We start from the raw sequence: 46437 nt of genomic DNA, 5'->3' as shown, positions 1-46437 counted from the left end.
TTTTCCCCCCCCTTCTCCTCGACAACCCCCCCTCTCCCCTTTGTCCGCCCGGTGTGTTTTGGTTTTCTTCTCCCCCCCCCCCCCCCCCCCCCCCCCCCCACAAAGACGCCCCCTGGGCGAACGCGCCGGTGGCGCACCGGTGTGGGGCCCGGTGCGCCACCGGAGTACTGCCGGCGGGACGTCCTACCAGGTGCCGTTGCCGCAGCCGTACACCCACCGGTGCGAGGCGGCGTTGTCGTGGACCGCCTTCCACTGACCGCTGGCGTCGCCGTTGCGGGTCCAGTTGAACGACTGCGCGTTGCCCCGCAGGTTCCATTCGGTGCCGTAGCCGATACAGGCGTAGGCGCCGGTGTTGTTCTCGTTGTAGTAGATGTTGACGTGGTCGCGGCCGCCGGCGCTGCCGCTGTTGCGGACCCAGTCGACCTTGTTCTTGACCTGGTACGGCCAGTCGTTCGAGTTGCCGGCGTTCTGGTAGAGGTAGTTGTAATCGTCCGAGTAGGCACAGAAGTTCGTGTAACCGCAGCCGCCGTCGGCCTGCGCCGCGGTCGGAACGGCCACCACCGCCGCACCGGCGATCGCGAGCCCCGCGAGGAGCGTCCTGAGCTTGTTCATCTGTGGTCCCTCCCAATGAGTGCCGTACATGGTTCACCGCCGGTCGGCGGTACGCGATGTCAGCTCCCGGCGTGCCGGGCGACCACATCGCGAGCTGTGGGCAGGGCCGCCGCCTGCATCCGCCGCATGGTGTCGAAGGCGGCCCCGTTCTCGGCGCGGATCATGTCCGAAAGACGCCGGTGCAGGTCCTGTGCGGTAGCGGCGAGGCCGGTCGAGCGGGCGCACTCGGCCTGGGCGGTGGCCATCGGTACGTCCTGCGCCTCGGCGTCCGGCCCGGTCCGTGCCCGTTGTTCGTCGCGCTGCCGGACCGGATGCACGGCCGGGAAACCGCGCCGGCCGACGCACTCGCTCCACCCGGCCAGCGCCGTCCGGAAGGCGGGGTCCTGGTTGACCCGGCCGGTGCGCACCGCGCCGAGCTGCTTCACGGTCTCGCTGGAGCCGTACCAGAGGCGCACGTCCCCGTAGAGCTGTCGCCACGACGCGGTGATGCAGCCCCGGTCGCTGTGGCTCAGCGTGCCGCCGCCCGGGTTCTCGACCGCCAGCCCCTTCGAGTCGGGTCCCATGAGGGCCACCCCCAGAGCCTCCAGCCGCTCCGCGGAGAGCCCGCTCTGGTACCGGCCGCGCGGGCCCGACGCCGCCTCCTCGTCCAGCTGCTGCTCGATCCGGCGCCCGAACCCGTGGCGGCGGGCCCAGTCCACGTCGTCCACGCCGTACGGGAAGTCCCGCCAGTCCGGGTGCGGCACGCGCGGGACCGGCCAGTACGAGAATCCCTGCGCCCGCATGCAGTCCTGTACGAGCAGCTCGCCCGCCGTGTGGAGCAGGTCCAGCTCGGCGGTCTCCAGGGGGCGCGCCGGGGCCCGCTGACCGGCGCCGTCCGCCGGGAGAGCGGTCCAGGCCGCCACGGCGAGCAGCGCGCCGCAGGCCACCACGACGACGGCCGACCATCTCCTCCGCATGGGAGGACCCCCTTCCCGTCGGCGTCATGCCGACGGGAGCGAGCAAACCCTGCCGAAGTCCTGTGGTGAACCTGTGAGTTGATAGGTGGCGCCGGCCCGGTGGCCGGGCTAGGCCGTCTCGGAAGAGACGGCCTGACGCCGCTGCGGCGGTCTCAGATCAGATCCTCGCCCCGGCTCCGGCGTCCCCGGGGCCAGCGGCGGTTGACCACGAAGGCGCCGCCCGCCAGGACGGCCAGCACGCCGCCCGCGACGGCCAGCGCGGTGCCCACACCGCCACCGCCCGAGTCCTTGCCGGCCGCCGACGGGTCGTTCTCGTGCGACTGGGCCGGGGAGCCGTGCGAGGAGGTGTCCGCGCTCTTCGGCGGCACCAGCTCACCCACCGGCTTGACCTTCCCGGCCGCCGCGAAACCCCAGTCGAGGAGCGCGGCGGTCTGCTCGTACACCTGGTTCGCCCCGCCCCCGTCCGGGTTCATCACCGTGACCAGCAGCTTCCGGGAACCCTGCTGGGCGGCGCCGGTGAAGGTGGCCCCGGCCATCGAGGTGTTGCCGTTCTTCACCCCCGCCATCCCCTTGTACGGGGTGATCCCGGCCGCGCCCGTCAACAGCCGGTTGGTGTTCGAGATCTCGAAGTACTCGCGCGGCTTCCCGGGCTCCTGCAGCCCGGGGAACTTCGCGCTCACCGTGCCGCAGTACTCCCTGAAGTCCTGCTTCTGCAGTCCGGAGCGGGCGAACAGCGTGAGGTCGTACGCGCTCGACACCTGCCCCGGGGCGTCGTACCCGTCCGGGGACACCACATGGGTGTCCAGTGCCTGGAGCTCCTCGGCGTGCGCCTGCATGTCCTTGACGGTCTTGTCGATGCCGCCGTTCATGGCCGAGAGCACGTGCACGGCGTCGTTGCCGGACTTGAGGAACACGCCGAGCCACAGGTCGTGGACCGAGTATTCGAGGTGCTCCTTGACCCCGACCATGCTGCTGCCCGGGCCCACGCCCTCCATGTCCTTGTCGGTGACCTGGTGGATCTGGTCCTTGGGCAGGTTCGGCAGCACGGTGTCCGCGAAGAGCATCTTCATGGTCGAGGCCGGGGGCAGCTGCCAGTGCGCGTTGTGCGCGGCCAGCACCTCGCCGGACTCGGCGTCCGCCACGATCCACGACCGCCCGGTCAGGTTCGCCGGCAGCGCGGGCGCGCCCGGCAGCAGGTTCACCTGGGTCCCCGGCTGGCCGAGCAGGGATCCGCCGACCGTGGACATGGAGACGGGCGGTGCGGGGGCCGGGGCCTCGGCCGGCCGGCCCTTCGCGTCGGCCGGCGGGGCCGGCGCGGCGTGCGCGGGGCCCACCAGCACGGCGGGGACCAGCAACGCGGCGGAAAGGACCGTCAGTGCGGTCGTCTTGGCAGACACGCAGGTGAAAGTACATCCCGATGAGCTGGAGGGCGCAGCGGACCGGCCAATTCGAGGCAACCAACCCCGGGACAGCCCACCCCGGCGCGTCCGTCCTGGGGACGAATCCGATACTGAGGGCATGAGACTCAGCCGTACCGCTTCCTGGTTCCTGCTCGCCTTCGGAGTGTGGAGCTGGTTCATCTGGGTGTCTTTCGTCCGGAACCTGTGGAAGAACGGCAGTGGTCTTGCCTTCGATGCGGCCGGCGATCCCACTTCCTACTTCTGGGTGCACCTGACGCTCGCGGTGACGTCCTTTCTCCTGGGGACGGCCGTCGGTCTGATCGGGTTGCGCAGCGTCCTCGCCCTGCGGCGTGAATCACGCACGGAGCGTGCGGACGGTGCGGACGGTGCGGACCGTACGGACCGTACGGACCGTCCGGACGCGGGAACCTCGGCATGACGATCCTGGTCTTCGCCCTCGTCGCCCTGGCGGTCTGCGCCCTGCTGGTCCTGGTCCACCGCTGGCTCTGGATCCGCCTGGTCCGCGACACCACCGCCCCCGGCGGCCGGACCCGGCGCATCGGCACGGCCTTGGCCATCGCCCTGCCCCTCCTCTCTGTGGCCGCGCTCACCACGGGCCGCGCGGGCGCCCCCTTCTGGCTCCAGCAGACGGTGGCCTGGCCCGGGTACCTCTGGCTCGCGGTACTCCTGTACCTGACCCTGACGATGCTGGTCGCGGAGCCGATCCGCGCGCTGTCGCTCCGCCGTCTGGCCCACCGTGATCCCGCCGGATCGGTGGCGGAGCGGCCCGAGCCCGTGGAGGTGCCCGCCGCGGCGGCACCCGCGGCCGCCCCGGCCACCGCGGAGCGGCCCGCCGTGGGCGACGGCCTGAGCCGCCGCCGGTTCGTCGCCCGCACGGTCGGCGGGACGGCCGCCGCCGTGGCCCTCGGCACGGTCGGGGCCGGGACCTACGGGGTCCTGCGCGGGCCGAGCGTGAAGCGGGTGCGGGTCCCCCTCGCGAAACTGCCGCGCGCGGCACACGGTTTCCGGATCGCCGTCGTCAGCGACGTCCACCTCGGCCCGGTGCTCGGCCACGCCCACACCCAGCGCATCGTCGACACCGTCAACCGCACCCAGCCCGACCTCATCGCCATCGTCGGCGACCTCGTCGACGGCAGCGTCCCCGACCTCGGGTCCGCCGCGGAGCCCCTGCGCCGGCTCGCCGCCCGCCACGGCTCGTACTTCGTCACCGGGAACCACGAGTACTTCTCGGGTGCCCAGCAGTGGATCGACCACGTCCGCGAGCTGGGGCTGAACCCGCTGGAGAACGCCCGCCGCGAGCTGCCGTACTTCGACCTCGCCGGGGTCAACGACATCCAGGGGGAGCGGGAGGGCAAGGGCCCCGACTTCGGCGCGGCCCTCGGTGACCGGGACCGCGCGCGGGCCGCCGTACTCCTCGCGCACCAGCCCGTCGTCATCCACGACGCCGTCCGCCACGGCGTCGACCTCCAGCTCTCCGGCCACACCCACGGCGGCCAGCTCTGGCCCGGCAACTACCTCGCGGAGCTCGCCAACCCGACCGTCGCGGGTCTGGAGCGCTACGGCGACACCCAGCTCTACGTGTCCCGCGGGGCCGGAGCGTGGGGGCCGCCGGTCCGGGTGGGGGCGCCGTCCGACATCACGGTCGTCGAACTCGCCTCATTTCAGGCCTGATCCGCCTCACACCTCGAAGCGCCCTCGTCAACTCGCCTTCCGGTGGCTGATATTCCGTGATGGGATGACCGTTAATCGGACAGCGGGTCGCTGTCATCGGGTCATGGGGTGGGGTTCAGGGGATGCGGTCTGTCCGCTCGAAGGTAATCGCGGCCGGGCTGGTCCTCGGCGTGGTCGGCGTAGGTGCCTGGCAGTTGCTGCCCGAGGACGGAAGCGGCCGCGGTGCCGTCCGGGTCGGCACGAGTGACGTCGTCTCCTCCCTCGATCCGGCCGGGGCGTACGACGCGGGTTCCTGGGCCCTGTTCAGCAACATCTACCAGTCGCTGCTGACCATCAAGCCCGGCTCCGACGCCCCCGTGCCGGACGCCGCCGCCTCCTGCGGTTTCGTGGGCCAGAAGCTCACCACCTACCAGTGCGAGCTCCGACCCGACGTGAAGTTCGCGGGCGGCCGCACCATCACCGCCGAGGACGTCAAGCACTCCTTCGACCGCATCAAGGCGATCAACTCCGACCAGGGTCCGGCTCCCCTCTTCAACACCCTGGAGTCGGTCAAGGCCGAGGGGCGCAGGGTCACCTTCAACCTCTCCGCCGGCGACTCCACCTTCCCGTTCAAGATCGCGACGGGCGCCGCCTCGATCGTCGACAAGGACACGTACCCGGCGAAGGCCCTGCGCGAAGACGGCAAGGCGGACGGCTCCGGCCCGTACACACTGGGCGGCTACAAGGCCGGTACGAGCGTCGAGCTCAAGCCCAACAGCTCGTACAAGGGCCAGGGCAAGCCGGCCCACACGCCGGTCACCGTCAAGTACTTCAAGGACTCCGAGCAGCTCGACCAGGCCTGGAAGGGCCACCAGATCGACGTCGCCCACCGGGACATGCCGCCCGCCGTGCTCGCCGGCCTCAACCCGGGCATGAAGGACACCCGCTACCAGGCCTCCGGCGGCAGCGAGATCCGCTCCGTCGTCTTCAACGTCCGCCCCGGCTCCACCGCGGCCCCGCTCGCCGTCCGCCAGGCCGTCGCCGCCGTCCTCGACCGCGCCAAGGTGGCCGCCGAGGTCCACAAGGGGACCGTCACCCCGCTGTACTCCCTGGTCCCGGCGGGCATCGCCGGCCACAGCACGCCGTTCTTCGACGCCTACCCGGCCCCGAACGTGGCCACCGCCAAGAAGCTCTTCAAGGACGCCGGGATCACCTCCGCCGTCCACCTCAACCTCGGCGTGAACGTACGCGGCGCGAACGTGCCCGAGGCCGATGAGCTCAAGCGGCAGCTGGAGTCCACCGGTCTCTTCCAGGTGACGATCAAGCCGGTCGAGAAGTGGAGCGACTTCCAGAAGGGGTACGCGGCGGGCGAGTTCGACGCCTACACCATCGGCTGGATCGCGGACTTCCCGGACGCGGACAACTTCCTCGCCCCGCTCGTCGGCACCGACTCGTCCATGAACAACGGCTTCTCGGACAAGCACGTCGACGAGCTGATCGCCCGTACCCAGTCCCACGCGGAGCGGAGCGAGGCGGCCGGCGAGTTCCGCGACCTCCAGAAGCTGGTCGCCCAGCAGGCCCCGATGGTGCCGATCTGGCAGAAGAAGGACTACGTGATGTCCCGCGAGGACGTCACCGGAGCCCAGTACCTGTCGGACGGCACCGGCGTCTGGCGCCTGTGGGAACTCGACTGGCTGTAGCCGCCCGGTTCCCGGCGGCGCCGGGCCCGGCGCCGCCTACGCGGGGTCCGTCTGCGGGTCCGGATCCGACGCCCTGCGCCGGGCCCCGGCCGTGGCCGTCTGGGCCATGCCCGGCAGGAAGTCCGCGAACAGCTCGTGCACTTCCCGCACCAGCGGCCGCAGCACGCGGAAGCGGGCCAGCACGATGCCCCGCGTCGTCAGCTGCGCGCCGCGCTCGGCGAGCCGCCGCGTCTTCTCGCTGTTCGGCGAGCGGTCGAAGACCCAGTACAGGACCAGGCCCATCTGCGAGAGCCACATCAGCTCCGGCAGCACGTCCTCCAGTTCGGCCGGGACCTTCGTCTTCGCACCCGCCAGCACCTCGCGGTGGATGTCGATCGCGGCTTTGCGCGCCGGTTCGGATTCCGGCGAGAACGGGCTGAGCGGACTCTCGGGGTCCGCCGCGTTCTTGAAGAACTGCGAAGCGAACTCGTGGTACGGCGCGGCGATGTCCATCCAGCTCGTCAGCACGCCCGCGAGCCGCTTCTGCAGATCGGTCTCGCTGTCCAGGATGGGCCGGACCGCCGCCTGGTGGGCGGCGCCGATCCGGTCGTAGAACCCCTGGACCAGGTGCTCCTTCGACTCGAAGTAGTAGTAGGCGTTGCCGACCGAGACGCCGGCCTCCTTCGCGATACCCCGCATCGTCGTCTTGTCGAAGCCGCGCTCCTGGAAGAGGCGGAGCGCGGTTTCGAGGATGAGCGTGCGGGTCTGCTCGCTCTTGGGAGCCTTCTGATCAGTCACGGTGTATGAGCCTATCGGGGGACGGGGCACTGGTCGTCACAGGCCGGTCCCTCGGCGCCCTCGGGGTGACCCTCGGTACGCACGGCCTGCCGCCAGGCGGAGGCCGTGTACATGGCCGCCCGGGCGAAGGGCCGGCCGGCCGGGGTGGCCAGCCAGTTCGCCTTCGGCCGGTGCTCGACCAGCGCCCACAGGCACACGATGAAGGCATCGGTGCCGGTCCACACCTGCCCCGAGTCCCCGACGACGGTGATCTCCCGCAGCGTCGAGGCGTGATCGAGCCGGGGAAACCGCCGGTGCGCCTCCCACGAAGCGGCGGGAACGAGGGCGAGCGGGACCAGCCACCGCTGCGCGAGCAGCCAGTGCCGGATGTGCACGCAGAGCGGGCATTCGGCGTCGTAGAGGACGGTCAGGTTCCGCACGGGCGCGGCGGCGGTCGTCACGGCTCAGGCCCCGACCGGTGCGGTCCACGCCTGCGGGGGGACGGGCGGAGTCTGCTGGCGCTCCATGATCCCGCGGCGGCGCATCTTGTTCAGCACCCACACGTTGCCGAGGTGCATGACACCGAGGACCAGCAGGACGACGCCGAGCTTGACCGAGAGCGCCTCGAAGAGGGCGCGGAAGGTCTGGATCTCCTCGCTCGACCGGAGGTAGAGGGTCACGAAGCCGATGTTCACGAGGTAGAACCCGACCACGAGGAGCTGGTTGACGGCGTCCGCGAGCTTCTCGTTCCCGTGCAGGACGTCACCGATGAAGACGCGGCCGTTGCGGCTGAGCGTGCGGGCCACCCAGATGGTGAGGGCGATGCTGATGAGCAGGTAGATGACGTACGTGACTACGGTGAGGTCCATGGTCCCCAGCCCCTTTGAACGTGTTCAAACTGCTGACGGGGATGACTGTAGGCTTCTTTTTGAACAAGTTCAAGCGATGTTCAGCGGGTGCTCCGGAAGCGGTTCGCGATCAAGGAGACCGAGAGCATCGCGGTGATGACGCCGACGGCCAGGGTGAGCGTGCCGGCCGTGCCGCCGCCCATGGCCCAGCCGTTGCCGAGCAGGAGGGCGGTACCGCCGACGCGGGAGAGCAGGGCGTACCGGCGGTCGCCGGCGCGGCCGAAATGGCGGCCCAGGACGTAGCAGGCGGCGATCAGCGAGAGGAAGGTGGCCGACCCCGCGGCGAAGTGGGCGTAGCTGTGCCAGGTGAGGGTGGCCGGCTGCCCGTAGGGGGTACCCGTGGGGAAGCCGTCGGCCGGGTCCATGACGAACACCCCCGCGGCGATCATGCCGAGGCCGGCGATGCACACCAGGCGCGGCGCCCAGGTGCCTCCGGGCGCGCCGTGCAGGGCCCGGCGCAGGCCCGTGGCTCCCACGGCGAGCAGGGCTCCGACGATCAGGAAGTTGGTGATCTGCAGCCACCCCAGGGATCCGTTGCTCAGGGCGCTCAGCGGGTGGCGGGTGATGTCGAAGCCCTCGCGGAGGGCTGCCTGGGGCAGGGCGACGGCCGCCCACAGGGGGGTCGCCGCGACCCCGCAGGCGAGCAGGGAGCGGGTGGCGGTCCGGGCGTGGGACCGGGTCGCGGGGGCGGAGGTGGAGGTGGAGGTGGTCATGGCGGGCGCCTCTCGGGTCGGTCGTATCCGGTTCTCGCCCCCACGTCGATCCGGCGATGTGACAGGGAACGGCGGCCGTTCCCTGTCACATCGCCTCGTTCGACGTGTTCCCGCGAGCACCGCACGACCGAGAAGAGGACCCCATGCGCTACCTGATGACGACCCGGCCTTCCGACACCGCCCCCGACGAGAACCTCTATGCCGAGATGGGCAGGTTCATCGAGGAACTGTCGGCGGCCGGTGTCCTGCTGGCCACCGGCGGCCTGGAGCCGGGCGGTGTCCTGGTGACGTCGCTCGGGGACGAGATCACCGTGACGGACGGGCCGTTCGCCGAGGCCAAGGAGGCCGTGGCCGGGTTCGCCCTGATCGAGGTCCGCTCCCAGGAGGAGGCGATCGAGCTGGCCCGCCGCTTCCGCAGGATCGTCGGTGACGGCGAGAGCGTGGTCCAGCAGGTCTTCGGCCCCTGACCCGCCGGCGCTGCCGCGTCCCGTGTCCGGCCCCGGCTTGCGTGCGAGCCGGGGCCGGTGTTGTGATCGTGCCCGTGCCGGACACCCATCGCACGATCGACGCCGTCTGGAAGCTGGAGTCCGCGAAGATCATCGCCGGGCTCACGCGGCTGGTCCACGATGTCGGCCTCGCCGAGGAACTGGCCCAGGACGCGCTCGTCGCCGCACTCGAACAGTGGCCCGTCTCGGGAATCCCCGACAACCCCGGCGCCTGGCTGACGACCACGGCCAAGCGGCGGGCGATCGACCACATCCGGCGCGACCGGCGGCTGACCCACAAGCAGGAACAACTCGCCCACGAGCTGGAACAGCAGCGGGAACCCCAACAGGACGACGTCCTGCGGCTGATGCTGATCTCCTGCCACCCCGTACTGCCGACCGAGGCCAGGGCCGCACTGACGCTCCGGCTGCTCGGCGGTCTGACCGCCGAGGAGATCGCCCGCGCCTTCCTCGTCACCGGGGCCGCGATCGCCCGGCGCATCGCCGCGGCCAAGCGGACGCTGGCCGAGCAGCGCGTGCCTTTCGACCTGCCGGACGAAACCGAGCTGGCCGGACGCCTCTCGTCCGTCCTGGAGGTCATCTACCTGATCTTCAACGAGGGTTACTCGGCGACCTCGGGCGACGATCTGATGCGGCCCGGGCTCTGCCTCGAAGCCCTGCGGCTGGGCCGGCTGCTCGCGGAGCTGGCGCCGCAGGAGGCCGAGGTGCACGCACTCGTGGCCCTGATGGAGATCCAGGCCTCCCGCTCGGCCGCCCGCACCGGCCCGTCGGGCGAGCCCGTACAGCTGCACGAGCAGAACCGCGGGCGCTGGGACCAGTTGCTCATCCGCCGCGGGTTCACCGCGATGCTGCGCGCCCGGCAGGCCGGCGGAACGTCACCCGGCCCGTACCTCCTGCAGGCGGCCATAGCCGTGTGCCATGCGCAGGCCACCACCGCCGAGGACACCGACTGGGCCCGGATAGCCGGCCTGTACGGGGCCCTGGCCCAGCTGCTGCCGACGCCGGTCGTCCAGCTCAACCGGGCCGTGTCGCTCGGGATGGCGTACGGCCCCCAGGCGGGCCTGGACCTGGTCGACTCCCTGACCGCCGATCCCGCACTGCGCGACTACCACCTCCTGCCGAGCGTCAGGGGAGACCTGCTGGCCCGCCTCGGCCGCCACCGGGAAGCACGGCTGGAGTTCCACCGGGCGGCCGCCCTCACCAGGAACGCCGCCGAGCGCGCCTTTCTGGAGCGGCGCGCGGACGCGATCGCCGGCACGGACCCGGCCGGTCCCGCGCTCGGGGAGGCCGCCCGCGATTTCCTCGCCCGCGGCGAGCTGGACGCGGCGACGGTCCGCTCCTACGGACAGACCCTCCGGCGGCTGCGCCTGACCCTCGGCGACCGGCAACCGCTGGCCTCCCTGACGGCCGACCAGGTGGCGGGCGTCTTCGCGGCGGCCTGGGGCGGGGCGGCGGCCAGGACCTGGAACCGGCACCGCTCGGCCGTGCGCTCCTTCGGTTCCTGGGCCGGCCTGGGCGACCTCGCGGCAGGGCTGGAGCGGCGCGCGGAGACCGGCTCCCGGGCGCCGGCGCTGGGCCCCGCCCAGCTCGACGCGCTCTGGAGCCGCCCGGACCTGCCGTTGCGCGAACGGACGCTGTGGCGGCTCCTGTACGAGTCGGGGGCCGGGGTGAAGGCGGTCCTCTCGCTGAACGTCGAGGACCTGGACCTGGCGGACCGCCGGGCTCCGGCCGGCGGTCCGGGTCGCCGCGCCTGGGTGAGCTGGCGCTCGGGGACCGCCCGTCTCCTGCCCGGGCTGCTGGCCGGCCGGACCCGGGGCCCGGTGTTCCTCTCCGACCGGCGGCCCGGTCCGGGCCGGACGCCCGCACCGGCCGACCTCTGCCCCGAGACGGGACGGCGCCGCCTCTCCTACGAGCGGGCCGAGCACCTCTTCAAGGAGGCCACCAGATCCCTGGATCCGGCGGCCGGCGGCTACACGCTGGGCCGGCTGAGGCCCGGCCCGGCGGAGCGCGTGCCTCAGATGCTCAGCGACCGCGCGTAGTTGAGCTGGGACATCACCCACTGGTAGGTGTACGCGTCCACCGCCGGGATCATCGTGGAGTGGTGGCGGCCGCCGCTGGCGACCGTGACCTGGATGTAGCCGGTGGTGGTCTTCTGCTTCATCAGCAGGAAGAGCAGGCCCAGAAGGCAGAAGAGGAAGAAGATGATCGCGAGCACGATCGCGTGCGGCGGGATCTTCTCCTCGGTGCGCGAGAAGTCCGTCGCGTTCCACATCGCGCCCCTGAGCGGCATGTTGCCCGACGGGGTGATGATCTGGTCCCCGGCGATGGTGATGTCACCGAGGGACAGGCCGGCTCCGCCGACCGGGACGGCGGCGTTGTAGGCAGGGGCCGGGATGCCGGCGCCGCCGATGGTCGGCTGGTAGGCCGGCGGTGCCGGGTAGGGCTGCGGGTAGCCGTAACTGGCCTCGCCGGGACCCCACTTGTAGTCGCCCTGGCCGGGGGTGGCGGGCGTGCCGGGCTGACCGCCCTGGCCTGCGGGGTCGCTCGTGTACGGATTCGGCTGCTGCTCGCTCATGCAGTCGATCCTTCCACAGGGACTCGCGCCCTGTACCCCCGGTCCCGCAACCCAGGTCAGAGCGCCGCGCCGACCAGAGCCGTGACGTGCCCCCGCATCAACTCACGGTCCCTGCTTGCCGGAAGGAGCGAGTAGACGACCGTGCGGCGCCTGCCCTCGGTGGCGAACACCCCGCTCGTGGAGCGGCCCATGGAGCCGGTCTTGCCCCAGACGACGGTGCCGTTTGGGCGTCGTTGTGCTGCGTTGCCGGCACGGGGTATCGGGCGGGCAAGAGCCCAGTGCCGAACTCCTCGATCGCGCCATGGTCGGCTGGGAGCGCTTCACGGGCGCGGACGAGGAGCAGCCGGATGTCTGAGGTGTATGAGTATGTACCGCACCGCCTGCTGCGCAAGCGGGTGCGTGACATCGCGTCAGGCGCTGAGGGCGAGTTGATGGCTGTCATCAACGAGAACGTGTCGAGGTCGGCGGTCGGGGAGCGCTGGGCGGAGCTGGCCTACGTCCGGCTCTCGTCCGGCCGTGAGATCACGACCGCCGTCGACAACATCGAGTCGGCGTGAGCGAGCTCCGCCGCCAGGTCCTGTACGTCGTCACCCTGGCCCTCATACTCGCCGTGATCCATACTCGGCGGCTGAACTGGGCCGCGTGATGACGACAGCAGGGAGCGGTACCCCAGTATGAGCGCCAAGCCCCACGCCCGGATCCATCACCTGAACCTCTACCGTCGCTATTTCGAACTTGTCGCCGCCGGACAGAAGACGATCGAGGTCAGGGTGAAGTATCCGCATCTCGCAGACCTTGCCACAGGAGACCGGATCGACTTTCGGATCAAGGGCACCGACGACGTGTGTCACGTCGAGGTACTGCGAGTGACCGAGTACGACGGATTCGAGGCACTGCTGGACGGCGAGGGCCCGGAGCAGGTCAACCCCACCTCCGGCCGAGAACAGCAGCTCGCCAACATCCGGGCTATCTATGGGGCTGAGAAAGAGGCGCTGGGGGCCCTGGCCATCGAGATCAGGGTGACCTGATTTCGGCAGGGGCGACATCCCGCGACAAGCGTCTCGACGATTGGCCTGGGATTGTCCCCGCCGGCCGGGGCTACTCCCCGACCGAAGCCGTCCGATACGACGAAGGCCCCACCCCACGGACAAGATCCGGGGGGTGGGGCCTCGACGGCCACCGGCCTCAGTCGAGACCGACGGACGGAGTCCGGCGCAGCGCCTCGAAGCCGGGGAGGCCCGCCAGGGCCGAGCCGTGCGAGAGGCGCGTCGAGAAGGTTAGAAGCGGCGCGTGATCAGCGCACGCTTGACTTCCTGGATCGCCTTCGTGACCTCGATGCCACGCGGGCAGGCGTCGGTGCAGTTGAAGGTCGTGCGGCAGCGCCACACGCCGTCCTTGTCGTTCAGGATCTCCAGCCGCTGCTCGCCGGCCTCGTCACGCGAGTCGAAGATGAAGCGGTGCGCGTTGACGATCGCCGCCGGGCCGAAGTACTGGCCGTCGTTCCAGAACACCGGGCACGACGACGTGCACGCGGCGCACAGGATGCACTTGGTGGTGTCGTCGAAGCGCTCGCGGTCCTCGGCGGACTGCAGACGCTCGCGCGTCGGCTCGTTGCCCTTGGTGACCAGGAACGGCATGACGTCGCGGTACGCCTGGAAGAAGGGCTCCATGTCGACGACAAGGTCCTTCATCACCGTGAGGCCCTTGATGGCCTCGACGGTGATCGGCTTCTCCGGGTTGATGTCCTTGATCAGCGTCTTGCAGGCGAGCCTGTTCTTGCCGTTGATCCGCATCGCGTCGGAGCCGCAGATGCCGTGCGCGCACGAGCGACGGAAGGTCAGCGTGCCGTCGAGGTCCCACTTGATCTTGTGGAGACCGTCGAGCACGCGCTCCTTCGGGTCGATCTCGATCTGGAAGTCCTGCCAGGTCGACTCCTCGGAGATCTCCGGGTTGAAGCGGCGGATCCGGAAGGTGACCGTGATGAACGGCGAGGCGGCGGCCGCCGCCTCCATCTTGTCCAGGGTGGGGGTGGCCATCAGTACTTACGCTCCATCGGCTGGTAGCGGGTGACGACGACGGGCTTGTAGTCCAGCCGGACGGAGTCCTTGCCGTCGTCGCCGACCTCGCGGTACGCCATGGTGTGGCGCATGAAGTTGACGTCGTCGCGGTTCGGGTAGTCCTCGCGGTAGTGACCGCCGCGGGACTCCTTGCGCGCCAGCGCGGACACGGCCATGACCTCGGCCAGGTCGAGCAGGTTGCCCAGCTCGATGGCCTCCAGCAGGTCCGTGTTGAAGCGCTTGCCCTTGTCCTGGACGGACACGTTCTTGTAGCGCTCGCGCAGCTCCGCGATCTTCTCGACCGCGGTCTTGATGGTCTGCTCCGTACGGAACACCATCACGCACGCGTCCATCGTCTCCTGGAGCTCCAGACGCAGGTCGGCGACCCGCTCGTTGCCCGTGGAGTTGCGCAGGTGCTCGACGAGGTCGACGACCTGCTGCGCCGGGTTCTCCGGGAGCTCGACGTAGTCGTTCTCCTGGGAGTACCTGGCGGCGGCGATGCCGGAGCGCTTGCCGAAGACGTTGATGTCCAGCAGCGAGTTGGTGCCCAGGCGGTTCGCGCCGTGCACCGACACGCACGCGACCTCGCCGGCCGCGTACAGGCCCGGGACGACGGTGGTGTTGTCGCTGAGGACCTCACCCTCGACGTTGGTCGGGATGCCGCCCATGGCGTAGTGCGCGGTGGGCTGGATCGGGATCGGGTCCGTGTACGGCTCGATGCCCAGGTACGTGCGCGCGAACTCGGTGATGTCCGGGAGCTTCGCGTCGAGCTGCTCCGGCGGCAGGTGCGTCAGGTCCAGGTACACGTGGTCACCGGCCGGACCGCAGCCGCGGCCCTCACGGATCTCGGTGTAGATGGAGCGCGAGACGACGTCACGGGACGCGAGGTCCTTCATGACCGGCGCGTACTTCTCCATGAAGCGCTCGCCGTCCTTGTTGCGGAGGATGCCGCCCTCACCGCGGGCGCCCTCCGTCAGCAGGATGCCCATGCGCCAGATGCCCGTTGGGTGGAACTGGAAGAACTCCATGTCCTCCAGCGGCAGGCCGCGGCGGTAGCAGGCCGCCTGGCCGTCACCCGTGAGGGTGTGCGCGTTGGAGGTCACCTTGAAGAACTTGCCGGTGCCGCCGGAGGCGTAGATGACGGCCTTGGCCTGGAACACGTGGATCTCGCCGGTGGCGAGCTCGTACGCGACCACACCGGCCGACTTCTTGACGCCGTCCTCCTCGACCAGGAGCTGGTCCAGGACGTAGAACTCGTTGAAGAACTCCACGCCCTCCTTGACGCAGTTCTGGTACAGCGTCTGGAGGATCATGTGACCGGTGCGGTCCGCGGCGTAGCAGGACCGGCGGACCGGGGCCTCGCCGTGGTTGCGCGAGTGACCGCCGAAGCGGCGCTGGTCGATGGTGCCGTCCGGGGTGCGGTTGAACGGCAGGCCCATCTTCTCCAGGTCGAGGACCGCGTCGATGGCCTCCTTCGCCAGGATCTCGGCGGCGTCCTGGTCGACCAGGTAGTCACCGCCCTTGACCGTGTCGAAGGTGTGCCACTCCCAGTTGTCCTCTTCCACGTTGGCCAGCGCGGCGGCCATGCCGCCCTGCGCGGCGCCCGTGTGGGAGCGGGTCGGGTAGAGCTTCGTCAGCACGGCGGTGCGGCTGCGCTTCGTCGACTCGATGGCGGCGCGCATGCCCGCGCCGCCCGCGCCGACGATGACGGTGTCGTACTTGTGGATCTTCATTGGTTTCGCCTCAACCCCGTTGCCTAGCGGATGTTCGGGTCGAAGGTGAAGATCACCAGCGTGCCCAGAAGGATGGTGAACACCGTGGCGGTGTAGAGCAGGCCCTTCAGCCACAGCCGCGTGTTGGCACGCTCCGCGTAGTCGTTGATGACGGTACGCAGACCGTTGGCGCCGTGCAGCATGGCCAGCCACAGCATCAGCAGGTCCCAGACCTGCCAGAACGGGGACGCCCAGCGGCCGGCCACGAAGGCGAAGCCGATCTTGGACACGCCGCCGTCCAGCACCAGCTGGATCAGCAGGTGGCCGATGACCAGGACGACGAGCACGATGCCCGAGAGGCGCATGAAGAGCCACGCGACCATCTCGAAGTTGCCGCGGGTCGAGCGCGGGGTCCTGCCGGTCCGCTTGCGCGGGGCCTCGATGTACGGCGCCGGGTTGTCGACGTCGTAGAGGGACACACCCTCGACGTCACCGACGCCCTTTTCGAAAGAAGTGTCAGAAGACATGCGTGTCACTTCCCGAACAGTTCAAGGTAGGCGTGGCCCAGGACGGGGTACAGAGCCCCGCCCATCAGCACGATCCAGACGACCACGACGGACCAGAGCATCTGCTTCTGGTAGCGCGGGCCCTTGGACCAGAAGTCCACGGCGATGACACGGAGACCGTTGAGCGCGTGGAACAGGATGGCGGCGACGAGGCCGTACTCCAGCAGCGCGACGATCGGAGTCTTGTAGGTAGCCACGACATCGTCGTACGCCTCGGGGGAGACGCGGACGAGAGCGGTGTCGAGGACGTGTACGAACAGGAAGAAGAAAATGAGGACGCCGGTGACTCGATGAGCCACCCAGGACCACATTCCTTCCCGGCCGCGGTACAACGTTCCAGCCGGCACGGAAAACCCTCCGGAAGCGGGGCGGGGGCCAGCCGGCTTCTTTGTCGGTCGGGCCCGGCCGGGTACGGTCCTCCGGCCCCGGACATCGTAGCGACGCTTTGTCGGTTCCCTTGCGCGGGGGCCATCGGTGTGATCAAACAGGCACGTACGGGCTATCCCACAGGGGCGAATAGCCCGATTTCCGTGGCAGTCAGCCCATCCGGCGAGGTCAGCCAGCGTGTCAGATCCCGGAGCCGGGACTGTGCGACACGGCGCAGCTCGTCCGCGGAGATCGAGCGCTCCTCGTCGACCTCGTGGCCCATCCTCCGGCGGATCGCGCCCAGCAGCTGGTCGGCCTGCTCCTCCGGAGGGTGTCCGTCGAGGCAGATCACGAAGGCGTGGCCGAACTTCCGTTCGTACTCCGCATGGGCCGCGTCGAGGGCCAGCAGCGCTGCGTACGGAGCCCCGTGGTCCAGCTCCGCCGAGCATTCTGCGGCCAGCGCCTCGGTCAGATCGCCCTGCGAGAGGTCGTACGAGGCCTCGTCGGCGGCGGCGATCAGGGCCCCGGAATCCGGGTAGGGGCGGTGCGCGGCCACCCGGTGCGCCCAGCGCCGGCTTCCGCAGCAGTGCAGCAGGACGGCCCGGGCGGCTTCGGGGGACAGGGCGTTGAAACGGGCCAGTCCGAAGCCGTGGGAAGGGGCGGGACCTCCCCCGGATCCGGTCCGGGAGGTGCGCCCTGGGGCCTGTGCCGGAAGGTGGCTGGACAGCAGGGGGCTCCTCGGGGCGCGGCGGGGGTGTACCGCCACGCTATCGACGCAGGGCAGGGTGTGTCGTACCGATTCGGGGATTTCACCCGGAAGTGAGCCGAAAGGATGACGTGAGCGCCATGGGCAGGCAGGGTGAGGGCCCCGGGGAGGGGAGGGCGACCGAGGCCGCCACCCCCCACAGGAGAGGCCCCGGCCGCCATCCGTCACGGGCTCGTGCGACAAGCCCGTACCCATGTCAGCGCCTCGGGTGCGTTTTGTGTCACACCTCGCTCCGCACAGGATTGGTTGCGCGTTGTATCACTCGTGGACGAGAGGTGCTTGAAAGCCGTAACGTGCTGATTTGCGCCACACGTACAGGACAGTGAACGGGTTGGGGACTTTGCTGGGGGACGACGCGGAGCTGACCGCCGCGGTGCTCGCGGCACAGGACGGCGACGAGAACGCGTTCCGTGCTGTGTACCGCGCCGTGCACCCACGGCTGCTCGGGTACGTACGCACGCTCGTCGGGGACGGCGACGCCGAGGACGTGACCTCGGAGGCCTGGCTGCAGATCGCCCGCGACCTCGACTCCTTCACCGGAGACGCCGACCGCTTCCGCGGCTGGGCGGCCCGTATCGCCCGCAACCGCGCCCTCGACCACATCCGCATGCGCGGCCGCCGCCCCGCCATCGGCGGCGACGACACCGAGCTGACGAGCTGGGCCGCCGAGTGCGACACCGCGGGCGCGGCCATGGAGTCCCTCTCCACCGGGCGGACCATGGCGCTCATCGCGCAGCTTCCGCAGGACCAGGCCGAGGCCGTCGTCCTGCGCGTCGTGGTCGGGCTGGACGCCAAGAGCGCGGCCGAGACCCTGGGCAAGCGGCCCGGCGCCGTACGCACCGCGGCCCACCGGGGCCTGAAGAAGCTGGCCGAGCTGCTCGGCCCGGAGGGCGGCTTCGAGCCGGACCCGGACACCGGCGCGGATCCGGGCCCGGCGGTCGGCCATAATGCCCGTGGCCAGGCATGGGGCGGCGGGGGCGGGAGGGATCTCGACGCCGTACCCGCGCAGCGTGGCCGGAGCGGGGGCTTCGCAGAGCAAACCGGTGTGACGGATTCACGTTGGCGGACGCAGAAGGACATGTGATGGCCGACGAGCGCAACAGGTGGCTGGACGAAGCCACGGCGGAAAAACTGCTGCGCGGCGAACCGGTGGAACCTGTGGGGCCGGCCGCCGATCAGCGTGCCCGCCACGAGGCCGCCCGGCTGCGTGCCGCCCTGGACGCCCTGGGTGGCGTGAACGGGTCGCTGCCCGCGGGTACGGAACTGCCCGGTGAAGCCGCGGCGGTGGCCGCCTTCCGTACGGCGCGCGGTGGCGCGCGCACTTCCGCGGCGCCTCCGGTGGCGGCCGCTTCCGCCGAACCCCTGATCGACCTCGGCCGCGTCATACCCGCGCCCGCCCCCCGGCGCCGCCGGGCCGTGAGCTTCGGTCTGGCGGCGGCCCTGGCCAGCGTCGCCGTCGGCGGACTGGCCGCCGCGGCGGGCGCCGGGCTGCTGGAGCGGTCCCGGCACGACAGCGCGGGACCCGGTCCGGCGATGTCCGTGAGCGCCGGCGAGGACCCGGCCCCGGGCGTCGGCAGCGGAGCTCCGAGCGCCGGTCCGAAGCCGACGCCCACCCCGCTGCCGAGTGGCTCGAATACGACGGCCGCCACGGGTACGGCGCAGCCGCCGGGTACGGACGGGCGTGCCGCGACACCCGGGACCGGCGCGGGCGCCGGAACTTCCTCGGGCTCGTCGGCGACGGCCGGCTCGGGCAAGGACCTCCTGGGCGGCACGGGAGCCACGGGCGGCATCGGCGGCAAGGACGGCGACCGGGACACCTTCGGTGGCGGCGACTCGGGTGGCAAGGACCGTGACCGCGACGGCGAGACCCGTCTCAAGGTCGCCGACCTCTGCACGGAGTTCAAGGCGGGCCGGCTCGACGAGGCCCGCCGTGAGCGGCTCTCGCGCCTGGCCAACGGCCTCACCCGGATCCCGGACTACTGCAAGTCGGTGCTCGACGACGAGGGCTCCGCCGGCGGCAAGCGCAGCGACACCCAGCTGGGCGGGACGCTCAGGGCACCGACCCTGACGCCGACGGTTCCACGGGGTTCGGTCGACCTGCGCACCGGCCGCTGACACATGTGCTGACCTGCCTGTAACACTTTTCGAACCGGCGGCGCAGTACATATCGAGCCGACTGGTCATCGGCCGCGCATGAGCCGGGGTTCCCCCCGTACCCCTGGGCTCTGCGCAACCGGCGCGGGCGGGGCACGTTCCCCCGGCCCTGCCCGCGCCCATTACTTCGGACCTCCAGGGGTGCCGTGCCGATCAGGCCGGGCCCGCGGGGCCTGCCCGACCGACAAGACACCCCCTGGTCCCGGGCACGAGGCATCGCGGGACCGGACACCGGTCCCGCCCCGGCCCCGGCGGCATCACCAGTAGACGACGACCTTGTCGCCGACCTGCACCTGGTCGAACAGCGCCGACAGCTTGCCCTTGTCCCGGACGTTCACGCAGCCGTGCGAGGCCCCGCCGTAGCCGCGGGCCGCGAAGTCGGCCGAGTAGTGCACCGCCTGGCCGCCGCTGAAGAACATCGCGTACGGCATCGGCGTGTGGTAGATCGTCGACGTCCACTCCTTGGCCTTCCAGCCCACGTTGAACACGCCCTCACGGGTCGGGGTGTTCTCGGAGCCGAAGCGCACGTCCATCGTCGAGACGACCTTGCCGTCGATCATCCAGGCGAGGGTGCGGCTCTCCTTGCTGATGCACATGACGCGGCCCTGCATGCAGCGCGGGTCCGGGGCGTCGACCTCGTTGACGGTCGAGGGACGCAGCTCGTCGGCGGTGGGCTTCTTGCTGGCGCCCTCGATCTTCTTCCAGGTGGCCTCGTCGACCGAGCCGGTCGCGTTCAGGCCGTGCTTCGACTGGAAGGACTTGACCGCGGCGGTCGTCTTGGAGCCGTAGAAGCCGGTCGGCGCGACCGACATCAGCTTGAGCTGGCGCAGCCGGGCCTGGAGCTCGCGCACCTGCTCGTTCTCGTCGCCGTTGGCCATGATCTGCTTCACCGAGGGCGAAGGGGAGGCCGAGGGGGAGGCCGACGCGGAAGCGGAGGCGGAGGCGGACGGCGACGCCGAGGCCTCGCCGGGCTTGTTGTCGGTGGAGGGGGAGGCTTCGGGGGAGGTGCCCGCCGTGGGCGATGACGAAACCGAGGAGGCGGAGGCGACGGGCTCCGTCTTCTGCGGTCCGCAGGCGGTCGCGGCGAGTGCGACGGCGGTTGCCACCCCGATCGTGCGGATTATGACTCTCTGGCGCTGCATTGCAGTCCCCCCGGTCTCTATGTCGTGTATCTAGGTGATGCTCCGCGTGCGTGGACAGTTGCACTCGGCTCCGGGATGTTGCGCCATTGTGACCGGCAGCCGTCCGCAGCCTTACGGGGCGATGCGCGGCTGGGGGCACCCCAGCGGCGGCTCGGGGGAGGTTCCACCGGTCCCGGGCCCGCTTGCTCCATGGAGGACTGCGTCACATGGCACACACCGAGAGCGGAATCCCCATCGAACCCGTCTACGGGCCCGGCGACCTGACGGGGTGGGACCCGGCAGCCGAGCTCGGGCAGCCGGGTGACTTCCCCTACACAAGGGGGATTTATCCGACGATGTACACCGGTCGGCCGTGGACGATGCGGCAGTACGCCGGCTTCGGCACCGCCGCCGAGTCCAACGCCCGCTACCGGCAGCTCATCGAGGGCGGCGGCACCGGGCTGTCCGTCGCCTTCGACCTGCCGACCCAGATGGGACACGACTCCGACGCCCCCCTCGCCCAGGGCGAGGTCGGCAAGGTCGGCGTCGCCGTCGACTCGCTCGACGACATGCGGACGCTGTTCGACGGGATCCCCCTCGACCGGGTCTCCACCTCGATGACGATCAACGCGCCCGCCGCGCTGCTCCTGCTGCTCTACCAGCTGGTGGCGGAGGAACAGGGCATCCCGGGCACGCAGCTGACGGGGACGGTCCAGAACGACGTACTGAAGGAGTACATCGCGCGTGGGACGTACATCTTCCCGCCCGGCCCCTCGCTGCGGCTGACGGCCGACACCTTCCGCTACTGCCGGGTCGAGATGCCCCGGTGGAACACCATCTCCATCTCCGGCTACCACATGGCCGAAGCCGGCGCCTCGCCCGCGCAGGAGGTGGCCTTCACCCTCGCCGACGGCATCGCCTACGTCCGTACCGCCCTGGCGGCCGGGATGGCGGTCGACGAATTCGCGCCCCGGCTCTCCTTCTTCTTCGTCGCCCGCACCACCCTGCTGGAGGAGGTCGCGAAGTTCCGCGCGGCCCGGCGGATCTGGGCCCGCGTCATGCGGGAGGAGTTCGGGGCCCGGGACCCGAAGTCGCTGATGCTGCGCTTCCACACCCAGACCGCCGGGGTCCAGCTCACCGCGCAGCAGCCGGAACTCAATCTCGTACGGGTGGCCGTGCAGGCCCTGGCCGCCGTCCTCGGCGGCACGCAGTCGCTGCACACCAACTCCTTCGACGAGGCGATCGCGCTCCCGACCGAAAAGTCCGCCCGCCTCGCGCTGCGCACCCAGCAGGTCCTCGCGCACGAGACGGACGTGCCGCACACCGTGGACCCCTTCGCCGGGTCGTACGCGGTGGAGCGGATGACGGACGAACTGGAGGCGGCGGCGCTCGCGCTGATGAACCGGATCGAGGACCAGGGCGGGGCGGTGGCCGCGATCGAGGCCGGGTTCCAGAAGGCCGAGATCGAGCGGAACGCCTACCGCATCGCGCAGGAGACCGAGAACGGGGAGCGGGTGGTGGTCGGGGTCAACCGCTTCGCGCTGGAGCGCGAGGAACCGTACGAGCCGCTGCGCGTGGACCCGGCGATCGAGGCACGGCAGTGCGCGGCACTGGCCCGGCTGCGGGCGGAGCGCGACGGGGCGGCGGTGACGGCGGCGCTCGCGGCCCTGAAGGAGACGGCGGCGGGGACGGCCAACGTGCTGTACCCGATGAAGGCGGCGCTGCGCGTCCGGGCCACGGTGGGGGAGGTGTGCGGGGCGCTGCGGGAGGTGTGGGGGACGTACGAGCCCACCGGTTCCACCTGGTGAAACAGACTGGCGCGACAGGTGCAACCTTGTGGGACACTCCTGCGCATGCTGGGTGTGACAGATCTTCCGACTTATCTCGCCGGCCTGGTGCTGATCATTCTGCTGCCGGGGCCGAACTCCCTCTACGTGCTCTCCGTGGCCGCCCGCCGCGGGGTGCGCACCGGGTACAAGGCCGCCGCCGGGGTGTTCACCGGCGACGCCGTGCTCATGCTGCTGACCGCCGTGGGCGCCGGGGCGCTGCTGCGGGCGAGCCCGCTGGTGTTCACCGTGGTGAAGTTCCTCGGAGCCGGCTACCTGGCGTGGCTGGCCGTGGGGATGATGCGGGGCGCCTGGGCGCTGTGGCGCACGCGCGCGGAGCGGGCCGAGGCGGAGGCCGCGGTCCCCGCAGACCCGGCCGAGAACGAGCGGCCCTATCGGCGGGCGCTGCTGATCAGCCTCCTCAACCCGAAGGCCATCCTCTTCCTGATGTCCTTCTTCGTGCAGTTCGTGGACCCGTCGTACGCCTACCCGGCGCTGTCCTTCCTGCTCCTGGGCGGTCTGCTGCAGACCGGCAGCTTCCTGTACCTGACGATGCTGATCTTCGGCGGGACCCGCCTCTCGGCGGCCTTCCGGCGCCGCAAGCGGCTGTCGGCCGGGGCCACCTCGGCGGCGGGCGTGCTCTTCCTCGGCTTCGCGGCCAAGCTCGCCGTCAGCTGAGCACCCGGCGCACCCACCCCATCCGCCGCACGGCCCGGCGCACCGCCCGGCTGCGCGGCAGGAACGACAGCTGGGCCGGGATGCCGCCCGGCAGGCCCAGGGTGGTCAGCCGGCGGCGCGTGAAGTACCGCCAGGTGCGCGGGGTCAGCCGCTTGGCCAGGTAGGCCTCGGCCGCCGGGCGCCGCGCGGCCAGGATCTGCGGCTGCATGGTGAACCCGACGGCGGCGAGCAGCGCGGCCGGTTCCGCCCGGACCTGCTCGGGGGTCGGGGGCGTCCAGGTGCGGACCGCCTCGGCGTCGGCGAGGTCCGGAAGCAGGGCGTCCACCAGGGCCAGCGGGACACGGTTGCTGTTCGGGTACGGGGTCAGGGCGGCCAGCACCGCGTCGGTGCCGGTGCGGGCCACCGGGAGCCCGTACAGCGTGGCGGCGGTCAGCAGCCCGGTGGAGAAGCAGCCCACGACCAGCGCGGGGCGCAGCCGCTGGTAGAGGGTCTCGGCCAGGACCGGGGCGGCGATCACGGTCAGCCGGGCGCCCAGCCGCTCGGCCTCCTCCTCGGCCCGGCGCCAGTACGCGGCCGGAGCGCCGGGGTGCGGTTTGAAGACCAGCTCCCGGTGGCCCAGGGCGTACGCGCCCCGGACCATCGACACGTGCAGCTCCTCCTCCTCGGCCAGGGTCATCAGGTCGAGCGCGGAGAGGTACTGGCCCAGCAGGAGGGCCGGGGGACCGGCGGGCTCGGCCGCCCCGTCCGGGGTGGCCTCGGCGAGCTCCGCGAGGACCTTCAGGAACGGCTCCGTCGGCACCAGTTCCACCCGCACCCCGAACTCCGACAGCAGCAGGGGCTCCAGCCCGGGCACCAGGTCCAGGTGGAGCACCCGCCGTACCCGCATCCCGAGCTGCGGGTCGAGGCGGAAGCGGGTGGGCCCGTAGCTCATGAGCCCGTCGGCGTAGACGTCGACGGCCGCGCCCGGGAAGAGCCGGCACAGGCTCTGGGCCGGCGGGACCTGGAGGGACTCCACGATCAGCTCGACCCGGTCCTCGCCCAGGTTCCACAGCGTGCGCAGCTGCCGCTCCCAGATCGGGACGTCCTCCGCGCGCGGAGCCCAGGTGCTCGGGTGCTGCGGCTCGATGACGCGGTTCCAGTCGAGGACCTCGTCGAAGCGGGGGCGCAGGGCGGCGAAGCCCGGCATGTCCGTGAGCCCCGGGGTGACCTCGGCGGTGACGGCGTGGTTGCTGGTCAGCAGGATGCGGCGGCCGGCGGGCGGGAAGGAGCCCGCGTCGATGCCCGCCGCGAGCGTGGCCGCACCGTAGAGGGTGGAGGCCAGGAAGATCTGGGTGGGCATCAGGCACTCGCTCCCGAGGGGGCGGCCCGGCGGCCGGTGCGCAGGCGGCGCAGCACGGTGGAGCGTTCGACGTCCATCGAGTCCAGGGCCTGGTCCAGTACGCCCTGCGGCATGCGGCCGAGCGCGGCCGCGCTCATGAGGCGGAGTTTCTTGGCCACGTCCGGCTCGAACCTTTCGATGGACCCGAAATGGTGGGCGATAATTGCACAATAGGTTCGGACGGCTTTCGGGAGCAGCCGATCGGATTCCCGGTCGGCGATGACCTCCGCGAGCACTTGATCGAATGCACGGATGAAATCGAGCTGTCGTTCGTCCCCCGTCTGCGTCAACGAGGTGGAAATCCCGCGCCGGTAGAAGATGCCGGGAAGCCCGACCGCGGCGAACGACTCCGCCTCCCGGTGCAGCCGCCAGATCCACGGCCGGTCCTCCGCGGTCCGCAGCCCGTCGGTGAAGTGCAGCACCCCGCGGTCCAGCAGCCGCCGGTGGTACATCCCGGCCCAGGCGTACGGATAGTCCACCGAGGTGGCCCGGTCGGCGGGCAGGATCGCGCTGCGCGGCGCGGCGACCACCGACTGCGGGCCGAAGGGGACGCGCTGCACGCTCCGCGACCGGCCCGTGCACCGCACATGGTCGGTACGGACGAAATCGCAGCCCAGGGCCTCTATGGCGGCCAGGGTCCGGGCCAGGTGGCCGGGCGCCAGCCAGTCGTCCCCGTCCAGGAAGGTCAGGTACTCGCCGCGGGCCGCGTCCAGACCGGTGTTGCGCGCGGTGGCCAGGCCCCCGTTGCGCTCGTGTCTGAGGTGCACCGCCCCCGGCAGCTCGCGCGCCGCCCGTTCCAGCAGGCCGGGCGTCCCGTCCGTCGAACAGTCGTCGACGAGCAGGAACTCGAAATCCTCCCGGGCGTTGAGTTCGAGACTCTTCAGGGCGTCCGGTGCGTATGTCTGCACGTTGTAGAACGGCACGACAACAGAGAGCTTGGGCACCTGCGAGACATTAGGGCGCCGCCCGTCATTCACTGTGGCCCGGATGCGGATTCCATGTGAACGGCGCGGGGCGGGCGAGTTAACCCGTGCGCTTTCGCATTTAGTCGACGCGTTGTTAACCCGCTGTTGTGCAGTCGTTGGGCCGATCACCGAATTTGCGGAATAGCTTCTGCCGCGTGCCAGAACGCAAACGCGTCGCCGTACTCGCCGATTCCGATACGCGATGGAAATGGGGCGCACTCACCGCCCGCCGTCTCGTGCCCGACCACCAGCTCACCGGATTCCTGCTGCGCGGCCGGGCCACGCCCACCGCACGCCAGCTCGGCGAGGTGGGGGTGCGCGCCGACCGGCTGTCCGAGGTGACCTGCGCCGAGTTCCTCGCCGAGATCGAACGCGAGCACTACGACGTGGTCGTCCTCGCGCTCGTCGGCGGAGCCGTCCAGGCCGTCCTGCACGGGGCCCGCGCCCTGTGGCCCGCCCCGGCCCGGCGCCCCGTATTCGTCACCGGCTACGTGGGCGTCGTATACGAGAAGCTCGCCGACGGGCTGCTGCTGCGCCACGGCGCCGACCTCGTCCTCGCCAACTCCCGCCACGACGCGCAGCGCTTCCGCGCCGTGTACGAGGGCGTCGGCGCGGACGCCGCCGCCGTCACCGAGACCGCGCTGCCCTTCCTGGGCGGGGCACCGTACGAGCCGGCCGGGAGCCGGGCCCACACGGTGGTCTTCGCGGTCCAGCCCTCCGTGCCCGACAGCCGCGCCGACCGCGCCTACCTGCTGGAACGGGCCGCCGGACACGCCCGGCTGCACCCCGACCGGGAAGTGCTGATCAAGCTGCGCAGCAAGCCCGGGGAGCACACCACTCATCTGGAGGAGCAGCCGTACCAGCGGCTCGCGGAGCGGCTCCCCGGCGGACTGCCCGCCAACTGCCGCCTGGTGTACGGGAACATGGGCGAGGTCCTGGACGGCGCCGATCTGCTGGTCACCGTCTCCTCCACGGCCGCCCTGGAATCCCTGCACCGGTCCATCCCTACGGCGATCCTCACCGACCTCGGCATCCGCGAGGCCCTCGGCAACCATCACTTCCTCGGTTCCGGCTGCCTGGCCTCCTGGGACCAGATCGACTCCGGCCTCCTCCCGACCGGGAATCCGGTCTGGCTGGCGGCGCAGGGCGTCCTGCCCGCACCGGACGCCGTGCCCGCACCGGACGCCGTGCCCGCACCGGACGCCGTGCCCGCGCCGGGCACGGACCCCGCGCCGGGCCCTGACGCCTACGCCGTCGCCCGGGCCAAGGTCGCCGGACTGCTCGCCGCGGCCCGGCTGCCCTCGCCCGCCCCGTACTACACGCGCACCACCGCCCCCGGATACCTCCCCGGGATCCTCGCCCGCCACCACCTCGCGCCCGACGGCACCCCGCTGCCCGGCGCGGTGCGCCCGGCCGCGGGGGAGTCCCGGCTGCGCCGCAGGCTCCGCGCCCACCTGCGCGAGGCCGCCCGCGGGGCCTACCGGCACGGCGTGCAGCGCGTGGCCCCGGTGATCCGCAGGCTGGGGGAGCTGTGAGGGTCCTCGCCGTCATCCCGGCCCGCGGCGGCTCCAAGGGAGTCCCGGGCAAGAACCTCGCCGAGGTCGCCGGCACCCCGCTCGTCGCCCGCGCGGTCCTGGCCTGCCGGGCCGCGCCGACCGTCACCGACGTGGTGGTCTCCACCGACTCCGAGGCGATCGCCGCCGCCGCCCGCGCCGCCGGAGCCGACGTCATCGCCCGCCCCACCGCGATCTCCGGCGACACCGCGAGCAGCGAGGCCGCCGTCCTGCACGCGCTCGCCGCCTTCGAGGAACTGCACTCCCTCGCCGTGGACGTGGTCCTCCTCGTCCAGTGCACCAGCCCCTTCCTCGCCACCTCCGACGTCGAGTCGGTCGCCGTGGCCGTCGCCTCCGGGTCGGCCGACTCGGCCCTGACCGTGGCCCCGTTCCACGGGTTCCTCTGGCGGGAGGGGGCCGACGGCTCAGCGGCCGGAGTCAACCACGACGCGGCGTACCGCCCCCGGCGCCAGGACCGGCCGCAGGACCTGCTGGAGACGGGCGCCGCCTACGCCATGGACGCCGCCGGCTTCCGCACCGCCCGGCACCGGTTCTTCGGCCGCACCCTTCCCGTCGCCACCGACCCCGCGCGGGTCCTGGAGATCGACGACCCGCACGACCTGGCCCGCGCCCGACTGCTCGCACCCCTGCTCGACCCGCGCCCCGGAGCACACCCCGAACAGCCCGCCCCGGACGGCGACGCGCAGCCCGACCCGCAGCCCGACCCGCAGTCCACACCCCGTACACCCCCGCACCGAAGGACGCCTCCTGCCATGACGACCACCCCCGACTCCCGCCTGCGTACCTTCGGCTCCCGCACCGCGGGCCCCGGCCGCCCCGTCTACGTCGTCGGCGAGATCGGCATCAACCACAACGGTGACCTCGGCAACGCGTTCGCCCTCATCGACGCCGCCGCCGAAGCCGGCTGCGACGCCGTGAAGTTCCAGAAGCGCACCCCGGAGATCTGCACCCCGCGCGACCAGTGGGACATCGAACGCGACACCCCCTGGGGCCGGATGACCTACATCGACTACCGCCACAAGGTCGAGTTCGGCGAGGACGAGTACCGCGCCATCGACGACCACTGCGCCAAGCGCGGCATCGACTGGTTCGCCTCCCCGTGGGACACCGAGGCCGTCGCCTTCCTGGAGAAGTTCGACGTCCCCGCCCACAAGGTGGCCTCCGCCTCCCTCACCGACGACGAACTGCTGCGCGCCCTGCGCGCCACCGGCCGCACCGTCGTCCTGTCCACCGGCATGTCCACCCCGCAGCAGATCCGCCACGCGGTGGAGGTGCTCGGCAGCGCCAACATCCTGCTGTGCCACGCGACTTCGACGTACCCGGCCAAGGCCGAGGAGCTCAACCTGCGGGTGATCAACACCCTCCGGGAGGAGTACCCGAACGTCCCGATCGGCTACTCCGGCCACGAGACGGGCCTGCAGACCACCCTCGCCGCCGTCGCGCTCGGCGCCACCTTCGTCGAGCGCCACATCACCCTCGACCGCGCGATGTGGGGCTCCGACCAGGCCGCCTCCGTCGAGCCCGGCGGCCTCACCCGTCTGGTCCGCGACATCCGCACCATCGAGACCGCCCTCGGCGACGGCGTCAAGCGCGTCTACGAGTCCGAGCTCGGCCCCATGAAGAAGCTCCGCCGCGTCCGGGGCGAGCTGGCAGCCGTCTGACCCCAGGGGGTGTCTTGCCGATCAGGGCGGGCTCGCGGGGTCCGGTGCCGCGCCTCGCCGCGTTGTCCTCGGTCGCCTTGCGATACACGGCACCGGACCCCGCTCCCTGATCCGCCCTGATCGACAAGACACCCCCTTAAGCCCGGCGCGTACGCGTTCCGTCCCCCGACAAGGAGCACGTGGTGACCCCCTCCAGCCCCTCCGCCTCCACCCTGGCGTTCGTCGAGAGTCCGGTCCAGCTCCTGAACGTGCTGGAGTGGGCGTACGCGCGCCCGGGAGAGCAACCGCAGCTGGACGGCGTCCCGCGCCAGCGGGGGCGCCGCGCCGGCGGCGGGGACCTGCCCGGCCCCGCGCCCCGGCCGGCGGGCGCCGCGTCGCCCCTGCGGATCGTCGTCCTGCCGCCCACCGACCCGATGTCCCGCGGCCAGCTGCGCCGGGTGGCCGCGCTGGCGCGGGACGAGGGGCACGAGGTCCGGTGGCAGGAGGCGCGCGGCAGCCGGTTCGCGCCGCTGAAGGCGCTCGCCGCGCTGGCGCACGACGTGCGCGCCGCGCGTACGGTCGTCGTCGGCGACCCCTTCTCGCGCTACGTCCAACTGCTGCTCACCCTCGTGCGCGCCGAGGAGCTCGTGGTGGTCGACGACGGCACCGCCACCATGGAGTTCATGGCCCAGACCGCCCGCGGCGAACGCCTCGTACGGTGGCACCGGGTCGGCGGCGGCGGACTGCCCGGCCGGGTCCGCGAGCTGGCGTACGCACCCGTCTCGGCGACAGCGCGCCGCCGCTTCACCCCGGCCGCGCACCGCGGCAACCGCGTCGAGGTGTTCAGCTCGATGCCCGTCACCGCCCACGGCGGGATGACGCTGCGGGTCAACGACTTCGCCTGGACCCGCGCCCGGTTCGGCCCGCCCCGGCTGACCAGGGGCACCGACCTGGTCGGCACCTCGCTCGTGGAGACCGGGGTGGTGGACCCGGACCGCTATCTCGACGCGGTGCGCGCCCTGACCCTGGAGCACGGGGCCACCCGCTACTTCGCCCACCGCCGCGAGTCCCCGGAGAAGCTGCGCGCCCTGAGCCGGGCGACGGGGCTGGAGATCGTGCGCCCGGACCTGCCGCTGGAGCTGATCGCCCGGCGCGGTCCGGTCGGCCGGACGATCGTCAGCTTTCCGTCCACCGTCGTCCACACGCTGCCGTACGCCCTGACCGGTACCGGTGTCACGGTCGCCGTATGCGATGTGGACCCCGCCTGGCTCACCGGGTCCGCCTCCCCGCGCGCCCGCAGCTTCCTCGCGGGGGTCACCGACACCGCCCGTGATGTGCGCAGACTGCCTGCCCAGGCGGCTCCTACGGCCGGATGAGCGCGCGAGTTTACCCCCGGGCGCATCCGGTCATGCGTCCAGAGGCCGGGTTTCTTTCCCCTAACGGCATGAACTTTTCGTGATCCCCGGCCAGTTGACCCGTCCGTGCGCCTACCCTTCAACGGGTGAACCAGTTGATGTCCCGCGAGTCCCAGACCGCCCAGCCCGCCGCGTCCGACCGGCCCGAGCTGCCCGGCAAGCTTCCGGACCACCTGCGTACCGAACTGATCGCCTTCCGCCGGGACTTGCACATGCACCCGGAGCTCGGACACCAGGAATTCCGGACCACCGCGGCGATCAAGGCCCGGTTGGAGAAAGCCGGCCTGCGACCACGGGTGCTGAAGTCCGGCACGGGCCTGATCTGTGACGTGGGCACCTGGGACGGGGGCCGGCCGATGCTGGCCCTGCGCGCGGACATCGACGCCCTGCCCATCCCGGATGCCAAGACGCACGTCCCGTACCGCTCGACCTTCGCGGACCGCGCCCACGCCTGCGGCCACGACGTGCACACCGCTGTGGTCCTCGGCGCCGGCCTGGTCCTCGCCGAGCTCGACCGGCAGGGGCTGCTGCCCCGCCCCGTGCGGCTGCTCTTCCAGCCCGCCGAGGAGGTGCTCCCGGGCGGGGCCACCGACGCCATCGAGTCCGGGGTGCTGGACGGCGTCGGGCGGATCGTCGCGGTGCACTGCGACCCCCGGGTGGACGCCGGGCGCATCGGGCTGCGGGCCGGCCCCATCACCTCCGCCTGCGACCGGCTGGAGGTCACCCTCTCCGGCCCCGGCGGGCACACCGCGCGGCCGCACCTGACCACCGACCTGGTGACGGCCGCCGCCCGGGTGGCCGTCGACGCCCCGGCCCTGCTGGCCCGCCGGATGGACGCCCGCTCGGGCATGTCCGTCACCTGGGGCCGGATCGAGGCCGGGCACGCCTGCAACGTCATCCCGATGCACGCCGAGCTCTCGGGAACCGTGCGCTGCCTGGACCTGAACGCCTGGCACGAGGCGCCGGACATGATCCACGCGGCGATCGACGAGATCGCGACCATGCACGGGGCCAAGTTCGAGATCAACCACGTGCGCGGGGTGCCCCCGGTGGTCAACGACCCGGTGAGCACCGAGCTGCTGCGGGAGGCGATGGGGGTCCGCTGCGGAGCGGAGTCGGTCGAGGACACCGAGCAGAGCCTGGGCGGGGAGGACTTCTCCTGGTACCTGGAGCACGTTCCGGGTGCGATGGCACGGCTGGGGGTCCGCGCGCCCGGTGACACCGCCAAGCGTGATCTGCACCGGGGCGACTTCGACGTGGACGAGTCCGCGATCGGCGTCGGCGTGGAGTTCTTCACGGCCGCCGCGCTGCTCGACGGACGTCGCGCGAGGCCCGTCGGCGACCGTTGACCGAAGAGGGGCCGGGCCGTCATCGCCCGGCCCCTCCGGTGGGTGTGAGCCCACGCCTTCCTGTCGGTGCGCAGCGCTGGAACACTGCGGTCGGGAAGGCGCGGGCTCAGTGGTGGATCAGATGCGCCAGTGCTCGTATCCGAGCTTGTAAATGCCCGCATTCGGGGCCCCGGGGCACGTGGCGGACGACGTCTCCCCGTTCTGCTTGGTGCTGCCCTTGATGACGGCCTGGGTGCCGTGGGAGTCGATACAGGTCACCTTGACGCGGAAGCGGTCGATGAAGGGCCACAGGCCGGTGCATTTGGCGTAACCCGTGTTGCCGGACTGCCATGTCTCGCAGCTAATGGCTTCGGCGCCATTGGTGGCTGCGGATGCGGAGGGTGCGGTAATGAGCGACGTGGCCGCCATTCCGATTCCAATGAGGCTGGCGATCTTAGCCTTGTGCATGTTTTTCTCCCCGATTTTGGTCGTACGAAAGTCTTAGGCGGATTCCTCGACGGCCACGCTCAGGACGCCGACGTTGGGGTCGGAAGAGCAGGTCGCGCTGGAGGTTTCGTTCGTGTGCTTCTTGGGTCCGTAGACGGTGAACGTCTGACCGCGGTAGTTGATGCACGTGAGCTTCACGCGAAACGTGTCCGCCCAGGCCATGCCGCTGCAGTACGCGGAGCCGCCCCAGGGTGCGCGGCTCGTCTTCCACGTGTTGCAGTTTGCGTCCTGCGCCCCCGGCTTTGCGCCGGAGACAGCGGCCGGAGCCGCCGACGTGTGGCTCGCGGCGACAGCCGGCGAGCCGACGCCCACGGACATGATGGTCAGCGCGGCGGCACCGAGCTGAACGATCGACTTCTTTTTCATTTCCCCGCTTCTCTTTTCGCTTTTCGTCGACTCCCAGGAAACCGATGGTGCAGGCATGAGGACACGTCCACCCGGCAGGTGTTACGCGGGGCGGAAGTGATCCTCGGGTAAAGATTTGACCATCCGGATCCCTTGGTTTGGTCATCTGACACGGGGAAGCAGGGGGTGGTCAATCTATTTTTCATAGTGTGGCGCGCATCACGTCATGCGTATGAGTGCGAGATTGAGACAGGTTGGCGAAATTATGCCTATTGGCTGAATCTATTCATTGCGCATCGAGGCTCGCCGGTTCAATGAAAGGTTGCGCATGGCTGTTTCTTGGCATTTCGAGTTCCGTCCGATGCGGCCTGACGGTGTGCCGAGAGCTCCCGTTGCGACCGGTTTTGAAGCCGCTGGCGCGTGTGCGCCGGCGCGCGCCGGGTAGGCATGCTTCGGGCTCCGCGGCTGCCGAGCGGCTGCCGGCGGGAGGGACGGCCGCGGCGCGGCGGTCCGCTTCGGTACACCGTCGACGATCCGTCGTGCGGGCGAGTCCAGCCCTTGGGACGCAAGGGCTGGACGTACGAGCGTTACTGATCGGTCACTGTCCGGTTCGCGACGATCCGATAACGACTGATGAACGGGCCTTTAACTGACATCTACGCGCGTTACGATCGCCGCGAAACCAGCGCCGGAAGAGGCGCTTTCGGTCAGTCTCGAAGGGACCCTCCTCTTGCGCCGCGTATCCAAGATTCTCTCCGCGTCCATCGCGACTGCGGCACTCGCCCTCACCGCCACCGCCTGCGGTGAGTCGTCCACCGAGAGCTCCGGCTCCGGCGACGGCAAGGTCAAGGTCGGTATGGCCTACGACGTCGGCGGCCGTGGCGACAACTCCTTCAACGACTCCGCCGCGCGTGGCCTGGACAAGGCCAAGGCGGACCTCGGTGTCGAGACCAAGGAGCTCACCGCCAAGACCGGTGAGACCCCGGCCGACCGCGAGCAGCGTCTCGTCTCCCTCGCCGAGGGCGGCTACAACCCCGTCATCGGTGTCGGCTTCGCCTACAAGGACGCGCTCGACAAGGCCGCGGCCAAGTACCCGAAGACCACCTTCGGCCTCGTCGACTCCGTCTCCGAGAAGCCGAACGTCTCCTCGATCGTCTTCACCGAGGAGCAGGGCTCCTACCTTGCCGGCGTCGCTGCCGCGCTGAAGTCCAAGGACGGCCAGATCGGCTTCATCGGCGGGGTGGACATCCCCCTGATCAAGAAGTTCGCCGCCGGCTTCCAGCAGGGCGTCAAGGACACCAAGCCGGGTGCCGACGTCCAGATCCAGTACCTGTCCACCGGTACGGACATGTCTGGCTTCGGCGCCCCGGACAAGGGCAAGGCCGCCGCCAAGGGCATGCTCGACAAGGGCATCGACGTCGTCTACGCGGCCGCGGGCGGCTCCGGCGCCGGCGCCATCGAGGCCGTCGCCGCCAAGCCGGGCGCGTGGGCGATCGGTGTCGACTCGGACCAGGCCAAGGACCCGGCCCTGTCCAAGTACGCCGGCTCCATCCTGACCTCGGTCGTCAAGAACGTCGACACCGGTGTCTTCGAGCTCGTCAAGTCCGTCCAGGACGGCAAGCCGATGACCGGCACCCACGCCTACTCGCTCGCCGAGAACGGTGTCTCGCTGACGACCACGGGTGACCACCTCAAGGACATCCAGGCCCAGCTGGACGAGGCCAAGAAGAAGATCATCGACGGCCAGATCAAGGTCGCCACGACCCTCTGACACGGGTCACACTGGGGGCCCGGAACGGCTTCGGCCGACACTCCGGGCCCCTTTCCGTGTAAGCCTGCGGGCAGTTGAACATTTTTGCCAATGCTACGCGCGTAGCATGTCTGGTCGCACGGTAGCTTTCGCCACCAGCGCCCGCGTTCCCGCCCGTTCCTCGCCTCGTCCGAGCCCGTCCCAGCCTCGTCCTCCCACGCTCCCGTCCTTGGAGAGTGCGCCATCAAAGCCTCCAGTCCCAACGCCGTAGAACTCCGCGGCATCACCAAGCGTTTCCCCGGAGTCGTGGCCAACCACGACATCGACATCACCGTGCGCCGCGGCACCGTGCACGCCCTCGTGGGCGAGAACGGCGCGGGCAAGTCGACCCTGATGAAGATCCTCTACGGCATGCAGAAGCCGGACGAGGGGACCATCACGGTCGACGGCGAGCAGGTGGTCTTCAACGACCCCGGCGACGCCATCGACCGCGGCGTCGGCATGGTGCACCAGCACTTCATGCTCGCGGACTACCTCACCGTCCTCGAAAACGTCGTCCTCGGCTCCGAGAAGCTGTACGGCATCGGCGACAAGGCCCGCGCCAAGATCAAGGAGATCTCGGACGCGTACGGACTGGGCGTCCGCCCGGACGTCCTCGTCGAGGACCTCGGTGTGGCCGACAGGCAGCGTGTGGAGATCCTCAAGGTCCTGTTCCGCGGAGCCCGGACGCTGATCCTCGACGAGCCCACCGCGGTCCTGGTCCCGCAGGAGGTCGACGCACTCTTCGGCAACCTCCGCGAGCTCAAGGCCGAGGGCCTCACCGTCATCTTCATCTCGCACAAGCTGGGCGAGGTCCTGTCGGTCGCCGACGACATCACCGTCATCCGGCGCGGCACGACCGTCGGTACGGCGGACCCGGCGCACATCACGACCAAGCAGCTCGCCGAGCTGATGGTCGGCGCCGAGCTGCCCTCCCCGGAGACCCGGGAGTCGACGGTGACGGACGTCCCGATGCTCACGGTCGACGGTCTGTCGCTGAGCGCGGTCGACTCCGACAGCGTGGTCCGCGCGGTCCTTGACGGCATCACCTTCACCATCCACAAGGGCGAGGTCCTCGGCATCGCGGGCGTGGAGGGCAACGGTCAGTCCGAGCTGGTGGACGCGGTCATGGGGATGCGCCACCCGGACACCGGCGTCGTCACCCTCGACGGCAATGACATCTCCACCGCGCCGACCCGCAAGCGTCGCGAGGACGGCATCGGCTGCATCCCCGAGGACCGCCACCGGCACGGTCTGCTCCTGGAGGCCCCCCTCTGGGAGAACCGCATCCTCGGCCACGTCACCGAGAAGCCGAACTCCCGGGGCCCGTTCCTCGACCTGAAGGCCGCCCGCAAGGACACCGAGCGGATCGTGCGCGAGTACGACGTCCGCACGCCCGGCATCGAGGTCACCGCGGCCTCGCTCTCCGGCGGCAACCAGCAGAAGCTGATCGTCGGCCGGGAGATGAGCCACAACCCCAAGCTGCTGATCGCCGCGCACCCCACCCGGGGCGTGGACGTCGGCGCGCAGGCGCAGATCTGGGACCAGATCCGCGAGGCGCGCCGCGAAGGCCTGGCGGTGTTGCTGATCTCCGCAGACCTGGACGAGCTGATCGGCCTCTCCGACACCCTGCGCGTGATGTACCGCGGCCGACTGGTTGCGGACGCCGACCCGGCCACCATCACCCCGGAGGAGCTCGGCTCGGCTATGACCGGTGCCGCCGCCGGACACCTTGAGCACGAAGAGAGCCCTGAGGGCACCGACGGCCCGGAGGACGAGGCCCGATGAAGAAGATCGACAAGGAGCGGCTGCTCCTGGGTATCGCGGCGCCGCTCCTCGCGGTCGTCGCCGCCTTCCTGATCACCGCCCTGGTCCTGGCCGCGACCGGCAAGGAGCCGTTCAGCGCCTTCGGGATCATGTTCGACTACGGCGTGAAGTCGGACAGCCAGGTCTACATCATCAACAAGGCGACGACGTACTACCTGGCGGGTATCGCGGTAGCCGTCGGCTTCCGCATGAACCTGTTCAACATCGGTGTCGACGGCCAGTACCGCCTCGCCGCCTTCCTCGCCGCCGCCGTGGGCGGAGCGCTGACCCTGCCGGGCATCGTGCAGATCCCGCTGATCATCCTCACCGCGATGATCGTCGGCGCCATGTGGGCCGGCATCGCCGGTGTCCTCAAGGTCACCCGGGGCGTCAGCGAGGTCGTCTCCACGATCATGCTGAACATGATCGCGACCGCGATCATCGGCTACCTCCTCCAGCCTGGCCGCCTCGGCCACCTGGACGCGGCCGGCACCAAGGTCGCCACGACCCCGCTGTCGGACTCCTCGCACTTCTTCGAGATCCCCACCACGCCGACCCCGATCTACGGCTTCGTCGTGGTCGCGCTGATCGCGGGTGTCGCGTACTGGTTCACTCTGGCCCGCACCCGCTTCGGCTTCGACCTGCGCACCGTCGGCCAGTCCGACACGGCCGCCGCCGCCAGCGGTGTCAACGTCAAGAAGATGGTCGTCACCGCCATGCTGATCTCCGGCGCCATGGCCGGTCTGATCGGCATGCCGACGCTGCTCAACGACTCGTACGAGTTCGGCGGCGACTTCCCCATCGGCATCGGCTTCACCGGTATCGCCATCGCCCTGCTCGGCCGCAACCACCCGATCGGCATCGGGCTCGCCGCGATCCTCTGGGCCTTCCTGGAGCGCGGCGGTCAGAAGCTGGAGTTCCAGGACTACGACCGGGAGATCGTCGGCGTCATGCAGGGCGTCATCGTCCTCTGTGTCGTCATCGCCTACGAACTCGTGCGCCGCTACGGCATCAAGCGCCAGCAGCGGCAGGTCGGCGAGAAGCTCGCCGCCCAGGCCCGTTCCAACGACCAGACGGAGGTGTCGGCGTGACCGCCACGGCGACTTCCACCCCGCCGCCCGCCGCCCCCAAGGCGGCCGGTGGCAAGGGCGGCCGCACCCGGCTCTCCCTCCCGGTGATCCTGCTGATCATCGCGGGCGCGCTCGTCGCGCTCTCCGCCGTGCGCGCCATCACGGGAGCGCAGGACCTGACCTCGGCGGGCCAGGTCAGCGCGGCTCTCTCGCTGGCCGTCCCGATCGGCATGGCCGGTCTCGGCGGTCTGTGGGCCGAACGCGCGGGTGTGGTCAACATCGGCCTTGAGGGCATGATGATCCTCGGCACCTTCTTCGGTGCCTGGGCCGGCTGGCAGACCAGCCCCTGGCTCGGCGTCCTCGTCGGCATCCTGGGCGGCATGTTCGGTGGCCTGCTGCACGCGGTCGCCACCGTCACCTTCGGCGTCGACCACATCATCTCCGGTATCGCGATCAACATCCTGGCCGTCGGTTTCACCACCTACTTCGCCAAGCTGTGGTTCAACACCGGTGCGGCCGCGGCCGCGGGCGGCAGCCCCAAGCAGTCGCCGCCGGCCGACAGCATCACCTCGATCACCGTGCCGGGTCTGTCCGACTGGCTGGCCGACATCGAGGGGCACCACTGGTTCGTCGTCTCGGACGTCGCGGGCATCCTCGGCGGCCTGGTCACCAACCTCTCGCTGCTGACGATCGTCGCCGTGGCACTCGTCATCGGCACGTTCTTCGTGCTGTGGAAGACGGCGTTCGGTCTGCGGCTGCGCTCCTGCGGTGAGAACCCGATCGCGGCCGAGTCGCTGGGCGTCAACGTGTACAAGTACAAGTACATCGCGGTGATCGTCTCCGGCGGTCTGGCCGGTCTCGGCGGCGCCTACCTGTCGCTGGTCACCTCGCACATCTACAACGAGGGCCAGACCGGTGGCCGTGGTTACATCGGCCTCGCGGCGATGATCTTCGGTAACTGGCGGCCGGGCGGCCTCGCGATGGGCGCCGGCCTGTTCGGCTTCGCCGACGCCCTGCAGCTGCGCAGCGGCGGCCAGTCTGTGCACGCGCTGCTCCTGCTGCTGTTCGCGGTCCTCGTCGCGATCGCGGCCTGGAAGGCGTACAAGAAGCGCTGGATCACCTCCTCGATCGCCATCGTCATCGGCGTCGGCGTGTTCATCTGGTACCTCGGCACGGAAAGCGTCCCGGTCGAGTTCGTCAGCGCCACCCCGTACATCGTGACCCTGCTGGTGCTGTCGCTGTCCGCGCAGCGGCTGCGGATGCCGAAGGCCGACGGCATGCGCTACCGCAAGGGCGAGGGTAAGTGACCTCGGACCCGACGGTGGACTGGGAAGTCCTGCGGACGTCCGCCCGGAAAGCGATGACCCGGGCGTACGCCCCGTACTCGGGCTTCCCGGTCGGGGTCGCCGCCCTGGTGGACGACGGCCGCGTCGTGACCGGCTGCAACGTCGAGAACGCCAGCTACGGGCTGGGCCTGTGCGCCGAGTGCGGGCTGGTCTCCTCCCTGCAGGCCACCGGTGGCGGCCGCCTCACACACTTCACGTGTGTGGACGGCAAGGGCGAGATCCTCGTCCCGTGCGGCCGCTGCCGCCAGCTGCTCTACGAATTCGGCGGCGACGAGCTGCTGGTGGAGACCCCGGACGGGGTCCTCCCGCTGGCGGCGATGCTGCCGCAGGCCTTCGGGCCCGACCACCTGAGATAGCCGTGCCGACGGCCCTTCGCCCCTGCCGGGGCGGAGGGCCGTCGCACTTCCGTTCCTGAACCCCTCATCTCCCCCTCTCTATGCGCGTAGAAGGAAGCACCTCATGGACGTCATCTCCGTCATCCGGACCAAGCGGGACCGCGGTGAGCTGAGCCCCGAGCAGATCGACTGGGTCATCGACGCGTACACCCGCGGTGTCGTGGCCGACGAGCAGATGTCGGCGCTGGCGATGGCCATCCTGCTCAACGGCATGAACCGGACCGAGATCGCCCGCTGGACCGCGGCGATGATCGCCTCCGGCGAGCGTATGAACTTCGACTCCCTCTCCCGCCCGACCGCCGACAAGCACTCCACGGGCGGTGTCGGCGACAAGATCACCCTCCCGCTCGCCCCGCTCGTCGCCGCGTGCGGCGCGGCCGTGCCCCAGCTGTCCGGCCGCGGCCTCGGCCACACCGGCGGCACCCTCGACAAGCTGGAGTCCATCCCCGGCTGGCGCGCGCTGCTCTCCAACGAGGAGATGCTGCACGTCCTGGACACCACCGGCGCGGTCATCTGCGCGGCCGGCGACGGTCTGGCCCCGGCGGACAAGAAGCTCTACGCGCTGCGCGACGTCACCGGCACGGTCGAGGCCATCCCGCTGATCGCCTCCTCGATCATGTCGAAGAAGATCGCCGAGGGCACCGGCTCGCTCGTCCTGGACGTCAAGGTCGGCACCGGCGCCTTCATGAAGAACCTCGCGGACGCGCAGGAGCTGGCCCACACCATGGTCAGCCTCGGCAAGGACAGCGGGGTGAAGACGGTCGCGCTGATCACCGACATGTCGACCCCGCTCGGCCTGACCGCCGGCAACGCCCTTGAGGTCCGCGAGTCGGTCGAGGTCCTGGCCGGCGGCGGCCCCTCGGACGTCGTGGAGCTGACCATCGCGCTGGCCAAGGAGATGCTGGACGCCGCGGGCATCAAGGACGCCGACCCGGCGAAGGCCCTGGCCGACGGCTCCGCGATGGACCACTGGCGCCGGATGATCGCGGCCCAGGGCGGCGACCCGGACGCGACCCTCCCGGTGGCCCGCGAGCAGCATGTGGTCACCGCCCCCGAGTCGGGCGTCCTGACCCGCCTGGACGCGTACGGGGTCGGCGTCGCCGCCTGGCGCCTGGGCGCCGGCCGCGCGCGCAAGGAGGACCCGGTGCAGGCGGGCGCGGGCGTCGAGCTCCACGCGAAGCCGGGCGACAGGGTGACGGCGGGCCAGCCGCTGATGACCCTGCACACGGACACCCCGGAGAAGTTCGACTACGCCCTCGCCTCCCTGGCGGGCACGTACGACATCGCCACGGCGGGTACGGCCTTCTCCGCCACGCCGATCGTCCTGGACCGCATCGCCTGACCTGTACTCACTCGTGAGGCTGAACGGGACCGGTGGACCCCCACCGGTCCCGTTCGGCATGCTGGGATCGGTGCCAACAGCATGAGGAGTACGCCATGAGCGCACTCACCGTCCAGCACGAGCCCACGGGTGGCGACGGCTGGGACGACCTCGTCCGCCTCTGGGAGGAGACGGCCTCCAGGCCGGCAAGTTCGGCGAGACCTTCCACCTGCCCGCGCCGTTCGACCTCAAGCTGGACACGTCGGTCTTCCCCACCCCCTGAGGCGATCGCCCGGCACCGATGAGTTCCGGCGGGCGGGGGAGTCACCCTCTCGTGGAGATCCGACGACTCGTGCTGCCCGGCCCAGGACCGGCCGCCCCGCAGGACACCGCGCTGCTGTGCGCCCGGCTGGCCCGGCTCTACGACGGCGGGGCGGGCGCGGTGGTCTGCGACGCCGCCGCGGTGATCGCGCCCGGGCTGGCCGACGTCGAGGTGCTGGCCCGGCTGCGGCTGGCCGCCCGGGGGCGGCCGCTGCGGGTGACCGGGGCCGGGCCCGCCCTGCGGGCCCTACTGGACCTCGTAGGCCTCGTCGAGCTGCTCGGGGAGGCCGAACAGCGGGAACCACCGCGCGGTGTCCAGGAAGGCGTTGAGCCCGACGATCTTGCCGTCTGAGATCTCCAGCACCTGGAGCGCCCACGGGGTGTGGCCCGGCCGACCGTCCTCGCGCGGACGGTACTGGCCGAAGGCGGGCAGGCCGTTCGCCGTCGTCGGGACGAGCCGGGAGCCCTTGCAGCCGATGCCCTGGTTCAGGTGCCAGGCCGCGATGTCCTCGTGGCCCTGGAGCCACAGGTCGAACGGCGGCATCGAGAGCACCGCGTCCTCGTGCAGGAGGGTGGTGAGCCGCGCGATGTCGTAGGCCTCGAAGGCGGAGAGGTACCGCTCCAGCAGCTTCGCCTGGTCCGCGTCGAGCGGATCCGCGGGGTCGCTGTCGCGCAGCGACTGCCCGGCCAGGGTGGCCCGCGCCCGCTGGAGGGCGCTGTTCACCGAGGCCGTCGTGGTCTCCAGGAGCTGGGCCACCTCGTCGGCCTTCCAGGCCAGCACCTCGCGCAGGATGAGCACCGCCCGCTGCTTCGCCGGCAGGTGCTGGAGCGCCGCGACGAAGGCCAGGCGGACGGATTCCTTCGCCAGCGCCATCTCCGCCGGGTCGGCGGTCTGCGGCAGCACCCGGCCGTCCGGGACCGGCTCCAGCCAGGTCACCTCGGGGCGCTCGTTGAGCACGGCGGAGGCCTGGTGCTGCGGTGCGGTCAGGTCCATCGGGCGGGCCCGCTTGTTCCCGGCGTTCAGCAGGTCCAGGCAGACGTTGGTGGCGATCCGGTACAGCCACGACCGCAGCGAGGAGCGGCCCTCGAACGTGGCGTGGCTGCGCCAGGCGCGGATGTACGTGTCCTGCACCGCGTCCTCGGCGTCGAAGGACGAGCCGAGCATGCGGTAGCAGTAGCCGGTGAGCTCGACCCGGTACCGGTCCATCGCGGTGTCGAGGTCCACATCGGTGGCGAGGTTGCTCATGTCCGTCCATCCCCCTGGTCGTTCCACTCCTTCGGAACCTACCGGAGGGGTCTGACAACGGCAGCCGGAAGCGCCGGACCGCCCATATATGTCGTCATCAAGTTTCTTGACGTCAAGATTGATCTGCGGCAGGCTTCCGTCATGTATCTCGACATCGAGATACATGACGGTGGGCGCGGTCGATACGGGGGACTGGGATGCGGCGCGGCAGGCGGATCCGGAAGGCACGGCAGGGGGACGGTGGTCTGCTGGCGCAACTGCGCCGGCCGCCCGGCGGCCGAGATGCGCGGATCATGCTGCTCACCCAGGCGCTGGACCGGGCGGGTACCGGTGTGTGGGCCGCGTCCTCCGTCCTCTACTTCACCTTCGTCGTCGGCCTCGACGCCGGGCAGCTGGGCCTGCTGCTGGGCGCGGCCGGCGTGGCGGGCATCGCCGGATCGCCGCTGGCGGGCCACCTCGCCGACCGCTTCCAGGTGCGCACCCTGCTGATCGGCTGCCACCTCATCCGCCTCGGGGCCCTCTGCGTGCTGCTGGTGGTCACCGACTTCGGCCTGCTGCTGCTCCTGTTCGCCGTCACCCACCTGGGAGACCGGGCGGCCAAGACGCTGGAGATGCTCTTCGCCACCCGGGTCGCGGGCGAGCGGCGCTCCACCTACCAGGCGCTGTCACGCAGTTCGGCGAACGCCGGATACGCCCTCGGCGCGGGCCTCGCCGCCATCGGACTGGCCGTCGGCACCCGGGGCGCGTACCAGGTGCTGATCCTGGCCAACGCCCTGTCGTTCCTCGTGGCCGCGGCCCTGGTGTGGCGCACCCGGGAGCCGCACGGCCGCGGGCTCGTGGTCGCACGGCCCGGGGCGGAGCAAGACGCTCCGGTGGCCGGGCCCAGCCCCTGGCGGGACCGCGGCTACCTGCGGTTCGTCCTGCTGGACATCCCGATGAACCTGGACGACTCGATCCTCGGCGTCGGCGTGCCGCTGTGGCTCGTCGGCCACACCGCGGCCCCGCACGCCCTGATCCCGGCCTTCCTGGTCATCAACACCGTGCTCGTCGTCGCCCTGCAGCTACGGGTGTCGGCGCGGGTCCGGGACGCCCGCCAGGCGGCGGGGGCGGTCGGCCTGTACGGCGTGACGACGCTCGCCTGCTGCCTCTTCCTGGCCACCGCCCCCGCGGGCGGGGCCTGGGCCGCCTCGGCGGCCCTGCTCGCCGCGGCCGTGCTGGCCACCGCGGCGGAGCTGATGCGCTCGGTGAGCTCCTGGGAACTGGCGGTCTCCCTCGCACCGCAGGAGGCGCGCGCCTCGTACCTCGGCGTGGCCGGCATGGCCCAGTCCGTCCAGAAGTCCGCGGGCCCGCTGCTGCTCACCGGCGCGGTGATGGCGGCCGGCCCGGCCGGCTGGCTGGCCCTCGGGGCCGGGGTGGCGGGCCTGTCCCTGGTCCAACGCCGCTTCGCCCTGCGCCGGTTGGACCGCCTGAGCGCCGCGCCCGCACCCTCGTCCGCGCCAGCCGAGCCCGCCGCCCGGTCCTAGGTCCTGTCGTCAAAGTGGCGTCGGTCAGGCCCGCGGCGTCCGGTGCCATGGGGTCTCCCCAGGCCCGCAGGGCCTAGGGGAAGCATCGCAAGGCGGAGGGGCGCCCGTGTACTGGACGTACTCGGGCGCCCCGACAACGCAGCGAGGTGCGGTGCCGGGCTTCGCGGGCCCGACGAGACTTTGACGCCAGGGCCTAGGTGCCGGGCTTGCGCCCGTACACGTAGACGTCCTCGCCCTGTCCCAGCAGGTTCCAGTACGCCTTGGCGTCGGCGGAGCGCATGTTCACGCAGCCGCCCGAACCGGGCGGGTTCCACATGCTCTTGGTGGTCGAGTGGAAGGCGATGCCGCCGTCGAAGAACTGCGCGTACGGCATCGAGACGTTGTAGAGCGTCGACCAGTGGTCGATGTTCCGGTAGTAGATCTTCTTCAGGCCGGTGCGCGTCTCCGTGCCGTCCTTGCCCGTGCGGACCGGGACGGGCCCGTACTTCAGCGTGGCGCCGTCCTGGATCCAGCTGAGCTGCCGCGTCAGGTCGACGCAGGCGATCCGCCCCCGGTTCACCGGGCAGTCACCCGCCTTGTTCGGGGTGCTGCCGGCCGCCCGCTGGGCCAGCATCGTGCTCATCGTCTGCCAGGTCAGCGGCCCGGCGTAGCCCTGGGTCGGGGTGATCCCGTGGCTCGCCTGGAAGGACCGGATCGCCGTGCAGTCGGCCGCCGACTGCTTCCCGTCCACCGGCCGGCCGAGGAACTGCTCGACCTGCCGCTGGTACGGCCCGGTGGTGAGGTTGCAGGAGGCGGCGGCCTGCGCCGCCCCACCTCCCGTGACCACCACCGGCAGCGCGAGCGCGACCGCCCCGCCCAGCACCGCCGCCCGCGCCCCGAACCTCGTACGCATCAGGTCCTCCCCTGCTCGCACAGCACGTCCTCCGTGTTGAATGCCCGGAAAACAAGCAGGGGTTGCCTACGGCGGGAGCGTAGTTTTCGTCAGCGTGCGCCCATGGCCGACGCCGGCATCCGCCGCTCCGCGCGCGCCGCGTGGGATCCGTACAGGGTGATCGACACGACGCCGAGCACCGCCAGCAGCGCGATGCCGACCGTGGCCGCCCATCCGGCCCCGTGGTAGGCCAGGGCGCCCAGGGTGCCGCCCGCGCTGGAGCCGAGGTAGTACGCCGACTGGTAGAGCGCCGAGGCCTGCGCCCGGCCGGTCTTCGCCGTCCGGCTCACCGCGGCCGAGGCCACCGCGTGCCCCGCGAAGAAGCCCGCGGTGATCAGGACCAGCCCGAGCACGATCAGCGCCAGGGAGTCGGACAGCGACAGCAGCAGCCCGAGCGCCGTGGTCGTCACGGCCAGGTACAGGGCGCCCCGCCGCCCGGTGCGGGCCACCAGCTTGCCGGCGGCGGCCGAGGAGACCGTGCCGACCAGGTAGATCAGGAAGATCGACCCGACCACGCCCTGCCCGAGCGAGAACGGCTCGTCCACCAGGCGGTAGCCGATCACGGTGTAGACCGCGCCGAAGACCGTCATGAACAGCGCGCCGATCCCGTACAGGCGCAGCAGCAGCGGATCGCGCAGATGACCGGCGACGGTACGGCCCACCGCGCGCGGGTTCAGCGACGCCGGGCGGAAGAACCGGGCCCGCGGCAGCAGCACCAGGAAGGCCACCGCGCACGCCAGCGCCATCAGGGCGACGGCCAGCAGGCCCGCCCGCCAGCCCCACAGCTGCGCCGCCCAGCCGGTGACGAGGCGACCGCTCATCCCGCCGATGGAGTTCCCCGCCACGAACAGGCCGATCGCGGCCACCAGGGCCTTCGGCTTGACCTCCTCCGCCAGGTACGCCATCGCGGAGGCCGGGATCCCGGCGATCGCCGCGCCCTGGACGGCGCGCAGCGCCACCAGCCACTCCACGTTCGGCGCGAACGGCACCAGCAGACCGACGCCGACGGCGATCACCATCGAGTACGTCATCATCCGGGTCCGGCCGAACCGCTCGGACAGCGCGCTCAGCGGGAGGACGAACAGCGCGAGCGCGCCGGTGGCCGCGGACACCGTCCAGCTGGCCTGGCCCGCCGTCACCCCGAAGCCGGCGGAGATCGCGGGCAACAGCGCCTGGGTGGAGTAGAGGAGGGCGAACGTCGCGAGTCCGGCGGCGAAGAGCGCGAGGCTCATCCGGCGGTAGCCGGGGTGGCCGGGGGAGAGGGGCTGCGGTGCGGGGGACGACGGGGTGGAGGCACCCGGGATGACGGGTGCCCCGGTATGAACGGGAGGCATGCTTCGACGGTAGGCCTGTCATTTTCATGCGTCCAATGCACAGAATCGCGATAATCGATCCACTGATGCATCAACCCAGCTCAGAGGCGTGGATGTCGATGAACCGTTACGTAGAAGACATGGCCGTGACAACTTTGCTCGCGCCGCGGCTGGCCTATTTCGTCGCCGTCGCCCGCCACGAGCACGTCACCCGCGCCGCCCACGAGCTGGGCGTCCCGCAGTCCACCCTGTCCCGCGCCATGGTCCGGCTCGAACAGGACCTGGGCGTCACGCTGTTCGCCCGCAAGGGCCGTACGGTCGCCCTCACCACGGCCGGCCGCACCTTCCTGGCCTCGGCCGAGCAGGCCCTCACGGAGATCGGCCGCGCCGCCGAATCCGTACAGCACGACGCCGATCCGGCGGCCGGCAAGGTGGCCTTCGGCTTCCTGCACACCCTCGGGTCCGAGACCGTACCCGGCCTCATCCGCGCCTTCCGCGCCGACCACCCGCGCATCCGCTTCTCCCTCGTCCAGAACTACGGCGAGGCCATGCTGGAGAAGCTCCGGGCCGGCGAACTCGACCTGTGCCTGACCTCCCCCGTGCCGGACGCCCCCGACCTGGTCGCCCGGCGCCTCGACGAACAGCGGCTGCGGCTGGTGGTCCCGGACGACCACCGGCTCGCGACCCGCAAGCGCATCCGCCTCGCCGAGGCCGCCGAGGAAACCTTCGTCACCCTGGAGCCCGGCTACGGCATGCGCCGCATCACCGACGACCTGTGCGCGGAAGCCGGGTTCACCCCGAAGATCGCCTTCGAGGGCGAGGAGGCCGAGACCCTGCGCGGCCTGGTCGCCGCCGGCCTCGGCGTGGCCCTCCTGCCGCCCCCGGCCGTGGCCCGCCCCGGCGTGGTCGAGCTGACGGTCACCGCCCCGCGCGCCGTCCGCGAGATCGGCCTCGCCTGGCTCGACGGCCACCCCGACACCCCGCCTGTGGCGGAGTTCAAGCGCTTCCTGCTCTCCCGCCGCGGCCGCCTGATCCCCGAACTGGAACCCCTGCCCTAACCGGGCCACCACCCGCCCGGGCCGCATTCAGCCTCGCCGGCGTTTGAGGCGCGGGTCCGGGCGGAGCCGGGTGCCCGGCGGAGCCGGGTTTCCTGGGGCTCCGCCCCAGACCCCGCGCCTCAA

46 protein-coding genes and 2 pseudogenes are annotated in these 46437 nt (G+C 71.1%); 26 read left to right on the top strand and 22 right to left on the bottom strand.

Going from position 1 to position 46437, the window contains the following annotated elements:
* Positions 1-183: 183 nt before the first annotated feature.
* The 3 genes from ACZ4YL_RS17710 to ACZ4YL_RS17700 form a co-directional block, all read right to left on the bottom strand.
* On the bottom strand, positions 184-612 hold the full coding sequence (locus ACZ4YL_RS17710) for a hypothetical protein (RefSeq protein WP_030012512.1): 429 nt from the start codon (positions 610-612) through the stop codon (positions 184-186).
* Between the two features lie 59 nt (positions 613-671).
* On the bottom strand, positions 672-1568 hold the full coding sequence (locus ACZ4YL_RS17705; RefSeq protein ID WP_468117427.1) for a hypothetical protein: 897 nt from the start codon (positions 1566-1568) through the stop codon (positions 672-674).
* A 152-nt stretch (positions 1569-1720) separates the two neighbouring features.
* Positions 1721-2965: a D-alanyl-D-alanine carboxypeptidase family protein gene (locus tag ACZ4YL_RS17700; RefSeq protein ID WP_468117425.1), complete on the bottom strand. Its 1245-nt coding sequence runs from the start codon at positions 2963-2965 to the stop codon at positions 1721-1723.
* A gap of 121 nt (positions 2966-3086) precedes the next feature.
* Here ACZ4YL_RS17700 and ACZ4YL_RS17695 point away from each other — a divergent pair, with 121 nt between their 5' ends.
* The 3 genes from ACZ4YL_RS17695 to ACZ4YL_RS17685 all read left to right on the top strand — a co-directional run bounded on the left by ACZ4YL_RS17695 (position 3087) and on the right by ACZ4YL_RS17685 (position 6339).
* A complete protein-coding gene (locus ACZ4YL_RS17695) occupies positions 3087-3407 on the top strand; it encodes an SCO4848 family membrane protein (protein WP_468117423.1) in 321 nt (106 codons plus the stop codon).
* The gene (locus ACZ4YL_RS17690; RefSeq protein ID WP_468117421.1) at positions 3404-4660 is read left to right on the top strand and encodes a metallophosphoesterase; all 1257 of its coding nucleotides are present in this window, start codon (positions 3404-3406) and stop codon (positions 4658-4660) included. The genes ACZ4YL_RS17695 and ACZ4YL_RS17690 overlap by 4 nt, the downstream gene beginning before the upstream one ends.
* A gap of 122 nt (positions 4661-4782) precedes the next feature.
* Entirely contained in the window at positions 4783-6339 is a 1557-nt protein-coding gene (locus tag ACZ4YL_RS17685) for an ABC transporter substrate-binding protein (RefSeq protein WP_468117420.1), read from the top strand.
* A 36-nt stretch (positions 6340-6375) separates the two neighbouring features.
* On the opposite strand, the gene ACZ4YL_RS17680 is transcribed toward ACZ4YL_RS17685, so the two are convergent.
* From ACZ4YL_RS17680 to ACZ4YL_RS17665, 4 genes are all read right to left on the bottom strand, one after another.
* Positions 6376-7116 carry a TetR/AcrR family transcriptional regulator gene (locus ACZ4YL_RS17680; protein ID WP_390799196.1) on the bottom strand — a complete coding sequence of 247 codons (741 nt, stop codon included), beginning with the start codon at positions 7114-7116 and terminating at the stop codon, positions 6376-6378.
* 11 nt (positions 7117-7127) lie between these two features.
* On the bottom strand, positions 7128-7556 hold the full coding sequence (locus ACZ4YL_RS17675; protein ID WP_468117418.1) for a thiol-disulfide oxidoreductase DCC family protein: 429 nt from the start codon (positions 7554-7556) through the stop codon (positions 7128-7130).
* A gap of 3 nt (positions 7557-7559) precedes the next feature.
* Positions 7560-7964 (bottom strand): hypothetical protein, encoded by a 405-nt coding sequence (locus ACZ4YL_RS17670; protein ID WP_468117416.1) that lies wholly within the window; start codon positions 7962-7964, stop codon positions 7560-7562.
* Positions 7965-8044: 80 nt separating this feature from the next.
* Positions 8045-8716, bottom strand: a complete 672-nt coding sequence (locus tag ACZ4YL_RS17665) for a DUF998 domain-containing protein (protein ID WP_468117414.1) — start codon at positions 8714-8716, stop codon at positions 8045-8047.
* A gap of 143 nt (positions 8717-8859) precedes the next feature.
* Between ACZ4YL_RS17665 and ACZ4YL_RS17660 the strand changes: the two genes are divergently transcribed.
* The 3 genes and pseudogenes from ACZ4YL_RS17660 to ACZ4YL_RS17650 all read left to right on the top strand — a co-directional run bounded on the left by ACZ4YL_RS17660 (position 8860) and on the right by ACZ4YL_RS17650 (position 11261).
* Complete coding sequence (locus ACZ4YL_RS17660; protein WP_327736996.1) at positions 8860-9183, top strand: YciI family protein; 324 nt, start codon at positions 8860-8862, stop codon at positions 9181-9183.
* Between the two features lie 62 nt (positions 9184-9245).
* Positions 9246-10472 (top strand): annotated as a pseudogene (locus ACZ4YL_RS17655) (RNA polymerase sigma factor); the annotation flags it as partial.
* Positions 10449-11261: a site-specific integrase gene (locus tag ACZ4YL_RS17650; protein WP_468117735.1), complete on the top strand. Its 813-nt coding sequence runs from the start codon at positions 10449-10451 to the stop codon at positions 11259-11261. The pseudogene ACZ4YL_RS17655 and the gene ACZ4YL_RS17650, both read left to right, overlap by 24 nt.
* Here the strand turns inward: ACZ4YL_RS17650 and ACZ4YL_RS17645 are convergent.
* Positions 11237-11797, bottom strand: a complete 561-nt coding sequence (locus ACZ4YL_RS17645; RefSeq protein WP_468117412.1) for a hypothetical protein — start codon at positions 11795-11797, stop codon at positions 11237-11239. The two genes, ACZ4YL_RS17650 and ACZ4YL_RS17645, sit on opposite strands and share 25 nt — an antisense overlap.
* A gap of 56 nt (positions 11798-11853) precedes the next feature.
* On the bottom strand, positions 11854-11988 hold the full coding sequence (locus ACZ4YL_RS17640) for a hypothetical protein (protein ID WP_468117410.1): 135 nt from the start codon (positions 11986-11988) through the stop codon (positions 11854-11856).
* Between the two features lie 156 nt (positions 11989-12144).
* Between ACZ4YL_RS17640 and ACZ4YL_RS17635 the strand changes: the two genes are divergently transcribed.
* The gene (locus tag ACZ4YL_RS17635; RefSeq protein ID WP_468117408.1) at positions 12145-12354 is read left to right on the top strand and encodes a hypothetical protein; all 210 of its coding nucleotides are present in this window, start codon (positions 12145-12147) and stop codon (positions 12352-12354) included.
* Positions 12355-12471: 117 nt separating this feature from the next.
* Positions 12472-12825, top strand: a complete 354-nt coding sequence (locus tag ACZ4YL_RS17630; RefSeq protein ID WP_468117406.1) for an ASCH domain-containing protein — start codon at positions 12472-12474, stop codon at positions 12823-12825.
* 249 nt (positions 12826-13074) lie between these two features.
* Here ACZ4YL_RS17630 and ACZ4YL_RS17625 read toward each other — a convergent pair whose 3' ends face one another.
* The 5 genes from ACZ4YL_RS17625 to ACZ4YL_RS17605 all read right to left on the bottom strand — a co-directional run bounded on the left by ACZ4YL_RS17625 (position 13075) and on the right by ACZ4YL_RS17605 (position 17264).
* Positions 13075-13833 (bottom strand): succinate dehydrogenase iron-sulfur subunit, encoded by a 759-nt coding sequence (locus ACZ4YL_RS17625; protein WP_468117404.1) that lies wholly within the window; start codon positions 13831-13833, stop codon positions 13075-13077.
* The gene (sdhA, locus tag ACZ4YL_RS17620) at positions 13833-15587 is read right to left on the bottom strand and encodes a succinate dehydrogenase flavoprotein subunit (protein ID WP_109784025.1); all 1755 of its coding nucleotides are present in this window, start codon (positions 15585-15587) and stop codon (positions 13833-13835) included. The genes ACZ4YL_RS17625 and sdhA overlap by 1 nt, the downstream gene beginning before the upstream one ends.
* A 23-nt stretch (positions 15588-15610) precedes the next feature.
* Positions 15611-16093, bottom strand: coding sequence for a succinate dehydrogenase hydrophobic membrane anchor subunit (locus tag ACZ4YL_RS17615; protein WP_351154706.1), 483 nt, complete (start codon positions 16091-16093; stop codon positions 15611-15613).
* Between the two features lie 5 nt (positions 16094-16098).
* Entirely contained in the window at positions 16099-16479 is a 381-nt protein-coding gene (gene sdhC / locus ACZ4YL_RS17610; RefSeq protein WP_468117402.1) for a succinate dehydrogenase, cytochrome b556 subunit, read from the bottom strand.
* A gap of 152 nt (positions 16480-16631) precedes the next feature.
* Complete coding sequence (locus ACZ4YL_RS17605; RefSeq protein WP_468117400.1) at positions 16632-17264, bottom strand: 2-oxo-4-hydroxy-4-carboxy-5-ureidoimidazoline decarboxylase; 633 nt, start codon at positions 17262-17264, stop codon at positions 16632-16634.
* Positions 17265-17604: 340 nt separating this feature from the next.
* On the opposite strand from ACZ4YL_RS17605, the gene ACZ4YL_RS17600 reads away from it, so the two are divergent.
* Both ACZ4YL_RS17600 and ACZ4YL_RS17595 read left to right on the top strand, forming a co-directional pair.
* Complete coding sequence (locus ACZ4YL_RS17600) at positions 17605-18348, top strand: RNA polymerase sigma factor (protein ID WP_468117733.1); 744 nt, start codon at positions 17605-17607, stop codon at positions 18346-18348.
* Positions 18348-19379 (top strand): hypothetical protein, encoded by a 1032-nt coding sequence (locus tag ACZ4YL_RS17595; protein WP_468117398.1) that lies wholly within the window; start codon positions 18348-18350, stop codon positions 19377-19379. Before ACZ4YL_RS17600 ends, ACZ4YL_RS17595 begins: the two co-directional genes overlap by 1 nt.
* 296 nt (positions 19380-19675) lie before the next feature.
* Here ACZ4YL_RS17595 and ACZ4YL_RS17590 read toward each other — a convergent pair whose 3' ends face one another.
* Complete coding sequence (locus tag ACZ4YL_RS17590) at positions 19676-20560, bottom strand: L,D-transpeptidase family protein (RefSeq protein WP_468117396.1); 885 nt, start codon at positions 20558-20560, stop codon at positions 19676-19678.
* Between the two features lie 206 nt (positions 20561-20766).
* On the opposite strand from ACZ4YL_RS17590, the gene ACZ4YL_RS17585 reads away from it, so the two are divergent.
* A complete protein-coding gene (locus ACZ4YL_RS17585) occupies positions 20767-22347 on the top strand; it encodes an acyl-CoA mutase large subunit family protein (protein WP_468117395.1) in 1581 nt (526 codons plus the stop codon).
* A gap of 45 nt (positions 22348-22392) precedes the next feature.
* Positions 22393-23043 carry a leucine efflux protein LeuE gene (gene leuE, locus ACZ4YL_RS17580; protein ID WP_189733146.1) on the top strand — a complete coding sequence of 217 codons (651 nt, stop codon included), beginning with the start codon at positions 22393-22395 and terminating at the stop codon, positions 23041-23043.
* Here the strand turns inward: leuE and ACZ4YL_RS17575 are convergent.
* Entirely contained in the window at positions 23036-24382 is a 1347-nt protein-coding gene (locus ACZ4YL_RS17575; RefSeq protein ID WP_468117394.1) for a polysialyltransferase family glycosyltransferase, read from the bottom strand. The genes leuE and ACZ4YL_RS17575 overlap by 8 nt on opposite strands.
* Positions 24382-25365, bottom strand: a complete 984-nt coding sequence (locus ACZ4YL_RS17570) for a glycosyltransferase family 2 protein (protein ID WP_468117392.1) — start codon at positions 25363-25365, stop codon at positions 24382-24384. Before ACZ4YL_RS17570 ends, ACZ4YL_RS17575 begins: the two co-directional genes overlap by 1 nt.
* A 176-nt stretch (positions 25366-25541) precedes the next feature.
* On the opposite strand from ACZ4YL_RS17570, the gene ACZ4YL_RS17565 reads away from it, so the two are divergent.
* From ACZ4YL_RS17565 to ACZ4YL_RS17545, 5 genes and pseudogenes are all read left to right on the top strand, one after another.
* A complete protein-coding gene (locus tag ACZ4YL_RS17565; RefSeq protein WP_468117390.1) occupies positions 25542-26921 on the top strand; it encodes a DUF6716 putative glycosyltransferase in 1380 nt (459 codons plus the stop codon).
* Positions 26918-27289, top strand: a pseudogene (locus tag ACZ4YL_RS17560) (acylneuraminate cytidylyltransferase family protein); the annotation flags it as partial. The gene ACZ4YL_RS17565 and the pseudogene ACZ4YL_RS17560, both read left to right, overlap by 4 nt.
* Before the next feature lie 423 nt (positions 27290-27712).
* Positions 27713-28621: an N-acetylneuraminate synthase family protein gene (locus tag ACZ4YL_RS17555; protein WP_030016887.1), complete on the top strand. Its 909-nt coding sequence runs from the start codon at positions 27713-27715 to the stop codon at positions 28619-28621.
* A gap of 182 nt (positions 28622-28803) precedes the next feature.
* Positions 28804-29976 (top strand): hypothetical protein, encoded by a 1173-nt coding sequence (locus ACZ4YL_RS17550; RefSeq protein WP_468117388.1) that lies wholly within the window; start codon positions 28804-28806, stop codon positions 29974-29976.
* Between the two features lie 137 nt (positions 29977-30113).
* A complete protein-coding gene (locus ACZ4YL_RS17545; protein ID WP_468117731.1) occupies positions 30114-31364 on the top strand; it encodes an amidohydrolase in 1251 nt (416 codons plus the stop codon).
* 117 nt (positions 31365-31481) lie between these two features.
* Here ACZ4YL_RS17545 and ACZ4YL_RS17540 read toward each other — a convergent pair whose 3' ends face one another.
* Together ACZ4YL_RS17540 and ACZ4YL_RS17535 are read right to left on the bottom strand one after the other, a co-directional pair.
* A complete protein-coding gene (locus tag ACZ4YL_RS17540; RefSeq protein ID WP_266380931.1) occupies positions 31482-31811 on the bottom strand; it encodes a hypothetical protein in 330 nt (109 codons plus the stop codon).
* A gap of 33 nt (positions 31812-31844) precedes the next feature.
* On the bottom strand, positions 31845-32273 hold the full coding sequence (locus ACZ4YL_RS17535; RefSeq protein WP_468117386.1) for a hypothetical protein: 429 nt from the start codon (positions 32271-32273) through the stop codon (positions 31845-31847).
* Positions 32274-32925: 652 nt separating this feature from the next.
* Here ACZ4YL_RS17535 and ACZ4YL_RS17530 point away from each other — a divergent pair.
* From ACZ4YL_RS17530 to ACZ4YL_RS17500, 7 genes are all read left to right on the top strand, one after another.
* A complete protein-coding gene (locus ACZ4YL_RS17530) occupies positions 32926-33966 on the top strand; it encodes a BMP family lipoprotein (RefSeq protein ID WP_468117384.1) in 1041 nt (346 codons plus the stop codon).
* A 222-nt stretch (positions 33967-34188) separates the two neighbouring features.
* Positions 34189-35772, top strand: a complete 1584-nt coding sequence (locus ACZ4YL_RS17525; RefSeq protein ID WP_468117730.1) for an ABC transporter ATP-binding protein — start codon at positions 34189-34191, stop codon at positions 35770-35772.
* A complete protein-coding gene (locus ACZ4YL_RS17520) occupies positions 35769-36881 on the top strand; it encodes an ABC transporter permease (protein ID WP_468117382.1) in 1113 nt (370 codons plus the stop codon). The genes ACZ4YL_RS17525 and ACZ4YL_RS17520 overlap by 4 nt, the downstream gene beginning before the upstream one ends.
* A complete protein-coding gene (locus ACZ4YL_RS17515) occupies positions 36878-38167 on the top strand; it encodes an ABC transporter permease (RefSeq protein ID WP_266380919.1) in 1290 nt (429 codons plus the stop codon). The genes ACZ4YL_RS17520 and ACZ4YL_RS17515 overlap by 4 nt, the downstream gene beginning before the upstream one ends.
* Positions 38164-38562: a cytidine deaminase gene (locus ACZ4YL_RS17510; RefSeq protein WP_468117380.1), complete on the top strand. Its 399-nt coding sequence runs from the start codon at positions 38164-38166 to the stop codon at positions 38560-38562. Before ACZ4YL_RS17515 ends, ACZ4YL_RS17510 begins: the two co-directional genes overlap by 4 nt.
* Positions 38563-38665: 103 nt before the next feature.
* Positions 38666-39943 (top strand): thymidine phosphorylase, encoded by a 1278-nt coding sequence (locus ACZ4YL_RS17505; RefSeq protein ID WP_468117378.1) that lies wholly within the window; start codon positions 38666-38668, stop codon positions 39941-39943.
* Positions 39944-40256: 313 nt separating this feature from the next.
* Complete coding sequence (locus ACZ4YL_RS17500; RefSeq protein WP_468117376.1) at positions 40257-40595, top strand: STAS domain-containing protein; 339 nt, start codon at positions 40257-40259, stop codon at positions 40593-40595.
* On the opposite strand, the gene ACZ4YL_RS17495 is transcribed toward ACZ4YL_RS17500, so the two are convergent.
* Positions 40491-41489 (bottom strand): sigma-70 family RNA polymerase sigma factor, encoded by a 999-nt coding sequence (locus ACZ4YL_RS17495; RefSeq protein ID WP_468117374.1) that lies wholly within the window; start codon positions 41487-41489, stop codon positions 40491-40493. The genes ACZ4YL_RS17500 and ACZ4YL_RS17495 overlap by 105 nt on opposite strands.
* 293 nt (positions 41490-41782) lie before the next feature.
* Between ACZ4YL_RS17495 and ACZ4YL_RS17490 the strand changes: the two genes are divergently transcribed.
* Positions 41783-43012 carry an MFS transporter gene (locus ACZ4YL_RS17490; protein ID WP_468117372.1) on the top strand — a complete coding sequence of 410 codons (1230 nt, stop codon included), beginning with the start codon at positions 41783-41785 and terminating at the stop codon, positions 43010-43012.
* Positions 43013-43205: 193 nt separating this feature from the next.
* Here the strand turns inward: ACZ4YL_RS17490 and ACZ4YL_RS17485 are convergent, their stop codons facing one another.
* Together ACZ4YL_RS17485 and ACZ4YL_RS17480 are read right to left on the bottom strand one after the other, a co-directional pair.
* Positions 43206-43904, bottom strand: a complete 699-nt coding sequence (locus tag ACZ4YL_RS17485) for a L,D-transpeptidase family protein (RefSeq protein WP_468117371.1) — start codon at positions 43902-43904, stop codon at positions 43206-43208.
* Positions 43905-43993: 89 nt separating this feature from the next.
* Positions 43994-45277: an MFS transporter gene (locus ACZ4YL_RS17480; protein ID WP_468117369.1), complete on the bottom strand. Its 1284-nt coding sequence runs from the start codon at positions 45275-45277 to the stop codon at positions 43994-43996.
* A gap of 62 nt (positions 45278-45339) precedes the next feature.
* Here ACZ4YL_RS17480 and ACZ4YL_RS17475 point away from each other — a divergent pair, with 62 nt between their 5' ends.
* On the top strand, positions 45340-46314 hold the full coding sequence (locus ACZ4YL_RS17475; RefSeq protein ID WP_468117728.1) for a LysR family transcriptional regulator: 975 nt from the start codon (positions 45340-45342) through the stop codon (positions 46312-46314).
* The last annotated feature ends 123 nt before the right edge of the window (positions 46315-46437 follow it).

Source organism: Streptomyces sp. NPDC030021 (assembly GCF_055574035.1).
This window is presented reverse-complemented; position numbering and strand designations above follow the sequence as displayed.

Excerpts from the sequence above, each read along its gene's own strand:
- ACZ4YL_RS17710 (WP_030012512.1), bottom strand. The coding sequence starts at position 612 with ATGAACAAGCTCAGGACGCTCCTCGCGGGGCTCGCGATCGCCGGTGCG.
- ACZ4YL_RS17705 (WP_468117427.1), bottom strand. The coding sequence starts at position 1,568 with ATGCGGAGGAGATGGTCGGCCGTCGTCGTGGTGGCCTGCGGCGCGCTG.
- ACZ4YL_RS17695 (WP_468117423.1), top strand. The coding sequence starts at position 3,087 with ATGAGACTCAGCCGTACCGCTTCCTGGTTCCTGCTCGCCTTCGGAGTG.
- ACZ4YL_RS17690 (WP_468117421.1), top strand. The coding sequence starts at position 3,404 with ATGACGATCCTGGTCTTCGCCCTCGTCGCCCTGGCGGTCTGCGCCCTG.
- ACZ4YL_RS17685 (WP_468117420.1), top strand. The coding sequence starts at position 4,783 with ATGCGGTCTGTCCGCTCGAAGGTAATCGCGGCCGGGCTGGTCCTCGGC.
- ACZ4YL_RS17670 (WP_468117416.1), bottom strand. The coding sequence starts at position 7,964 with ATGGACCTCACCGTAGTCACGTACGTCATCTACCTGCTCATCAGCATC.
- ACZ4YL_RS17665 (WP_468117414.1), bottom strand. The coding sequence starts at position 8,716 with ATGACCACCTCCACCTCCACCTCCGCCCCCGCGACCCGGTCCCACGCC.
- ACZ4YL_RS17660 (WP_327736996.1), top strand. The coding sequence starts at position 8,860 with ATGCGCTACCTGATGACGACCCGGCCTTCCGACACCGCCCCCGACGAG.
- ACZ4YL_RS17645 (WP_468117412.1), bottom strand. The coding sequence starts at position 11,797 with ATGAGCGAGCAGCAGCCGAATCCGTACACGAGCGACCCCGCAGGCCAG.
- ACZ4YL_RS17640 (WP_468117410.1), bottom strand. The coding sequence starts at position 11,988 with ATGGGCCGCTCCACGAGCGGGGTGTTCGCCACCGAGGGCAGGCGCCGC.
- ACZ4YL_RS17635 (WP_468117408.1), top strand. The coding sequence starts at position 12,145 with ATGTCTGAGGTGTATGAGTATGTACCGCACCGCCTGCTGCGCAAGCGG.
- ACZ4YL_RS17630 (WP_468117406.1), top strand. The coding sequence starts at position 12,472 with ATGAGCGCCAAGCCCCACGCCCGGATCCATCACCTGAACCTCTACCGT.
- ACZ4YL_RS17625 (WP_468117404.1), bottom strand. The coding sequence starts at position 13,833 with ATGGCCACCCCCACCCTGGACAAGATGGAGGCGGCGGCCGCCGCCTCG.
- sdhA (WP_109784025.1), bottom strand. The coding sequence starts at position 15,587 with ATGAAGATCCACAAGTACGACACCGTCATCGTCGGCGCGGGCGGCGCG.
- ACZ4YL_RS17615 (WP_351154706.1), bottom strand. The coding sequence starts at position 16,093 with ATGTCTTCTGACACTTCTTTCGAAAAGGGCGTCGGTGACGTCGAGGGT.
- ACZ4YL_RS17595 (WP_468117398.1), top strand. The coding sequence starts at position 18,348 with ATGGCCGACGAGCGCAACAGGTGGCTGGACGAAGCCACGGCGGAAAAA.
- ACZ4YL_RS17590 (WP_468117396.1), bottom strand. The coding sequence starts at position 20,560 with ATGCAGCGCCAGAGAGTCATAATCCGCACGATCGGGGTGGCAACCGCC.
- ACZ4YL_RS17585 (WP_468117395.1), top strand. The coding sequence starts at position 20,767 with ATGGCACACACCGAGAGCGGAATCCCCATCGAACCCGTCTACGGGCCC.
- leuE (WP_189733146.1), top strand. The coding sequence starts at position 22,393 with ATGCTGGGTGTGACAGATCTTCCGACTTATCTCGCCGGCCTGGTGCTG.
- ACZ4YL_RS17575 (WP_468117394.1), bottom strand. The coding sequence starts at position 24,382 with ATGCCCACCCAGATCTTCCTGGCCTCCACCCTCTACGGTGCGGCCACG.
- ACZ4YL_RS17555 (WP_030016887.1), top strand. The coding sequence starts at position 27,713 with ATGACGACCACCCCCGACTCCCGCCTGCGTACCTTCGGCTCCCGCACC.
- ACZ4YL_RS17545 (WP_468117731.1), top strand. The coding sequence starts at position 30,114 with ATGTCCCGCGAGTCCCAGACCGCCCAGCCCGCCGCGTCCGACCGGCCC.
- ACZ4YL_RS17540 (WP_266380931.1), bottom strand. The coding sequence starts at position 31,811 with ATGCACAAGGCTAAGATCGCCAGCCTCATTGGAATCGGAATGGCGGCC.
- ACZ4YL_RS17535 (WP_468117386.1), bottom strand. The coding sequence starts at position 32,273 with ATGCCTGCACCATCGGTTTCCTGGGAGTCGACGAAAAGCGAAAAGAGA.
- ACZ4YL_RS17520 (WP_468117382.1), top strand. The coding sequence starts at position 35,769 with ATGAAGAAGATCGACAAGGAGCGGCTGCTCCTGGGTATCGCGGCGCCG.
- ACZ4YL_RS17505 (WP_468117378.1), top strand. The coding sequence starts at position 38,666 with ATGGACGTCATCTCCGTCATCCGGACCAAGCGGGACCGCGGTGAGCTG.
- ACZ4YL_RS17495 (WP_468117374.1), bottom strand. The coding sequence starts at position 41,489 with ATGAGCAACCTCGCCACCGATGTGGACCTCGACACCGCGATGGACCGG.
- ACZ4YL_RS17490 (WP_468117372.1), top strand. The coding sequence starts at position 41,783 with ATGCTGCTCACCCAGGCGCTGGACCGGGCGGGTACCGGTGTGTGGGCC.
- ACZ4YL_RS17485 (WP_468117371.1), bottom strand. The coding sequence starts at position 43,904 with ATGCGTACGAGGTTCGGGGCGCGGGCGGCGGTGCTGGGCGGGGCGGTC.
- ACZ4YL_RS17480 (WP_468117369.1), bottom strand. The coding sequence starts at position 45,277 with ATGCCTCCCGTTCATACCGGGGCACCCGTCATCCCGGGTGCCTCCACC.